This window comes from Croceicoccus gelatinilyticus (assembly GCF_018398395.1).
Classification (GTDB): Bacteria; Pseudomonadota; Alphaproteobacteria; order Sphingomonadales; family Sphingomonadaceae; genus Croceicoccus; species Croceicoccus gelatinilyticus.
Genome location: NZ_JAHCBF010000011.1, coordinates 1 through 54,244, shown reverse-complemented (window position 1 = coordinate 54,244; position 54,244 = coordinate 1). Strand labels below are relative to the sequence as shown.

The 54,244-nt window shown below is 60.2% G+C and carries 68 protein-coding genes (1 of these 68 cut by a window edge); 52 read left to right on the top strand and 16 right to left on the bottom strand.

Annotated elements, in window-relative coordinates:
* From ligA to KIH45_RS16980, 4 genes are all read left to right on the top strand, one after another.
* Nucleotides 1-1,545, top strand: the 3' portion of a protein-coding gene (gene ligA, locus KIH45_RS16995) for an NAD-dependent DNA ligase LigA (RefSeq protein ID WP_337925504.1). 615 nt of this gene lie to the left of the window's left edge; the window shows 1,545 of its 2,160 coding nt (coding positions 616-2,160); the start codon falls outside the window, past its left edge; its stop codon occupies nucleotides 1,543-1,545.
* Nucleotides 1,546-1,597: 52 nt separating this feature from the next.
* On the top strand, nucleotides 1,598-1,894 hold the full coding sequence (locus KIH45_RS16990) for a hypothetical protein (protein WP_213177194.1): 297 nt from the start codon (nucleotides 1,598-1,600) through the stop codon (nucleotides 1,892-1,894).
* A complete protein-coding gene (locus KIH45_RS16985) occupies nucleotides 1,891-2,181 on the top strand; it encodes a hypothetical protein (protein ID WP_213177193.1) in 291 nt (96 codons plus the stop codon). The genes KIH45_RS16990 and KIH45_RS16985 overlap by 4 nt, the downstream gene beginning before the upstream one ends.
* 88 nt (nucleotides 2,182-2,269) lie before the next feature.
* The gene (locus KIH45_RS16980; RefSeq protein WP_213177192.1) at nucleotides 2,270-2,647 is read left to right on the top strand and encodes a hypothetical protein; all 378 of its coding nucleotides are present in this window, start codon (nucleotides 2,270-2,272) and stop codon (nucleotides 2,645-2,647) included.
* A gap of 77 nt (nucleotides 2,648-2,724) precedes the next feature.
* On the opposite strand, the gene KIH45_RS16975 is transcribed toward KIH45_RS16980, so the two are convergent.
* Genes KIH45_RS16975 through KIH45_RS19400 form a run of 3 tightly spaced genes read right to left on the bottom strand, consistent with a single transcriptional unit; the run spans nucleotide 2,725 to nucleotide 4,923 of the window.
* Nucleotides 2,725-3,681 (bottom strand): hypothetical protein, encoded by a 957-nt coding sequence (locus KIH45_RS16975; protein ID WP_213177191.1) that lies wholly within the window; start codon nucleotides 3,679-3,681, stop codon nucleotides 2,725-2,727.
* Entirely contained in the window at nucleotides 3,669-4,277 is a 609-nt protein-coding gene (locus KIH45_RS19405; protein WP_213177190.1) for a glycosyltransferase family 2 protein, read from the bottom strand. Before KIH45_RS19405 ends, KIH45_RS16975 begins: the two co-directional genes overlap by 13 nt.
* A gap of 40 nt (nucleotides 4,278-4,317) precedes the next feature.
* Nucleotides 4,318-4,923, bottom strand: a complete 606-nt coding sequence (locus tag KIH45_RS19400) for a glycosyltransferase family 2 protein (RefSeq protein WP_213177189.1) — start codon at nucleotides 4,921-4,923, stop codon at nucleotides 4,318-4,320.
* A 266-nt stretch (nucleotides 4,924-5,189) separates the two neighbouring features.
* Here KIH45_RS19400 and KIH45_RS19395 point away from each other — a divergent pair, with 266 nt between their 5' ends.
* Nucleotides 5,190-5,324: a hypothetical protein gene (locus KIH45_RS19395; RefSeq protein WP_273544194.1), complete on the top strand. Its 135-nt coding sequence runs from the start codon at nucleotides 5,190-5,192 to the stop codon at nucleotides 5,322-5,324.
* Here KIH45_RS19395 and KIH45_RS16960 read toward each other — a convergent pair whose 3' ends face one another.
* Together KIH45_RS16960 and KIH45_RS16955 are read right to left on the bottom strand one after the other, a co-directional pair.
* On the bottom strand, nucleotides 5,325-5,654 hold the full coding sequence (locus tag KIH45_RS16960) for a hypothetical protein (RefSeq protein ID WP_213177188.1): 330 nt from the start codon (nucleotides 5,652-5,654) through the stop codon (nucleotides 5,325-5,327).
* A gap of 146 nt (nucleotides 5,655-5,800) precedes the next feature.
* Nucleotides 5,801-6,280, bottom strand: a complete 480-nt coding sequence (locus KIH45_RS16955; protein WP_213177187.1) for a hypothetical protein — start codon at nucleotides 6,278-6,280, stop codon at nucleotides 5,801-5,803.
* Nucleotides 6,281-6,446: 166 nt separating this feature from the next.
* Between KIH45_RS16955 and KIH45_RS16950 the strand changes: the two genes are divergently transcribed.
* The 12 genes from KIH45_RS16950 to KIH45_RS16895 all read left to right on the top strand — a co-directional run bounded on the left by KIH45_RS16950 (nucleotide 6,447) and on the right by KIH45_RS16895 (nucleotide 15,365).
* Nucleotides 6,447-7,679 carry an RNA-guided endonuclease InsQ/TnpB family protein gene (locus tag KIH45_RS16950; protein ID WP_213177186.1) on the top strand — a complete coding sequence of 411 codons (1,233 nt, stop codon included), beginning with the start codon at nucleotides 6,447-6,449 and terminating at the stop codon, nucleotides 7,677-7,679.
* Nucleotides 7,680-7,863: 184 nt separating this feature from the next.
* Nucleotides 7,864-8,280 (top strand): hypothetical protein, encoded by a 417-nt coding sequence (locus tag KIH45_RS16945; protein WP_213177185.1) that lies wholly within the window; start codon nucleotides 7,864-7,866, stop codon nucleotides 8,278-8,280.
* A 38-nt stretch (nucleotides 8,281-8,318) separates the two neighbouring features.
* Nucleotides 8,319-8,918: an alpha-ketoglutarate-dependent dioxygenase AlkB family protein gene (locus tag KIH45_RS16940; protein WP_213177184.1), complete on the top strand. Its 600-nt coding sequence runs from the start codon at nucleotides 8,319-8,321 to the stop codon at nucleotides 8,916-8,918.
* A gap of 1 nt (nucleotide 8,919) precedes the next feature.
* On the top strand, nucleotides 8,920-10,002 hold the full coding sequence (locus KIH45_RS16935) for a deazapurine DNA modification protein DpdA family protein (protein WP_213177183.1): 1,083 nt from the start codon (nucleotides 8,920-8,922) through the stop codon (nucleotides 10,000-10,002).
* Between the two features lie 26 nt (nucleotides 10,003-10,028).
* On the top strand, nucleotides 10,029-10,517 hold the full coding sequence (locus KIH45_RS16930) for a hypothetical protein (RefSeq protein ID WP_213177182.1): 489 nt from the start codon (nucleotides 10,029-10,031) through the stop codon (nucleotides 10,515-10,517).
* Nucleotides 10,510-10,752 carry a hypothetical protein gene (locus KIH45_RS16925; RefSeq protein WP_213177181.1) on the top strand — a complete coding sequence of 81 codons (243 nt, stop codon included), beginning with the start codon at nucleotides 10,510-10,512 and terminating at the stop codon, nucleotides 10,750-10,752. Before KIH45_RS16930 ends, KIH45_RS16925 begins: the two co-directional genes overlap by 8 nt.
* Before the next feature lie 60 nt (nucleotides 10,753-10,812).
* On the top strand, nucleotides 10,813-12,294 hold the full coding sequence (locus KIH45_RS16920) for a DUF4942 domain-containing protein (protein WP_213177180.1): 1,482 nt from the start codon (nucleotides 10,813-10,815) through the stop codon (nucleotides 12,292-12,294).
* A gap of 14 nt (nucleotides 12,295-12,308) precedes the next feature.
* Nucleotides 12,309-12,737, top strand: a complete 429-nt coding sequence (locus KIH45_RS16915) for a hypothetical protein (RefSeq protein ID WP_213177179.1) — start codon at nucleotides 12,309-12,311, stop codon at nucleotides 12,735-12,737.
* Nucleotides 12,734-13,000, top strand: coding sequence for a hypothetical protein (locus KIH45_RS16910; protein WP_213177178.1), 267 nt, complete (start codon nucleotides 12,734-12,736; stop codon nucleotides 12,998-13,000). Before KIH45_RS16915 ends, KIH45_RS16910 begins: the two co-directional genes overlap by 4 nt.
* Nucleotides 13,001-13,069: 69 nt before the next feature.
* Entirely contained in the window at nucleotides 13,070-14,089 is a 1,020-nt protein-coding gene (locus tag KIH45_RS16905) for a J domain-containing protein (protein ID WP_213177177.1), read from the top strand.
* Nucleotides 14,090-14,474: 385 nt separating this feature from the next.
* The gene (locus KIH45_RS16900; protein WP_213177176.1) at nucleotides 14,475-14,612 is read left to right on the top strand and encodes a hypothetical protein; all 138 of its coding nucleotides are present in this window, start codon (nucleotides 14,475-14,477) and stop codon (nucleotides 14,610-14,612) included.
* A 270-nt stretch (nucleotides 14,613-14,882) separates the two neighbouring features.
* Nucleotides 14,883-15,365 carry a hypothetical protein gene (locus KIH45_RS16895; protein WP_213177175.1) on the top strand — a complete coding sequence of 161 codons (483 nt, stop codon included), beginning with the start codon at nucleotides 14,883-14,885 and terminating at the stop codon, nucleotides 15,363-15,365.
* A 45-nt stretch (nucleotides 15,366-15,410) separates the two neighbouring features.
* Here KIH45_RS16895 and KIH45_RS16890 read toward each other — a convergent pair whose 3' ends face one another.
* Nucleotides 15,411-16,604, bottom strand: coding sequence for a hypothetical protein (locus tag KIH45_RS16890; RefSeq protein WP_213177174.1), 1,194 nt, complete (start codon nucleotides 16,602-16,604; stop codon nucleotides 15,411-15,413).
* 138 nt (nucleotides 16,605-16,742) lie between these two features.
* On the opposite strand from KIH45_RS16890, the gene KIH45_RS16885 reads away from it, so the two are divergent.
* The 4 genes from KIH45_RS16885 to KIH45_RS16870 all read left to right on the top strand — a co-directional run bounded on the left by KIH45_RS16885 (nucleotide 16,743) and on the right by KIH45_RS16870 (nucleotide 20,559).
* Nucleotides 16,743-18,233 (top strand): DNA cytosine methyltransferase, encoded by a 1,491-nt coding sequence (locus tag KIH45_RS16885; RefSeq protein ID WP_213177173.1) that lies wholly within the window; start codon nucleotides 16,743-16,745, stop codon nucleotides 18,231-18,233.
* An 11-nt stretch (nucleotides 18,234-18,244) separates the two neighbouring features.
* A complete protein-coding gene (locus KIH45_RS16880) occupies nucleotides 18,245-19,081 on the top strand; it encodes a hypothetical protein (RefSeq protein ID WP_213177172.1) in 837 nt (278 codons plus the stop codon).
* A gap of 3 nt (nucleotides 19,082-19,084) precedes the next feature.
* Nucleotides 19,085-19,810, top strand: a complete 726-nt coding sequence (locus tag KIH45_RS16875; protein WP_213177171.1) for a hypothetical protein — start codon at nucleotides 19,085-19,087, stop codon at nucleotides 19,808-19,810.
* A 170-nt stretch (nucleotides 19,811-19,980) separates the two neighbouring features.
* Nucleotides 19,981-20,559 carry a hypothetical protein gene (locus tag KIH45_RS16870; RefSeq protein WP_213177170.1) on the top strand — a complete coding sequence of 193 codons (579 nt, stop codon included), beginning with the start codon at nucleotides 19,981-19,983 and terminating at the stop codon, nucleotides 20,557-20,559.
* Here the strand turns inward: KIH45_RS16870 and KIH45_RS16865 are convergent, their stop codons facing one another.
* Nucleotides 20,560-21,882: a pilus assembly protein TadG-related protein gene (locus KIH45_RS16865; RefSeq protein WP_213177169.1), complete on the bottom strand. Its 1,323-nt coding sequence runs from the start codon at nucleotides 21,880-21,882 to the stop codon at nucleotides 20,560-20,562.
* 118 nt (nucleotides 21,883-22,000) lie between these two features.
* On the bottom strand, nucleotides 22,001-22,267 hold the full coding sequence (locus KIH45_RS16860) for a GlsB/YeaQ/YmgE family stress response membrane protein (RefSeq protein WP_213177168.1): 267 nt from the start codon (nucleotides 22,265-22,267) through the stop codon (nucleotides 22,001-22,003).
* Nucleotides 22,268-22,495: 228 nt separating this feature from the next.
* Between KIH45_RS16860 and KIH45_RS16855 the strand changes: the two genes are divergently transcribed.
* From KIH45_RS16855 to clpX, 18 genes are all read left to right on the top strand, one after another.
* Entirely contained in the window at nucleotides 22,496-23,593 is a 1,098-nt protein-coding gene (locus KIH45_RS16855) for a hypothetical protein (RefSeq protein WP_213177167.1), read from the top strand.
* Entirely contained in the window at nucleotides 23,590-23,781 is a 192-nt protein-coding gene (locus KIH45_RS16850; protein ID WP_213177166.1) for a hypothetical protein, read from the top strand. Before KIH45_RS16855 ends, KIH45_RS16850 begins: the two co-directional genes overlap by 4 nt.
* Entirely contained in the window at nucleotides 23,778-24,062 is a 285-nt protein-coding gene (locus tag KIH45_RS16845; RefSeq protein WP_213177165.1) for a hypothetical protein, read from the top strand. Before KIH45_RS16850 ends, KIH45_RS16845 begins: the two co-directional genes overlap by 4 nt.
* Nucleotides 24,059-24,820 carry a hypothetical protein gene (locus tag KIH45_RS16840; RefSeq protein WP_213177164.1) on the top strand — a complete coding sequence of 254 codons (762 nt, stop codon included), beginning with the start codon at nucleotides 24,059-24,061 and terminating at the stop codon, nucleotides 24,818-24,820. Before KIH45_RS16845 ends, KIH45_RS16840 begins: the two co-directional genes overlap by 4 nt.
* A 49-nt stretch (nucleotides 24,821-24,869) precedes the next feature.
* Nucleotides 24,870-25,742, top strand: a complete 873-nt coding sequence (locus KIH45_RS16835) for a hypothetical protein (protein WP_213177163.1) — start codon at nucleotides 24,870-24,872, stop codon at nucleotides 25,740-25,742.
* A gap of 26 nt (nucleotides 25,743-25,768) precedes the next feature.
* Complete coding sequence (locus KIH45_RS16830; RefSeq protein WP_213177162.1) at nucleotides 25,769-26,503, top strand: DNA methyltransferase; 735 nt, start codon at nucleotides 25,769-25,771, stop codon at nucleotides 26,501-26,503.
* A gap of 67 nt (nucleotides 26,504-26,570) precedes the next feature.
* Nucleotides 26,571-27,584: an FxLYD domain-containing protein gene (locus tag KIH45_RS16825; RefSeq protein WP_213177161.1), complete on the top strand. Its 1,014-nt coding sequence runs from the start codon at nucleotides 26,571-26,573 to the stop codon at nucleotides 27,582-27,584.
* A gap of 78 nt (nucleotides 27,585-27,662) precedes the next feature.
* Nucleotides 27,663-27,935 (top strand): hypothetical protein, encoded by a 273-nt coding sequence (locus tag KIH45_RS16820; protein ID WP_213177160.1) that lies wholly within the window; start codon nucleotides 27,663-27,665, stop codon nucleotides 27,933-27,935.
* 200 nt (nucleotides 27,936-28,135) lie between these two features.
* Nucleotides 28,136-29,563, top strand: a complete 1,428-nt coding sequence (locus KIH45_RS16815) for an EAL domain-containing protein (RefSeq protein ID WP_213177159.1) — start codon at nucleotides 28,136-28,138, stop codon at nucleotides 29,561-29,563.
* Between the two features lie 130 nt (nucleotides 29,564-29,693).
* A complete protein-coding gene (locus KIH45_RS16810) occupies nucleotides 29,694-30,803 on the top strand; it encodes an acyltransferase family protein (protein WP_213177158.1) in 1,110 nt (369 codons plus the stop codon).
* A gap of 22 nt (nucleotides 30,804-30,825) precedes the next feature.
* A complete protein-coding gene (locus KIH45_RS16805) occupies nucleotides 30,826-31,941 on the top strand; it encodes a DNA/RNA non-specific endonuclease (protein WP_213177157.1) in 1,116 nt (371 codons plus the stop codon).
* Nucleotides 31,938-32,198 (top strand): hypothetical protein, encoded by a 261-nt coding sequence (locus tag KIH45_RS16800; protein ID WP_213177156.1) that lies wholly within the window; start codon nucleotides 31,938-31,940, stop codon nucleotides 32,196-32,198. The genes KIH45_RS16805 and KIH45_RS16800 overlap by 4 nt, the downstream gene beginning before the upstream one ends.
* Nucleotides 32,199-32,435: 237 nt before the next feature.
* Entirely contained in the window at nucleotides 32,436-32,942 is a 507-nt protein-coding gene (locus tag KIH45_RS16795) for a hypothetical protein (RefSeq protein ID WP_213177155.1), read from the top strand.
* Nucleotides 32,939-33,202, top strand: a complete 264-nt coding sequence (locus tag KIH45_RS16790; RefSeq protein WP_213177154.1) for a hypothetical protein — start codon at nucleotides 32,939-32,941, stop codon at nucleotides 33,200-33,202. Before KIH45_RS16795 ends, KIH45_RS16790 begins: the two co-directional genes overlap by 4 nt.
* A 253-nt stretch (nucleotides 33,203-33,455) precedes the next feature.
* Nucleotides 33,456-34,298 (top strand): hypothetical protein, encoded by an 843-nt coding sequence (locus KIH45_RS16785; RefSeq protein ID WP_213177153.1) that lies wholly within the window; start codon nucleotides 33,456-33,458, stop codon nucleotides 34,296-34,298.
* A 57-nt stretch (nucleotides 34,299-34,355) separates the two neighbouring features.
* The gene (locus KIH45_RS16780) at nucleotides 34,356-35,378 is read left to right on the top strand and encodes a hypothetical protein (protein WP_213177152.1); all 1,023 of its coding nucleotides are present in this window, start codon (nucleotides 34,356-34,358) and stop codon (nucleotides 35,376-35,378) included.
* A gap of 60 nt (nucleotides 35,379-35,438) precedes the next feature.
* Nucleotides 35,439-36,149 (top strand): uracil-DNA glycosylase family protein, encoded by a 711-nt coding sequence (locus KIH45_RS16775; protein WP_213177151.1) that lies wholly within the window; start codon nucleotides 35,439-35,441, stop codon nucleotides 36,147-36,149.
* Nucleotides 36,150-36,397: 248 nt separating this feature from the next.
* A complete protein-coding gene (gene clpX, locus KIH45_RS16770) occupies nucleotides 36,398-37,639 on the top strand; it encodes an ATP-dependent Clp protease ATP-binding subunit ClpX (RefSeq protein ID WP_213177150.1) in 1,242 nt (413 codons plus the stop codon).
* Nucleotides 37,640-37,717: 78 nt separating this feature from the next.
* On the opposite strand, the gene KIH45_RS16765 is transcribed toward clpX, so the two are convergent.
* From KIH45_RS16765 to KIH45_RS16755, 3 genes are all read right to left on the bottom strand, one after another.
* Nucleotides 37,718-37,915, bottom strand: a complete 198-nt coding sequence (locus KIH45_RS16765; protein ID WP_213177149.1) for a helix-turn-helix transcriptional regulator — start codon at nucleotides 37,913-37,915, stop codon at nucleotides 37,718-37,720.
* The gene (locus KIH45_RS16760; RefSeq protein WP_213177148.1) at nucleotides 37,915-38,403 is read right to left on the bottom strand and encodes an OmpA family protein; all 489 of its coding nucleotides are present in this window, start codon (nucleotides 38,401-38,403) and stop codon (nucleotides 37,915-37,917) included. The genes KIH45_RS16765 and KIH45_RS16760 overlap by 1 nt, the downstream gene beginning before the upstream one ends.
* Nucleotides 38,404-38,476: 73 nt before the next feature.
* Entirely contained in the window at nucleotides 38,477-38,944 is a 468-nt protein-coding gene (locus tag KIH45_RS16755; protein ID WP_213177147.1) for a hypothetical protein, read from the bottom strand.
* Between the two features lie 138 nt (nucleotides 38,945-39,082).
* Between KIH45_RS16755 and KIH45_RS16750 the strand changes: the two genes are divergently transcribed.
* The 9 genes from KIH45_RS16750 (at nucleotide 39,083) to KIH45_RS16710 (ending at nucleotide 47,566) form a co-directional block, all read left to right on the top strand.
* Nucleotides 39,083-40,135: a hypothetical protein gene (locus tag KIH45_RS16750; protein WP_213177146.1), complete on the top strand. Its 1,053-nt coding sequence runs from the start codon at nucleotides 39,083-39,085 to the stop codon at nucleotides 40,133-40,135.
* Nucleotides 40,132-40,368, top strand: a complete 237-nt coding sequence (locus KIH45_RS16745; RefSeq protein WP_213177145.1) for a hypothetical protein — start codon at nucleotides 40,132-40,134, stop codon at nucleotides 40,366-40,368. Before KIH45_RS16750 ends, KIH45_RS16745 begins: the two co-directional genes overlap by 4 nt.
* On the top strand, nucleotides 40,365-41,483 hold the full coding sequence (locus tag KIH45_RS16740) for a DNA-methyltransferase (protein WP_213177144.1): 1,119 nt from the start codon (nucleotides 40,365-40,367) through the stop codon (nucleotides 41,481-41,483). Before KIH45_RS16745 ends, KIH45_RS16740 begins: the two co-directional genes overlap by 4 nt.
* The gene (locus tag KIH45_RS16735) at nucleotides 41,480-42,172 is read left to right on the top strand and encodes a DUF5983 family protein (RefSeq protein WP_213177143.1); all 693 of its coding nucleotides are present in this window, start codon (nucleotides 41,480-41,482) and stop codon (nucleotides 42,170-42,172) included. Before KIH45_RS16740 ends, KIH45_RS16735 begins: the two co-directional genes overlap by 4 nt.
* A 240-nt stretch (nucleotides 42,173-42,412) precedes the next feature.
* Nucleotides 42,413-42,733 carry a hypothetical protein gene (locus tag KIH45_RS16730; protein ID WP_213177142.1) on the top strand — a complete coding sequence of 107 codons (321 nt, stop codon included), beginning with the start codon at nucleotides 42,413-42,415 and terminating at the stop codon, nucleotides 42,731-42,733.
* 96 nt (nucleotides 42,734-42,829) lie between these two features.
* Nucleotides 42,830-43,612, top strand: coding sequence for a hypothetical protein (locus tag KIH45_RS16725; RefSeq protein WP_213177141.1), 783 nt, complete (start codon nucleotides 42,830-42,832; stop codon nucleotides 43,610-43,612).
* 106 nt (nucleotides 43,613-43,718) lie between these two features.
* The gene (locus KIH45_RS16720; RefSeq protein ID WP_048884335.1) at nucleotides 43,719-44,771 is read left to right on the top strand and encodes an IS110 family RNA-guided transposase; all 1,053 of its coding nucleotides are present in this window, start codon (nucleotides 43,719-43,721) and stop codon (nucleotides 44,769-44,771) included.
* A 494-nt stretch (nucleotides 44,772-45,265) separates the two neighbouring features.
* Nucleotides 45,266-46,132, top strand: coding sequence for a hypothetical protein (locus tag KIH45_RS16715; RefSeq protein WP_213177140.1), 867 nt, complete (start codon nucleotides 45,266-45,268; stop codon nucleotides 46,130-46,132).
* Nucleotides 46,133-46,333: 201 nt separating this feature from the next.
* The gene (locus KIH45_RS16710) at nucleotides 46,334-47,566 is read left to right on the top strand and encodes an RNA-guided endonuclease InsQ/TnpB family protein (RefSeq protein WP_213177139.1); all 1,233 of its coding nucleotides are present in this window, start codon (nucleotides 46,334-46,336) and stop codon (nucleotides 47,564-47,566) included.
* 203 nt (nucleotides 47,567-47,769) lie between these two features.
* On the opposite strand, the gene KIH45_RS16705 is transcribed toward KIH45_RS16710, so the two are convergent.
* Together KIH45_RS16705 and KIH45_RS16700 are read right to left on the bottom strand one after the other, a co-directional pair.
* The gene (locus KIH45_RS16705) at nucleotides 47,770-48,183 is read right to left on the bottom strand and encodes a hypothetical protein (RefSeq protein ID WP_213177138.1); all 414 of its coding nucleotides are present in this window, start codon (nucleotides 48,181-48,183) and stop codon (nucleotides 47,770-47,772) included.
* Between the two features lie 6 nt (nucleotides 48,184-48,189).
* Nucleotides 48,190-48,507, bottom strand: a complete 318-nt coding sequence (locus tag KIH45_RS16700; protein ID WP_213177137.1) for an excalibur calcium-binding domain-containing protein — start codon at nucleotides 48,505-48,507, stop codon at nucleotides 48,190-48,192.
* Nucleotides 48,508-48,567: 60 nt separating this feature from the next.
* On the opposite strand from KIH45_RS16700, the gene KIH45_RS16695 reads away from it, so the two are divergent.
* Nucleotides 48,568-48,885, top strand: coding sequence for a hypothetical protein (locus KIH45_RS16695; RefSeq protein WP_213177136.1), 318 nt, complete (start codon nucleotides 48,568-48,570; stop codon nucleotides 48,883-48,885).
* Nucleotides 48,886-49,082: 197 nt separating this feature from the next.
* Here the strand turns inward: KIH45_RS16695 and KIH45_RS16690 are convergent, their stop codons facing one another.
* On the bottom strand, nucleotides 49,083-49,514 hold the full coding sequence (locus KIH45_RS16690) for a M23 family metallopeptidase (protein ID WP_213177135.1): 432 nt from the start codon (nucleotides 49,512-49,514) through the stop codon (nucleotides 49,083-49,085).
* Nucleotides 49,515-49,681: 167 nt separating this feature from the next.
* Nucleotides 49,682-49,822: a hypothetical protein gene (locus tag KIH45_RS16685; protein ID WP_213177134.1), complete on the bottom strand. Its 141-nt coding sequence runs from the start codon at nucleotides 49,820-49,822 to the stop codon at nucleotides 49,682-49,684.
* Between KIH45_RS16685 and KIH45_RS16680 the strand changes: the two genes are divergently transcribed.
* Complete coding sequence (locus KIH45_RS16680) at nucleotides 49,821-50,354, top strand: cell wall hydrolase (RefSeq protein WP_213177133.1); 534 nt, start codon at nucleotides 49,821-49,823, stop codon at nucleotides 50,352-50,354. The genes KIH45_RS16685 and KIH45_RS16680 overlap by 2 nt on opposite strands.
* A 122-nt stretch (nucleotides 50,355-50,476) precedes the next feature.
* Here the strand turns inward: KIH45_RS16680 and KIH45_RS19390 are convergent, their stop codons facing one another.
* Complete coding sequence (locus KIH45_RS19390; RefSeq protein WP_273544192.1) at nucleotides 50,477-50,830, bottom strand: hypothetical protein; 354 nt, start codon at nucleotides 50,828-50,830, stop codon at nucleotides 50,477-50,479.
* 196 nt (nucleotides 50,831-51,026) lie between these two features.
* Here KIH45_RS19390 and KIH45_RS16675 point away from each other — a divergent pair, with 196 nt between their 5' ends.
* Together KIH45_RS16675 and KIH45_RS16670 are read left to right on the top strand one after the other, a co-directional pair.
* On the top strand, nucleotides 51,027-52,703 hold the full coding sequence (locus tag KIH45_RS16675; RefSeq protein WP_337925505.1) for a type I secretion system permease/ATPase: 1,677 nt from the start codon (nucleotides 51,027-51,029) through the stop codon (nucleotides 52,701-52,703).
* Nucleotides 52,700-54,184, top strand: coding sequence for an HlyD family type I secretion periplasmic adaptor subunit (locus KIH45_RS16670; protein WP_213177132.1), 1,485 nt, complete (start codon nucleotides 52,700-52,702; stop codon nucleotides 54,182-54,184). The genes KIH45_RS16675 and KIH45_RS16670 overlap by 4 nt, the downstream gene beginning before the upstream one ends.
* Nucleotides 54,185-54,244: the final 60 nt, after the last annotated feature.

Genomic DNA, 54,244 nt, shown 5'->3' with positions numbered 1-54,244 from the left:
ACATTCGCCAATCCACGTAACGCTGCCGCCGGATCGCTGCGGCAGAAGGATGCCTCGAAGACTGCGAAGCGCGGACTCGTCTTCCTCCCCCATGGTATCGGCGAAATCGACGGCGATCTTCCAGGGCATTGGTCGCAGATCACTGACCAGCTGAAGACTTGGGGTTTCGGCCGGGACATCGGCTTCGACGAAACGGTGACCTGGACCACCAACGGCACCGTCGACGAAATCATGAAGGCCTACGATACCGCATTGGTCCACCGGCCCGATCTGCCTTTCGATATCGACGGAGTAGTGGTCAAGTTCGACGCGATCGAGGCTCGCGAAGAGCTCGGAGCAGTCTCGCGCACGCCGCGCTGGGGTATCGCGCAGAAGTTTCCGGCCGAACGAGCCGATACTCGCCTCGAAGCCATTGAGATCCAGATCGGCCGCACGGGGCGTATCACCCCGGTTGGCAGGCTCCAGCCGGTCACTGTCGGAGGTGTGGTTGTCTCGAACGTGACGCTCCACAACGAGGATCACATTGCCGGCCTCGACCTGCGCGAAGGAGATCTCGTCACCATCCAGCGGGCCGGCGATGTCATTCCCCAGATCGTTGGACTGTCATCGGCAAACACCGGGCACGACGAGCGGCCTGCTTTCTCGTTTCCCGCCTCATGCACTGCTTGTGGCAGCGGCATTGTGCGAGCTGAGGGGGAGGCCGATGCCTACTGCGAAGGGTCTCTGCATTGTCCGGCACAGGTCCATGAGCGCCTGGTCCATATCGCTGGCAGGGACGCACTCGATATCGACGGCCTGGGCGACAAGATCATCGGCGAACTCATCTCCGAAGGACTTCTGTCGGAACCTGCCGACATCTTCTCGCTCGGTGAGCATCGAGGCACCATCATGGCCAAGGAGGGCTGGGGACCAACCAGCGTCGACAAACTGATCGGGGCAATCGATGCGGCACGGCAGACGACGGTCGATCGGGCGTTCTACAGCCTGGGCATTCGACACTTTGGTCGCTCGGCCACGAAAACGATCGCGCGGGAATGGGGAAGCGTCCCCGAAATCCTCGAACGCATCAGGAACCTGCAGGTCTCGCGCAATGCGGTCTATGCTCGCGAACTCGGCCTTGGCCAGACTTCCGACAAGGCTAGTGCGGCTGCCCTGAAGTTCCTCGCAGAAGCAGTCGCAATTCCCGACATCGGCCCGGTCGTCCTTCGCAATGTCCTCGATTTCTTCGATGACACCGACAACGCGCAGCGCGCGAAACGCTTTTTCTCGCAGCTCGAGATCGAAATTCTGCAGAAGGTCGAAGTCAGCCAGTCGCCTGTCACCGGCAAGACTGTCGTTTTCACGGGAAGTCTCGAGACAATGTCGCGCGACGAAGCCAAGGCTCAAGCCGAGAGGCTTGGGGCCAAGGTGTCCGGTTCGATCTCGAAAAAGACGGACATTCTCGTCGCAGGTCCAGGTGCCGGTTCGAAGCTAAAGAAAGCTCAAGACATTGGGACTATTGAAATACTCGACGAAGCCGGGTGGCACACGCTAGTCGGTCAATAAGGGGAACGCCGGGCGCCTAAGGGCGTCCGGCGCATCAAGAAGGGGAAATTTTATGGCAGGTTTGCTTGGCGCAATGGTGGGCGGCGTTCTTGGATTCTTTCTGATCTCCGCGATAATCGGATTGTTTGCCTTCAAGAAGGACCCGCCGGAAAGCAGGGCGCTTAAAACCTGCATGGCTGCGCTGCTGGTAATCGCTGTGCTAGCGGGGATCGGGAACGCAGACGGCCAAGGCTTCGCCTACTTCGCCTGGGTCATGTACGTGCCGGGCGCGATCATCGGGTACTTCTACTGGCGTAACCGCTACAACAAGCACTGGACAGACGACGAGATCGAGGACGCCGAAACGTGAAGAGGTTCGCACTGACCCTCGCCGCCATCGGCGGCCTGCTCGCACCTGCAAATGCAGGCGCCTCAGGCTTTCAGGATTTCGTCGATGCCCTCGACATCGAAACCTACACGGTCAAGCGCGAGGATTCGAACCTCTACCTCCTGACAAGCTACAAAGGGACCTTCCTCGTCCAGACGCGCTATTGCTATGTCTATGCGATGTACGGAAAAGCCTTCGTCTACGAGGACGTGCTGTATTTTGTGGATCAGGACGACAGCTGCGACGTCAAGGAAGTCTATCGGAAATGACGTCCGCTTTCGGATATCTCGGACCCGAAAGCGGACTAGCAGCTAACGACCCGATTGCGGACCTAGCCGATCAAGCTAGGTTCAACGCATGGCAACCAAATCTTTCTTTCGGACTAAGTGGTTCGTTCTCGGCGCAATAGCGTTGGCATTGCTCATTGCGATGACATGGCAAAATATCATGCTTGGAATAGGGTTTGCCTTGGCGGACAAAAGACCCGCCCTTCTCGGCGATGCGCGATGGGACACACCTGTTCTAGCCTTCCAGCAAAGATTTGACGAAGGCACGCCGGAAGCCGACCTTTTGCGGTGGCTCGATGACAACAAGTTTGAAGATGTTCACAGGGGCGGAGCAAGCAGAACAATCCATGGATTGCCTTGCCAAGAGCGGGTCGAGGTTCGTTGGTCCGCAATCGACGGTGTAATCATTGAAAGTAGCGCAGTCGTCTCGGAAGAGGGCTGTTTGTAGCTACGTCCGCTTGCCACCCCATAGCAGCCAAGCAGCGCCTTCTGCGATAATCCCGAAAGCTGCCATCGCATGACCACTCAAAAACGCCGCGTTACTCCAAAGAGCGCCTGCACGTAGGAATAGCCCGAACCGATCGTGCTGTTTCCCGAAGGCGTGTCGGTGTACGTGATCTCGCCGTTTACCGACCAGTCGTAGTCGCCGCGCGGGCTCTGCATCCGGATCTGGCCGAAGTGAGACCTTTCCCAACCACTCGATGAATCGCGCTGTGCGCCGATCGCACCGACTGCCTGCACCATCCATCCTTCGCCGAAGAACCGGCGGACCTGCACTGCGGGAAGCACCTGCAGATAGTTCTTTGGCGAGTAGTAGTCGTATTCGCCCGGTTCGGTGGAATGGAAGTAGCGGGCGCGCAGTTGCGCCGACAGGCCCCACGACGGTTTCACGACGTGGATGTAGGTCCCGCGCAAGTGGTAGCGTTCATTGTCGCCTGTGAAGTCCTGGTAGCCTGCCAGCACGTTGAAGACGTTATGGTCATCGACCGGCAGGTCGATCGCAGCGCCCGCGAAGGTCGAGTAGATGGGCGTGTCGTCGAGGCCCATCTGCGTCTCCACGATGTCGCGCTCGATGAAGAACTCTTTCCTCAACGCTGCCATGTCGTTGATCGAGACCGAACCGATCACTGAGTGCATGTCGGTGCCGATCCTGCCGCGAGCCTGCCAGTCGCCGAACTCCTGTCCGGCCTGGAGGAATACCCGCTCACGCTCGTGCTGCTCCTGACCGGCCGGTTCGTACCATGCCTTCTCGAGCCGGACGCCTAGGCGGTCGTTATCGCCCTTGTTGTCGAAATCCAGATCAAAGCCTGCACGCACGATCTCGGTGTCGTCGCTATCGTCGGAGACAAAGATGTCCGCTCCGACTGCGGGCCGCACATATCGTCCGCCGGCATCCGCGTCCTTCGCAGCCGAGGGCGACGACATCCCTATGGCCGCGATGCCGATGGCTGTTGCGAGCGACTTCTTGCTTACGAATTCCACTGCTTCTTGCCTCCAGTCAGTTCGGCAAAATATCCCCACACCGAGACCGGCTGCATGATCAGCGGGTAAATCAGCGAGAAGAGGATGAAGCCCCAAAGGCTTCGTTTCATCTTGATGTCCTGCCGCTTCAGCATGCGCATCTGGATCCGGTAGATGATCACGTTCCAGAGCGCGGCGAGGGGAAGGACGAGAAGGGTAAGCGGTCCCGCGAGCCAGAAGATCCCGAATGCCGCGAGAACAAGGCCGGGGATGAAGCCGAGGGTGAAGGTGAGATCGATGCTCACGAACAAAAGGTTCCACCAGATGAACATGGTCGAGAGCCGCCGTTTCTTGAGCAGGCTGTTATTGAGTTCCAGCGCCTCGATCATGCCGCGGGCCCAGCGTTTCCGCTGGCGGGCAAGGCCGTTGTAGGTTTCCGGCGCGCTCGTCCACGCGACCGCGTCTTCGGCATGGCCGACCAGCCAGTCGCGCTTCAGGAATTCCCAGGTGACGACGATGTCTTCGCCGACCATGTCAGGCCACCCGCCGACTTCGAGCAGGGCTTCACGCCGATAAAGGCTGAAAGCGCCCTGCGCGACGAGGGTGCCGTCATACATGCCCTGCATTCGCTTCACTGCGGCGATGCCATGGAAATAGTCACTGCTGCATCTTCGTGACCCAGCTTGCGAAGGTATTGCCGACAAAGACGGTGCCCGCGATCGCCATCGTGCCGGGAGGACTGGCCTCCAGCCTTTCGATCATCGACGTCAGGCTGCGGCGGTCGAGCAGGGTATCCGCATCGATGGTGACGACGAGATCATGCGAGGCCATCTCCAGCCCGTAGTTCAATACGCCTGCCTTGCCGCTGTTCACCTCGCGGCGGACGGGGATGAGCCTGCGAAGCGGCTGGGCGTCGAACAGGTGGCTCATCGCCTCGACCTGCGCGGTCGTTGCATCGGACGAGCCATCGTCGAGCACGATGATCTCGAGCGGGCCCTGGTAGTCGAGCTCGCTCAAGGAGCGGATCGTGTCCGCGATCAGCTCCTCCTCGTTGTAGGCGGCAACGAGCAGTGTAACAGACGGCCAGCTTGCCGGTGTCGCGCGCCTCGCGTCGGGCCTTAAGACGAGGCTCATCAGCAGAAACGCGTTCATGAAGCCGGGCACATAGGCGATGAACGTCAGCACGAAGAGCGCGATGATCGGGTGAGATAGCTCCCCGAGGTCCGACAGCCACGGCATCGAGAGCCAGATGCTGAAGATCATCCATGCAAATGCAAATGCTAGCGCGCCTGCGAACCGGCGGCGTCTGCGCCTGTCGCGCTTCCTCCAGTAGGCGTCGGAAATATCTTCCCGCCTACCGCCAGCATCTATTGTTGTTGCCATCTTGTCTCAACCTTCTGCGCAAGGTCGGATTCTGATCCTGGCAGATCGGGCCGACGGTCTATCCGTCGAAACCCCATGTCAGGCCTCAATCCTTTGGTAAGTTCGCGAGGCTAACCCTGAGGTCGCAACCTTCAGGAGTAACCCTCGTGGCCCCGCCGGTCGAAAACATCTCTGTCGAGACAGACACGTTCCTTGAACGGTCGACCGATGCGGCGCTCCTCATCGTGCTCTTCGCAGGCAAGGCCGCGATCGCACTCGGGTTTATCAACTTCACCCTCTGATCAACCGTTAAGATCCGGATCGTCATCGAGGTCTGGAGAATTTCTCCGCTCGCGATCAGTCAGAGCGGTCTTCGCATCATCGACGATTTTCTCACCGGTAGCACCGGCCTTCGTCACGACCTTGCGAAGGTCGGGCGGCGCGGCAATCCGATCGTCTTCGGTTGCAGAAGAAAGCCCTGACCAAGCACCAGCGATCACCGCAACGGCAATGACCGAGGCAATGATCGACAGGCCAAGGACAGACCATGGCTTCGAATTTCGGTAACGGTAATCCTGAGGGGCGTCAGAGATCGAAGAGGCGGGGGCAGCCTCTGGAGAATTGGCAGGCACAAAAATCCTTGATGTCGCGTTGCCATGGTTAATGCCAAGCAGCCACCATAGCTTTGTCCTGCTGCTATAACCCCTCGATATCTATAAGGTTTCCGCCATTTGCAGGATGTCCCATATACGGACTACCTCGTTAACCTATCCGACTATCAGGTCTGAACATTCCCCAGCCGCCATATCGAAACCTCGCGCCTCAGCCTATTAACGAGAAAGGTCATATCGGCCTCTGGGAAATAATAAGCATCATGCAGATGGCTGAGCGTTGATGGCCCTTTGACCGCACGCCCTAGCTTCGCCTCGAAACGTGCCTGGTCCCAAGGATCATTTGCGGCAACGTTCCCCATGACCCAGCGCTGCAATTCAACCTGTCGTGTCCCTTGCGCTCGCGTCATGCCCAATCCGGCCAGCCGCACTCGATCCTCGGCCTCGATATCGTTGACGCCGGCAGCTTCGGGGTTACCGTCCTTGGCGCCCCGACGCTTGTAGAAACCAACCTCGGCTACATACTCGCCAGAGGGAACCGGTTTGCCCTCGCGAAATGCGTCGACCACGAACGTCTGCTCCGGCTTCTCCAACGTGACGCGGCGATTATTGCCAATCGCCACATCCTCGTCCGCCTGATCCGCCAACCATACCCCTGCCATCACCCAATTGCTCCGAGAAGCCCCGTCACTTCAGGGCGGGGAGGGATAGGAGCTTAAGCCACCGGTACTTCTGATCTTCATTGTAGCTCCGCCCGAAATCGATCCGAGCTCCGCCGCATTAGACAGCCAATTATGAAAGGGGGCCATATAAATGGAACTCATCCGAGGCCAAGTCTATCGGCTCAAGCCAACCGCCCAGCAGATTGCCGATCTCGAAGGCACTGCTGGGGTGACCCGGCTCGTCTACAACCTGATGCTCGAGCAGCGCCGCACCTGGGGCCAGCGCCATAAACTTGGCCGGTCGACGCAGAGTGCCGAGATCAAGACCTTGCGCGCCGAGTTCGACTTTATCGCCGCGCGGGCCCAAACCACCCAGAAGCACGCCCTCAACGACCTCGAGCGCGCTTTCCAGAACTTCTTCGCGCGCCGGGCCGCCTATCCGCGACCGCGCCGGAAATATGTCGACGACAGCTTCCGGCACGACGGACGCGAGGTGAAGATCCGCCGGATCTCGCGCCGCTGGTCTGAGGTCTTCATTCCCAAGATCGGCTGGATCCGGATGCGGGATAGCTACGGTGGCAAGATTGCCGGATTGGAAAAGAGCATCCGCACGGCGACCTTGCGCCGCGATGCTTCAGGATGGGCCGTCAGCTTCGCTGTGACGCTGGAAATCGCGGAATGCGCAACTCCGCTCGGCCAGATCGGCATCGACCGGGGCGTTGCCGCTCCGATCGCCACGTCTACCGGCGATATCTACCGGCTGCCTGCTGGTGTTGCTCATACCGATGCTGCCATCCGCAGGGCCCAGAAGGCGATGAGCCGGCGCAAGCGCGGCTCGCGGCGCTATGCCAAGGCACGCAGCCGCTTTGCTCGTCTGAATGCGAGGCAGGTCCGGCGGAGGCAGCACATGCTGCACGCGGTCTCTCGCTCGATCGCCAACAACAATGGTCTCGTCGCTATCGAAGCGCTCAATATCTCGGGCATGACCCGGTCGGCCAAGGGCTCTGCTGAAGAGCCGGGCCGCAATGTTCGAGCCAAGTCTGGTCTGAACAGGGCGATCCTTGCCAGCGGTTGGGGCTCGTTCGCCACCATGCTCGGCTACAAGCTCGAAGAACGCGGCGGCATCCTGATCTCCGTCGACCCCAAAAACACGTCTCGGCAATGCGCCGAATGCGGTCATACCGCACCAGAAAATCGCGAGAGCCAAGCGACCTTCCGGTGCAATGTCTGCGATCATCAAGCGCATGCCGACATCAACGCCGCCCGTAATATCCTTGCGCGCGGGATCAACCTTAAACGGCGGGGGAACACTCCGTTGCTGGACGCTGAGGGCAAGGCATTAGCTCCCTGCGAAGCGTCAACTATCCTCTCGGTTGCGGCCTAGCCCAACTCAAGGGAATCCCCGTCTCTTCAGGGCGGGGAAGATGTTAAGAAATACCGACAGCCAGGTTTACCTTCCGCATACGACCCCCCGGTTACATTGCGTTGGTTGGAAAAAGCATAGCGCAAGGACTGATGCCCGCAACTTGTAAGTAGCGCTTACAAGTTCAACTAAGAGGATAGCGAACATGCACGCACAAGTTCTGTTCCATGGCACGGTTCGCGCCTTCGAACGCTTCCGCATTCCGGCAAGCGGTGTGCACTTCGGAAGTCTCGATCAAGCCGCCCACGTCGCAACGATGCGCCTGGCCAGCCTGCCGATCGAGGAGTTTTCCGATCTAACGCCAGATGCATCCGGGTTCCGTGGCATCATCGTGATGGCCGAGATCTCCTACAGCAATCCGAAAACTGTAAGAGACCAGCTCGACGAGGATGGATGGGCAAAGGCGATCCGCATTGCCCAAGCCGCTGGTCATGATTGCCTGCTTTACGAAAACGCCTTCGAAGGACGTGACCGGGGGCAATCTGCGGTTGTGTGGAATCCGGCCCAGATCCGAATTCTCGAAGCGCGGCACAACCCAACTGAGGACAAGGCTGCCGCCTGATTTTCCTTTGCGTGCCTATGGCAGCGAAGGAGTAGAGAATGGAAAACATCGAAATGCCCGGCGCGCACATCGCGCGCGACCTTACGTTTCTTTCTGAAGCGGAAGCAGACAGCTTGTTCTCCACGCTCATCGATCATGTCGAGTGGGAACAGCGCGACGTCGAGGTCTACGGACGCATCTTCCCGCAGCCCCGCCTGACTGCCTGGTTCGGCCAAGGCAATTACAGCTACTCGGGCCTGTCGCTGAAAGCCCGCCCGATGCCCGAACCCATCGAGGCGCTACGCCAACAGGTCGAGGCCCGCACCGGCGGCGTCTTCAATTCTGTCCTGCTGAACCGTTACGTTGCCGGCAAGAACCACGGGATCGGCTTCCATGCCGACAACGAACCTGAACTGGGCCGCGATCCGGTCATCGCCATGGTGACCCTTGGCGAGGGCAGGGGGCTGCACTTCAAGCCCAAGGCGCACCACCAGCGCATCATGCCCGAACTGGAGCCCAACACGCAGATCGAAACGCCCCACGGGAGCCTGCTCCTGATGGCTGGCGCCCTGCAACGGAACTGGACCCACGGCCTGCCCAAGAAGGTCGGCCGGAAGGACCGCATCACCCTTACTTTCAGGAAAATAATCGGAGACTGAAATGCGCATCATTGTCGGACTGCCCGCCCTTTCGCGCGGGCCACTCCTCGACACCGCGCTTCGCCTCCACGCTCCTGTCATGCTCAGTGCCAACGCCCTTGCAAAATGGCGCAAGGAACCTTCCGGCATCCGCCTATTTGCAGGCTGGAATACAGCCGCGCTCGACAGGGCTCATGAACTGGATGTCGAGCTTCATCTCGACAGCGCCGGCTTCGTCGCGATGGCCCTGAAGGGCGGATACGACTGGTCTGTGGAATCCTACATCGAAGACCTGTGCGCGCACCCCGCGATCACGAGGTTCTCATCCATGGACCTTTGCGTCGAGCCCGAGATCGCGGCCAACCGTCATGAAGTCGAAGAGCGACTGTCAAAGACCATCAACCTCAATTGGTCCTGCCACCGCATCGCCAAGGATCTCGGTATTCCCGAGAGGCTGATGCCAGTCATCCAGGGCGCAAACGCGGACGACTATCTTCGGGTCTGGGACAAGATCGCCGGTCTGGTCCGCAGCGGCGCAACGATCGGCGTGGGATCGATGTGTCGCAGGTCTGCATCTGGCCCCGACGGCGCGATCGAGATCATTGATCGCCTGGACCGCGAGCTTCCCAAGGATGTCAGGCTGCATCTCTTCGGCATCAAGAGCGACGCTGCCGAAGCCGCCTGCATGTTCCAGAACCGCATCGACAGCATCGACAGCCAGGCATACGGAACTCGTGCCCGCTTCCTCGCCAACGAACGCAGGAAGACTGATCCCGACTTCTCGAAATCCAACGCCTTCACGGCCAGCGTGATGGAGCAGTGGGTCAGAAAGCAGCGAGCACGCATCGCTTCACCCCGATCCATGAGCATCCAGAGAGAGCTTCCCCAGGGGAAGGGAAAAGCACCTGCAGGGACCATTCTCGACGAACTCGAGGCGCTTGCCCGCTCGCAGATCAACGACCTCATCGAATCCGGCGATCTCGATCACGACCAGATCGTGGGCGGACGCTTCCTCGAGGAGTGGGTGATGGAGCTCGCAGCAGAACTCGTCCCCGGCGCCGACCTCAATACTCCGGCAAAGCAGCACCTGCCGCTCGCCGCCTGATCAGATTTTTCCAAGGAGCCTAATCCATGAAGACCTTCGTCGGCCTCATTCTCGCAGGCCATCTCAAGCCCGACCAGATCGATGACTGGGTCGAGGCCTGGCACAACAGCGAAACCAGCGACAGCGTCTCTCTGCCCGAAAGCCTTGGTTTGTCCCGGGACGAATACGCGAGCTGGGCGCAGAACCCCGATGCCTTGACCGAAATCCTCGCCCTGAACGGCTACTCGCCCGACATCGAAGCGCCGGGCCTGAAGATCAAGCACGGCGAGATCGCCGATGCACAGGAAAGCGATTTCCAGAACGCCACGCTCTTCATCGAAAGCGACACCGCGATCAGCATTGCCGTCGAGCCGGCGAAGGGATGGATCGAGAAGAACAGCTTCGGCCACTTCAACGAGGACGTGAAGCGTCTTTTCGCGCCCCTGCTGGCCGCCGGATGGAACGTCGAGATCCGCCGCGGCCCCGAAGTCGAAACCAACATCGAAGACATCATCGAGGAGCAGAATGATGCCTGAAGCAGCACTCCCCATCTACGACCAGCCGAACCACCCCGATTACGGACCGGTGCGCCGCCTTCATGTCATCCTGCTGCAGATCTTCGCAGACAAGGACATGGCTGCGATCGAAAGCGAATTGAACGACTTGCTCGGCACGCACTGGACGCTTGCCATGTCCGATCTCATCAAGGATCGCACCGAAGCCAAGGCAGCCCGTTTCATCCTGCGCTACGCGACCAGCATCTGCACCTGACCGGCCGCGCTTAGGCGCCGCCCCCAAACCCCCTCAATATTTCTCCCAAGGAGACCGACCATGGCCACTGCCTTCAAGGCGGAGCGATACACTGCGCCTGAAAACGACAACCTGCCCGTCCAGCGCAGCACGATCGAAGATATCGAAACCAAGCGTCACCGCGCTCTTGCCCTTTATGGCGAAGCATTCGACCTACTGCAGCAGGCCGGAGACATCGCCGACAAGGCATCGATTTCCGGGCACTTGCCGGGCGCCAGCTATTTCCCGAGGGAATTCGACAGGCTGCTGCACCCCTGCGGCATCAAGACGCGCCCTGAACGCCGCGAGCAGTTCATCGACGGCATCCGCAAGACGCTCGACCGCGCCATCTGGAAGCATCTGGTCGAGGCGACCGATATCGAGAAGCTGATGGACGCGCAGGCCCGCGAGGAATTTCGCGACCAGCTCGAGAAGGACCCGCCCGAGGCAACCGCCGAAAATTGCTACACGACGCTCGCCAACCTCGCCGGCACAGCCGACGAGATCTTCATGCGCGGGATCGCCAACGCTTTCTCGAAGCTCGACCGGCGCTTCCGCTCACATGACGGCTTCAAGATCGGCAGTCGTGTGGTGCTGAACAACGCACTCAACGACTACGGCATGTGGAACCACTACGGCCGCAAGGACGATGTCCTGCGTGATGTCGAACGGACTTTCCATGTCCTCGACGGAGAAGAGCAGCCCGAACGCGCAGCCGGGATCGTCGGTGCAATCGATGCCCAGCGTTCGAGCATGACCGCAAAGGCCTTCGTCGCCCATAGCGACTACTTCGAAGCCAAGGTCTTCAAGAACGGCAACGTCCATGTCTGGTTCAAGCGCAAGGATCTCCTCGAGGAGGTGAACCGGCTCCTTGCAACCTACTACGGCGCTACGCTGGGCGAGGGAGCAGATACCGCGGGCGAGAAGGCGCGCGAAGAGTACGCCATTCGCCCCCGTGACATGCACGCGAAGAACTTCGGCTTCTTCCCCACGAGCGAAGAGCTGGCACGCAAGGTTCTCGAGATGGGCGAGCTCACGTCCATTTCGTCCGAGACGACGATCCTTGAACCGAGTGCCGGTACCGGCGCGCTGATCGAAGCCGCAATCGGAGCCGGTGCCAACTCCCGCAACATCACGGCGGTCGAAATCCAGGCGGACCTTGCCAGCCAGCTTGGCGGGCTCGGCCTCGGGCGCCTGATGGTCAACGACTTCATGCAGCTGACGCCTGAAATCGTGGGCACCTTCGACGTGGTTCTGATGAACCCGCCGTTCGACCGGTCGCTCGACTGCGATCATGTCATGCACGCCATGAAGTTCGTAAAGCCGGGTGGCAAGCTCGTCGCGATCATGGCGGCTGGCGTCGAATTCCGGGAAAACCCCCGCTCGAAGGCGCTGCTCAAGCGGGCCGGTGAATGGAATGCCATCTGGTACGACATGTTCCGGGACCTGCCCGAACGCTCGTTCGCGCACGCAGGCACGAATGTGAACACCTGCGTCCTTGCGATCCGCAAACCCCAAGACTGAGCGGGAGCCAAATCATGCACGCAATCATCAAGTCGAGCGAACTCATCTCGGCGAAACGCTGGGATGCCCGCTTCCACATCCTAGCCGACAAGCACAAGGCAGACACGGAGGCCCTGCGCGCCAAGATGACGACGCAAGAGGCGAGGGAGGTCGCCAATGCCATTTTCGATGCCATCCCGCTCCCGCACCGTCAGCTCATCGAACCGCTGGTTCGTACCGGCCAGACCCGAAAGCCCGGAAGCGATGCCCTGCGGGGAGCGCTTCACGAATACCCGCATCTCAGCATCGTGATCTTCGAGGCTGCGAGCGGGGACATCGCACAGCACCTCGAGGCAGAAGCGCGCAAGGCGCGCGAGGCAGCCGACGCAATCGAGGCGCGCCTGGCGAAGGTGTCAAAGGCAATCGGCAAGCGAGATGAAGACGACGAAGGAGGAAAATCGTGACCTTCCAGAGCCACACCCGATATCGCCTGAAAGACCCCGAACACTATGACGATGAGTATGGCAAGGGTTACGACCACGTCGAGGCCTACGAGGGCGCCGATGGCTGCTATATCGCTGACTGCTGGGTGGTGAATGCCAAGGGCGATATTCACCCTGGTTACGCCGAGAGCCCGATCCCGATCAACTTCAACTCGCTGGTCGCCAAGAGCGCGGTGCCCGGCAACAATGAAAGCCGGCGCCGATCAGGTGCGATGTGGCGCTAACCGAATAGCCACGTTATCGGGTTATGACAGAAGTCCGGATCACACCGGATTTAAGAACCAGGGGTCGCGATGAGGGATTTTTACAGTGTTCTCGGCGTTTCGCCGGACGCAGAGGCCGAGGTCATCGCGGCCGCCTACAAAGCGCTTATGCGCAAATACCATCCGGACACCAACAAGTCGCCGGATGCGGCCGCCAAGGCGCAGGCTCTCAACGAGGCCTATGAAACCTTGAAGGACCCTGCGCGGCGGCGTGCCTATGACCAGACACGACCCCAGACATCCGCCAAGCCCCAACCTTCAGCGAAGCCCCAGCCATCTGCAAAGCCGAAACCTTCGCCAGGTCCCCAACCGGGAGCAAGCAGGCAAGGGCCGCGGCCCGGGCAAACAAATGGCGCGGGGCCGAAGTCCGGGCCAAAGCCCAATGCCCAGGCAAAGCCGAACCCGAAGTCGAAGGCCCGTCCGAACCCCCACGCTGCGAAGCCCAAGGGGCAAGCGAAACAGGATATTTCGATCATCGCTGTCATCGGCGGCGGTCTCGCCCTCGCACTGGCCTACGGCTACTGGTACAACTCCGACCTTCGCGCGGCATCAGACTACGACGATATGCCGGTGTCTGTTGGCACTCCCGGCAACATGATGGACGCCGAAGGTGCATTTGGATCGCCTATCGACACACCGTCGATCGCGCCGGAACCGCTGGTCACTCCGTCACCGGTGGTCGAACAGCCGATCCCGACATTCGGTCAGTTCACGGCTGAGATCGACGGCGCCGTCACCGACTTCGCCCGGATCCACCGAGAAAGCGGAACGATCGGATCAGAGGGTTACAGCCGGGACTGCGAGGCCGCAGCGAAGCGATCAAACGACATCCTCAAGACAGATTACTGCGTCGCCTTCGACATGGCGGCTGACACTCTCGATCAAGCATTTACATCGGAGTATCCGATGGCCCGAAACGAGTATTTCCAGAGGCAATTGATGAAGGTCGACGGCTTCTACGAACGCTTCCCGCAGGCGACAGATGAACGACCTTCCTTGATCTGGCAGCAGGTGCAGAGCACGCTGCCCCAGGCAATATCGCGCCGTTAAAAAACGACCGGCAACGTCGAAAGATATGGCGGGCGATACCCCGAAACGAGTATAAAGGCTTACAACTTAGTAACTTAGGAGCCTTATGCTACAAAACTCAAATACCCTGATTTCCGATACCCAAAACGACCTTCGCGAAACCATAAAACTGCTGACAGACTTCGGGCCGACCCCGATCCCATTTCTTGGCCTGACCCACTGGACTGTTCCCCACCATCAGGAAGCACCGGACAGGCTTGGAGCCTTCGCATGGGAATGGGGAAACCGGCCGAACCCCTTCCAGAACCCGATCTTGGCTTCGGCAAGCAAGAGACTGATCAAGGCAGTCGACGAGTTCTTGCTCGCTTATGCTTTTAAAACGTCGTTTCTCAAGGGAAGCAGCACGATGCGGGCAATCCCGTTCGAGAAGTTCAATTCTCCCGAATATTCGGCAGATGCTGACGAACTTGCCCGTCTTGCCAATGACGTTCTCGACGAACTGCAGACCTTCCTGCTGATCGTGGACCGCCTCTTCTTCCCCTGATCCACGGCCATTCCGGCTTCGCCATCGTTGGTGCCTCACGGCAACAGCGGCGGCGAAGCTGTGCCTGGCGCGAACACTTTACCCACCCACCGCAATGGAGTTTCAATGCAAGATTTTCTCGCGTTCCTGGCGTTCCTCGCCGGCGTCATCTGCCTCATCGGCGCATTCATCGTCTTCTTCAAGCCGATCAAGAAATAGAGTGCTGCAGGTAGCGTCCAGGCAGCTTGCGCATTTTTCGCCGCGCTGATCTTCCTCATCGCCTTCGTCGCCTTGATCCCCGAAGCCGACAAGCAGGACGAGCAGATCGTCGCTCAAAGCGAAAATGCAGGTCTGGCGGTCAGCCGGGAAGACTTCGTCACGAGGTTCAATGCGCTTGCCGAAGCAGCAGGGAAAAATTGGACCTTCGAGCCGATCAATCCCGACAATCCGAGCTTCATGTATTCGCCGACGGATAACCTGGCATTCACCGGCTCGCTGGACGAAAGCGATGACATCGCCAACCTCATAATCATCGCGACCGGTGATGGATCTCTTGAGAGCGGAACCGACGCCTTAATGGCGATGGCCATTGTCTATTGCGCCGCCAACGACATCCCCGATCTCAAACAATGCGGGCAGCCGATCTCTAAGCTCGTCTCTGACTTTTCGGACGGTGGCCCCGCCTCGAAGGTCAAAGTCGACGGCCTGGAATTCTCGTACATTCGAAACGAGATGATGGGCAACGTTCTAACCGTCGATCCAGCCATCGATTAAACAGGGCAGGGCGGTGCTCTCAACCTGAGAGCACCGCCAGACCAGTTACATGCCCATCTGGCTCTGCGCGAGGCCAGCCGCGTAGAGATCCGCCGCCAGAAGCGGCTTGCGAGCGGGCTCTTGCGTCCGCGTCTTCTCAATCTCGAATTCACACTCGGCGAACCCGGTCATCCGTTCGATCTTCAATCGTTCAAGAGGCGGCACGCCATGACCGGCGGCAAGGTCAAACGCGATAAAGGCTTCCGGCGCCTCATCGAGCTTGTGATACTGGCCGCTGGCAACCTCTTCATCGGTTCGGTACGTGTCACAGTCCTGATAATTTGCTGTGCTCAGACGGTTGGTAGCCTCGAACATGTGGCGCCAGTCAGCCGACATTCGCACCAACCAGCTGGCATCGGCCATCTGCATCTGTTCGCGCTCCTGCAGAAAGCGCCCACAAGTCTGCGCATCGAGCAGATTTGCAGGGCCCATCGGCCCGCGGACCTTCATGAAATCATCAATGAGAGCGCCGCCCTCGGCCGGCGTTAGTTCCTCTGTCTTCGTCAGGTGATGCCACGCCTTCAACTGGTTTGACTGCTCGACCTCGATGAAACGGCGAGCCCAGGGCTCTGCCTTGCCGAGCTCTTTCACGCTCCGATCAGCGCGAGCAATCGCATCATCGACATAACCGGCTTGTTCCACGACCGCTTCCCGGAGCTTCTTTTGCGGGATTGGGCCAGAGACGAGCGCTTCGAAGGCGGCGCGCTCTTCTTCAGGGATGCGGTAAAAGCCGCCAGTGCTGATCTTGCTCATCGTCTCCTGCATGCCGCTATCGCGAGATGCTTCCTCGTAAAGCTGCTTCTCAGCAGGTCCTCTGAGCTGGGCAATCAGATCAGGATTGTCCAGAGCCCGATCAACGCGGATCGCCGCGCTCTGGATCATGACATCGTTGACGATGAAGGACATCGCCTCGCGCGTGGTGTCAAACGGCCCGCCGCGCTGCTTCTTCTCGTCGAGATAGTGCGCGACAGCCGACTGCATCAGGTTCGCCTCGCGATTGCCGATGTGCAGATACCGCATCGCCTCGGTCTCGTACGACAAGGCAAATTCATTCGGCGAACCCTGTTCGAGAGCCAGCGCGGCCCCGGCGACAATCAGGGCATCTTCAGGAAGAACGTCCCTGGGCAAGTGAGCCAGGCGCGCGGCCTCAACGGTTTCCGCCGCCTCGCCGTACGCCTTGTCCGAAATCTCGCGAAACATTCAAATCCCCTCGAAGCCTGCAGGCCAATCCTGCGCAGGTCGAATGATACCCCGACCAAAGGCACCCCCACAACAGTTTTAGGATGGATGGAAAAACCGGCTGATGCCGGCTGCACCTTCCTGCAATGGAGAAAGCCCATGACCACCAGCGCATCCCCGCGACGCATTGCAACGGCCTCGAGCAAGCTGGGCCGCGACAAGCGCAGCAACCCCCGCATCTGGCTGGAGGGTCGCAAGCTCGAAAAGGCAGGCTTCAACCCCCAGGTGCGCTACACGATGACGATCGATGAGGCTTCCAGGCAGATCGTGCTCGAGCTCGACCCTGCAGGTGACCGCATCGTCAGCCGCCGCGCGCGCCGCGGCAACGACATTCCGATCATCGACATCGCCAATGCAAAGGCCCTCTCGGGGCTTGCAGCGATCGAAACCCTTCGCGTCGACTTCGTTACCGGCAGGATCATCATCTCGCCGTCAGCGGTCGAACTGCGCCGCGCCGAACGCAATATTCGCACCAAGCAGCGCCTCGAGAACGGGGAGCCGCTTCGCACCGGCTCTGTCTCGACAGGCCTCGGTGTCCTCTCGCTCGCAATCCACGAAGGGTTGGCCAAGGCCGGCATTGCCAGCGAGATGGCATTCTCCGTCGAGATCGATCCCGAATACCAGGACCTGTCGGCCGAGCGGAATCCGGTCTGGGACGAGCGTACGGTCGCGATCAACATGCCGCTGCAGGAATTCGCTTTCGACCGCGAGGCCGCAGACGCGATCGAGCAAGTCGATATCCTTGAGGCCGGTATTCCCTGTACCGCGCATTCGCTGGCGGGGAGGGCAAAGAAGCACTTGGCCAAGCCCGAGGATGATCCGGTTGCCGGTCACCTCGTCGTCGGCTTCCTTGCCATCGTCGCAGCCTGCAATCCGACCGCCATCATCGTCGAGAACGTCCCACAATACGCGCAGTCGGCCAGCTTCGCGATCCTTGCCAACCAGCTGACCGAATGGGGCTACCAGGTCAGCTACGACATCCTTCGCGGCAAGGACCACGGCTGCCTTGAGCACCGCGACCGCATGGCGCTTGTCGCGCTTACGCCGGGAATGGAGTTCGACTTCACCGCGATCCGCCCTGCGGAGCCGCCGGTGCGCCGTCTGGGCGATGTCCTCGATACGATCCCTGAAGACAGCTCGCTCTGGTCGGAGATGACCTACCTGCGCGAGAAGGAAAAGCGCGACATCGAGGCGGGCAAGGGCTTCCGCATGCAGATCCTCGGCGAAGAAGCGACCCACGTTGGAACCATCGGCCGCGGGTACGCGAAATGCCGCTCGACCGAGATCAAGGTGAAGCATCCCGCCAATGACCGGCTGCTACGCCAGCTCACGCCTGCCGAGCACGCACGGGTAAAGGGCGTCCCGCCCGAATTCGTCGACGGCCTGTCCATCACCACCGCCCACGAAATGCTCGGCCAGTCCATCCTGATGGCGCCTTTCCGCGCGCTTGGAGACGGCCTGGGCCAGACGTTGACCCGCTGGCACGGAACACCGGCGGCCGATCCCATCGCTCCGCGCGCGCCCATCGCTCCGCCTGCCAACAATAACGAACCGGCTCGAAGCGACGATCAGTTGCAGCTGTTTGGATGAAGGGAAAGGACATGCCAAAGGACGCAAGGCTCAAGCTGAACGCCGTCGCAAACGATATCGTTCAGGCCGCAAAACACGCGATTTACGCCTCACCGGACATCCGGGCGGAAATCTACAGTGTCGACGGTCAGGATCTGCGATATCGCGAAGCTGTTCAGCGCATTCTCGGCCTCAGCCACATGACGCCGCTTCAGAGAGACTTCGACGACGTCTACGGTCTTCGTGAGTACCAGGACCATCCCGATTTCCAGGGCAACGCCGGTGGTGCCAACGCCAAAGGCATATTCGCTACTGCTGAAGACGGCACCCAGATGCTGATCTCCGGTTCGGCGTACAAGCTCAAGGCACTGAAAGACCTTCGCAAGAAGGGCGATGCTCACGTCAAGGCGCTCATGCAGGGTGCTTGTCGGCGTATGGAAGTCGGCCAGGACAGCATGCCCGAACACATCGCCTACCTGCTGAAAGAAGAAGGCCTCGATCCCGAAAGCATCACCATGCTAACCTGGCTGCGAGGCAATATCGCGTTCTCCAGTCGAGGCCGCCGCTTCAAGCTGGCGACGCGCTGGAATTCGGAAGCTTCGGCCCGGTTCAAGAAATTGAACAAGAGCCCAGCCCCAATGCAGCTGCGAGAATGGGGTCAATTCGACATCCGTATCCCGACCAATCCGCCGGTCCGAGTTCGGCGAACCAGCCTCAGCATCAAGGCCGATTTTCCCGAAGCGGTGCTAAACTCACTCCTTGGGTCTCCCTTACGCAAGCTCATCGAGGTAGGAGGTCTGAGTGACCGGAAAATCGTTCGTATCCAGCCGGCTGCGCACTCTGTCTCATTTTACCTCGAAGGGCTCTGAAGCATGGAAAACCTCGACACGCGCCCGATGCGGGAATTTATTGCATCCGCGCTGACCCTGGCAGTCCGCGAAGGGCAGGACCCCAACGAGCGCTTCACCGATATGAAGGAATATCTCGGCATGGAGTACATCTCCAAGTCCGAGGCTGCGGACGAAGACAAGGCCTTCAAAAGACTGCTCAACGAAAACGCGATCGTGCGCCTCGATGACGGCGAGCCCGCGATCATCGAAGGCAATAAGGACCCTACGCGCCGCGAGCGCATCGGACCAAAGTCACTGGCTGTCTACTTCGAGCGGGGCGATGCGCACGTCGAAGCCATTCTCACCGGCAAGGCAGCACCGGCAGACGACATTCCGGAATTTCCGGCACACATCGGGACCATCCTCGAGGCGAAGGGATTTGACCTCTCCAATCTCCAGACCATTCTCCATTCGACCGGCTTTGTCGCCTTCGAACTGGATGGCTGCAAATACGAGATCGTCGGCGGTCCGGACGGCTGGAAGCGCATCAACTGCGAAGTGTCCCAAGACCCCGTCGTCAGGGTGAACCTCAAGACGGTCACCGTCACCGACAGCGCGATCCCGGACACAATTCGCAACGCCGCCAAAGGCCAGCCGCTAGGGCAGATCATCGGCATCGAGCATATGAAGGACATCCCGATCAAATCGGTTCGGACTGCCCAGGGAATGACGATTTTCACGCTCGACCTGCCAGCCGCTTCCGCATAGCGTCAGGGGATGGTGACGCACTCCGATCCGGACAAGAGAAAAGAAGCGGCAGAAAGATCTGCGCTCCTGAGACTGGTCGCACTGAGCAAAATCGACATCGCGCGGGGCCATGTCCAGTCCGTCTCTGGTCTCGCAGGGCGGATCAAGCAAACGGTCTGACAGCCAGGCGAATGGCCGAGCAAAAACTCTATTCTACAGAAACCCTCATGCTTGGGACTTCAATCAACATGAAAACTCTCATCTACCTTGCAGCATTGGCTGCGGCTGCGTTTCCTATGACAGGTCAAGCGCAAGAGTGGGAAAGGGATACCGACGGGAAATACTGCCAATTGTCTCGGTCATGGACCGCGCCGGGCGACCCTTCAATCGTCCTCACCGGGTCATCGGACGAACCTCGAAACATTCTTCTTTTCTATTACGGCAACCATCGGTGGACGGTTGAGGAGGGCGATCAAATAGATGCATGGGTGACCCTGCACATGGGTGAGGAGTGGCTGCCCCTGAAAGATCCGGAGGGCGCCGCGAAAGGCATCTATGCCCAGACCACAATCGAAAATTTCAGCCGTCTCGCGGCGCAGGATGGCGAAAAGCTGGAGATGATCAAAGACGCCGAGGTTTTTGAAAGGCTTTCTGCCGATGGCCTTCATCGCGGAATGCTCTGGCTCAAGGATTGCATCGCCGTTGTCAGCAAGGCGGCGGACGAATACAAAATGCGGCAACAAATGCCGAAAGATCCGTTTGGCCAATGATCAACTGATCAGAATCACGTTACCGACAACCTCCGCTACGACCTCGTCATGCGTGAGGTGGGAAGGGCAGAACGCCGACATCGTCGTGTCACCTGTCAGCTTGATCGTATTGGCGACGATCATCAGGCACTGCGTCGTCATGCCCGCGGTCCCTGAGAACCGAAGGGCACTGCGAGGCAAGTAGACAGCTCCATTCAGGATCGTCGCCGCGTTCCCGTTCAAGACGTTGTCCTCGCTGCTCTGCGATCTCGGATCTTCGAAGATAAGCAGACCTTCGAGCAGCTGTGCATCTTCCTGGCTGACGCCTTCTGCCATCAACTCGGAAACCGACATCGCGGTCAGGGAAATCTCGGCGCCGCCGTTGATATGGATGCGCGCACCATTACGCAGCACGATCATCACGCCGGTTCCGACGACAACGTCTTGCGCCCGGACCTCGAAAGAGCCGCCATCAATCACATAGATACCGCCCTGCAGGGTCGTATTACAGCGGGTGACGATCTCGGTGTAGGTGCCGGGCAGGAGCGTAGCGACTTTCGACTTATCCGATCCCTTGCCGGTCGTTTGGCACTCGTAAAGCCGCTCGCGCGGATCGTCAGGTGGTGTCAGGCCCTCGAACGGGTCCTTGAGGCCGTCGATGTACTCGTGGATTTCATCCGAAGTGTGATAGTCGAACCAGTCATCGATCCCGCCTTTTGACAGGACCCACCCAGCCTCGACAGTGGGATTGCCGTCGATGAGAACGGCTTGGTCGGAATCTGACAGCGCCGCGATACCGCACCCAGCCGTAAACGTCGTGTTGCCGCCGATCGTCACGGCCCCGTCATCATCCTCGTCGGTTGCGATCAGACAGCTGGTGAATTGCACGCCCTTTTCGAAAGCCGCCTGTGCAGTCACCGAGATCGTCACCGGATGCTTGAGAAAGAACCCCGTAAAGGGCAGCGCATTGGTGACAGACGACTTGGCGATCACGCTGTTGAGATCGCCGCTCGCCCAGTTCGCCAGTGTGAACTCCGGCTCTGCGCTAAGGTCGTGCGTTATCGAAAGGTTGTCCCAATAGGCCAGCCGCGCGATGTCCTCATAGACAAGAACGCCTTCCTCGTTGTCGCGCATCGTATAAGCAGCGCTGATCGCAGCCTGGTCGACGGCATACTGCGCTTCGCGCTGCCATAGATACCACTGCGCCATATCGACGCCCATGCCGGCGCCGCCGATGATCATAGGCAGCGAAAAGACCGTCAGCAGCAGGACGTTACCGTCTTCGCAGCGGAGGAATTCTGCACACTTGCGGCGCGCTGCCGCGGCGATCTTGCCGAGAACCATTCCTGGCCCCTTCCAATGGTGACTACAGCGACCCCAAGTCGCCTTTCGCCAATCATTTTAGGATGAGGTCGGAGAAATCAGAAGGTAAGCGGAAAATGGCGGCCTGATCGGCCTTCGGTCAGGCCGCTTCCTGCAGCCTGACAAGATTGAAGATCGCCAGAACAATCATCGCGCCGATGATCGAGACGAGCATCGAGAGCGCGCCGATACCGGAAGAGAAAAGGTTGGGCTCGCCAAACAGCGGCGAGAAGACGTGACTGGTCGTCAGTGCGCCCAGCATTCCCAGGATCACGTTGACGAAGACATCCCTGTTGCCGCCGGTCGCAAGCAGGCTGGTCGCATAGCCAAGCGAACCCCCGAGCAAGAGCAGCAGCAGCACAGTCATCAACGTCCTCGGGTCAACGAGCGCAGTATCGCGCGCCCGATTAACAAACTGTTAGCCACAAAAGCCGTTCCGAACGGGACAGAAAGGTCGACCATGCAGCCCCATAAAACCGGCTTTTACCGAGGGCTTTTCTGGGCCCAGATACGTCCCGGCGAACCCGCTCTGCTTCTCCCGCCATACAACGATGGTTCGCGACCAGACGCATGCTGCAATCACACTCCCTGCGCATTGACGATCGCTGATGACGACTTTCCCCTGAGCGAAGGCGCCTTTTTCAGCTCGATCTGGGTGCAGAACAACACGCTAAGAGGCATCGAAGAGTGGCTGTTCGATCAGATCCCGCCCCCGCAGACCTGCGAGATTAACGTAGCGCTCGATAAGCGCGGCTATTTCATATTCTCAGCCACGACCATGCGCTCTGGTTCAATCACACAGGTAGAGAAGATCGCCGACCCGACGATCAATCTCTTCTCAGAAACCCGACGGATCTACGCCTACTTCGAGGAGAATTGCCCCGCGCCGTCGCGCGAGGAGGCCGACCAGATCTACACCGGTGATATCGGACGCCTTGCGCTTTCCCTGATGACCGAAGAAGGCGCACGGCTATATCGCGACTGGATCACGATGGCCCGCGAATACGACATCATGCCTCCCGCGCTCTACCTGGGTTACTCGGAGGTCACCAACGAGAAGCTCGGGCGCGTGGAATTCCAGCTGCTCGAAGGCGGCACCTTCCTGCACACCAGCCTCATCCTTGAGGGGAACATCACCTTCACGGAAAACCAGGCGGGTGTCACGGTGATGATCAACCAGCCTGTCAGCGAAACAGTCGCGAACTCGGCAAAGGGCAACATGCTCTCGGCATTGGTGGACCTTCCCGGTGCCGACGAGATGAAGATCAAGACCGTGAAGCTCATGGACGGCGACAATCACCTGCGGCTACGCACCAGCACGAACGTCGATCCGGCGGCCATGCCGAACGGCACTCCAAAGTCCAAGGAAGCAAGCCAGGCTGACCTGAACCTGCTCCTTGGCGAGGAAAGCTTTTTCACTCTGGCGGATGCGTACGTAATCGAGAAGATCCGCGCGCTCCCCGTCGAGCAGCAATGCAGCCTTCTGCACAACATCATCTACTACGGGAAGCGACCCTACGAACTGACGTTGTTCGGGCTGCCAGGCTGGACGTTCATCGCCAACCACACCGACAACGTCGCGATGAACTACGCCGCTTTGGGGCCCGCACGATCCGATCCTATAAAGGCCCCGATGTATTTCCAGATCAGGGGCAATACCGTGCCGCTGGTTACGACGGAGGCGCCAGCATGAAGGCCGCAAAATTCATGGGCGTCTATTACGAAGCCACCTGCAGAGCCGTAGAGACAGGTGTTCTTACCAGCCGCAAACCAAGCAACCGGCAATACCGCGAATTCTGCGGTCCAATTCTACCAACCACACGACAGCAGCGCCGCGCCATGATGCGCCGCGCCGCCAAGCCATTGGAGCCCAGACCATGAAGACCGACCGCATCCGGACAAGCCTTCGGACCCTCGTCGGCCGGCTGGGCTGGTGGCTCGTCGAAAAGAGCAAGCCGACCTACGCCCTGATCTACGATGAGCAGGGCCAGAACGAGGACGAACCCGGCGAACACTACTACGGCTATTTCAGCGGGAACGCGGAAGCCGAAGAGGTGTTCGGAACTTTCGTTGGACCGGAGCCGGGCCGCTACTCGAACGTGTTCCTGTGCGCCATCAAGCAGCCGATGCCCGGCTTCAAGAGCTGGATGGCACCCCGATGAGCACGAACATCCAGAACGGGCGGTACTACGAGAGGGGCGTCTTCGCTTTCTACAAGGCAGCCATGGCCCGCAAGACCGCGCTCACCACGCTAGGCCGCAACGAGATTGCAAGGGTCGGCGGCATTCTCGTCGCAGATGCGATCGACAAGGCAGCTCTTCATTCGAGCGAAGTCTCCACCGGCCACATCCTGCAGCGCACCTATGACGACATGGTCCGGCGCCAGCGCGCCATCGCCGCCACCGGCAGACGTGACCCGGAAGTCGACTTCAGTCTGGAGCTCTGGATCTTCCCGGGCAGAGCGGCTGCGGGCCGTACCCACTTCATGATCCATACGGAAAACCGCGCACTGCGGTCGAAGGTCGATGCCATGCGCGGAGTGAACGACTTCGCCTGGTGGGACAGCACCGACCCGCCCGAAGAGGTCTCAAAGAAAGACTGGCGCCACCGCGAGAATGTCTGGTCGCGTAATCTTGGCGAGACGGGACGCCCCGCTGATCGCTGCATGACCTTGCAGCTGTTTGACGGAGATATCACCCGGCACGCCGCGCCGAGCGACTTTCTTGCTGCAATCCCGGAAAAATCCGCTCGAATTCAGCGTCTCGCAAGACATCTTGCGGTAGAAGATACGAAGGACGAGACGGCAGGGGCTGCCATCGAGACGCTGATGGAATTCGAACGAAACGAGAAATTCCGTTCGGACATGATCAAGAAAGCGACCCCTCTGGTCCAAGACATCGAAATGCCAATCCCGGCCTGACGTTGGTCCGCCGCCGCCTCCATCCTACAATAGGGGAAGGAGGTACGCCTTGGAAAACCCCGCAGGGCATAGGAAACGCAGACGCATCTTCGCTCTCGCACTGGCAGGGGCAGGGCTCGTCGGTCTTGTCACCGGCACGGTCGGTGGTGCCGTTGGCGCAATGTGGGTTCTTGAAACCGTAGGTGCTCCCAAGATCACGACGGCGGCCAAGAACGCAGTCATCTCTTACGACGATCTCCCGCAGGAAGGCTTGAGGCCGGTCGATATCGCCGGCGTCATGCACCGCGGCACTCCCTTGAACCCGTGCGTCATCGACTTTCTCGAGGAACAGTCGGATCTCGTAGGCGTCGCAGATTGGAAAAAGGTCCGGTTTCATCCCTATTTCCGCGACGAAGACATCATCAACGAGGTGGCCTTCGCAAGGGGCGTTCTTGCCATCACGCGGCACAACGACATCTACGTCGCGGTACCGCGCAATCCCTCCGGCCTCGACCAGCTGAACGAACGGCTCTTCTTCCACGAGCTGATGCATGTCTCGCAGTATGCCGCAGGGCTCAACCTCGGCGAATACGCGACAAGTGCGGCTGCCTCCTACGCGGCAGGCCAGGAAATGAAGCAGAACGACTTCGAAGAAGACGTCAGGGACAGGGAAAAGCTCGTCCTAGATGCATGGTACGCGAGCGAGCAGCGCCGTGCCTGCCACGCCGACGTCCTTCCTTTGCCCGAACCCGAACCCGAGATAGATGGCGAGGAAGGTGCAGGGGAGGGCGAACCGACGCCCGTCGCCGACGTGCCGATGGTTCGCGCGCCCAGTGAAATGCCGAACATCCAGTTCGCGATCTTCGATACCCGGAAGGGTGAATACGAAGTGGTCGAACACAAGCTGCACGAGGACAAGGGCCGCGCCCTGCCTTCGCGCTAGCTAATCCAACATCGCAGGAGAATTCCATGAATGCTGATCGCATCGTCGAGATCGGTCCGGCAAAGCTCATCCTGGGCGACGCCTACAAGGTCCGCGCCGATATCGGTTGGGTGGATGCGGAGATCATCGATCCGCCGTACCTGATCAAGACGGCGGGCGCCGGCAAGTTCCGCAAGGCACGGCCCTACCTCGACCAGATCAAGGAAGTCGGCATCGATCAGGGGTTCGACATCTCGATCATTAACACGATGCTCACCGGGTCCGTCTGCTGCTTTTGCCACAACGACCAGATCCCGAAGATCACCAGCTACCTGCAGAACACCTTCGACCGGTTCGTTCTCGGCTTCTGGGCAAAGCGCAATCCGATCCCCGTCGCCAACAAGCACCTCATGCCGGATTGCGAAGTCTATGTCCGGGCATGGCAGAAGGAATGGCATCCGGTTGGCGAGCTCGCGAACAAGCGCCGCGTGATCGAGGATACCGAAATCGAAGAACCCGCGATCGTCGGAACGAGGGAGAAGGTCTTCCCGTCCAAAACATACGGGCACCCGACAGTGAAGCCGGAAAAGGTCATGGACACCATCATGTCCACGACGAAGGGCGAGAGTGTCCTCGATGTCTTCATGGGGACCGGCAGCACCGGCGTCTCGGCCCTCAAGCACGGCAAGCGCTTCATCGGCGTCGAGAAGAACCCCGAGTATTTCGAAATCGCCATCGCGCGGCTCGAGCAGGCCGCCAGAGAACTCGACGCCGCTGCATAAGATAGACAGGGAGATTTGCTCCCGTCTTTCAACAGTGCCAAAAGCCAAGTCCTTGAAAGGGGGGACAATGACCAACAAGAACCTGAGCCTGATCGGGGCGGCCTTGCTTGTCGCCGGGCTCTTCGTACCGATCGTCAAGCTTCCGATCATCGGAAGCGTGAACCTGTTCAACAGCGGATCGAACCTGCTGGGCCTCATCATCCTGGCGCTTGCCATTGTGATCGCCGGTCTCGCGGCCACCGAAAAGATCAAGGAGGCGTTCTGGCCGGCAGGAGCCGCCGCCGCCTTCATCGTCTTCCTGTTTGTCCGCCTGCAGATCCACATCACAAATATGCGCTCAAGCCTCGACGAGCTTGGCGACAATCCCTTCCGGGGCTTGGCCGAAGCAGCGGCTAGCGCAGTTCAGGTCGAATGGGGCTGGCTCGTTCTGGCCGTTGGTGCGGGCACCGCACTCTATGCTGCATTCCAGGACCGCAAGGCCGTTGAAGGAGCCAAGCCACTTGCCGTTCAGGAAGGCGTCGACAAGAAAATGGCGGTACTCGCAGCTGTCCTACTGATCGCTGGAGTGGCTATTGCGCTCTATCAGGACGGCGTCGGCTCCAGTGACGACGAATGGCCCGGCACTCCTGTCTCAAGCCTGGAAGATCAGGCTGACGCAATCGATGCGGCAGCCGAGGCGTTTGACCCGATGATGGACGAGGCCGCAGACCAGTCGAACTCTTCGGCCGAGCGCTCGTACCTCTCGCAAGTCGATGTCTACGACCTCAAGGCCAGCTACATGGATTCGATGCTCGACGGCCGCGTGCCAGGTGTCGAATTCAAGGTGAAGAACAACGGCGACAAGACCCTGAACGAGGTCAAGGTCACGGTGGTCTTCTACGATGCCGACGGCAACGCGATCGCCGAGGAAGACTATTATCCGGTCCTCGTCAGTTCCTACTCCAGCTCAGGGACGCCCTTGAAGCCAGGATATATCTGGCGGCAGGAGCGTGGCCGCTTCTACTCGGCCAAATCGGTCCCCGAAGAATGGGCCGCCGGCAAGGTCACTGCTTCCGTCACCGACGTCGAATTCGCAGACTGATACCAACCACCAGAAAACGACAGGAGGGCGGCAGAGATTCTGCCGCCCTTTCTTGTTGCGACAGCAAAGGACAACGACATGACCGCAACTTCCGATGAGACCAAGGCGCTCGACATGAGCGTCACCATTAGCGACGAGATCCACGTGCCCGAAGGATCGGAGATCCAGTATGGCCGCGACGGCAATGGCATTGCCATCAAGCTCCCTGACGGCAAGGTCATCAAGCCGTGGATCACGTGGGAGCTTCAGGAAGACGAAACAGGCGATGCGCGCGATCTTACATACGACCAGATGACCGAACTGGGATGCCATAGCGAGCAGCTCGAAAAGGACATCGTGCTCGAAAGCTGAACGCGCAAACCCTCCGGCGTGCGGCTCATGAAAATGCGCCGCACGCAAGGGCCAAAAAAGATTCGAAAGAGCCCACCTGGTCCCGCTGCGGGACGGTTTACCATTTCATCCTACAAAATAGGCTTTGCCGCCGGTTTCACCTGATCCTACAATGTTAACGGACGGGGGGGAGATCTGAAGCCAGAGATGGAAGAAACAGAATGCCGATCAACACGCTTCTCGAGCGACGCATGTCAAAGACCGGACACCGGATTACCGACCTGCTCATCGCTATCACCGGCATGCTGTGTCTCTTCGTCGCAATCGAGCTTCAGGCTGGAATCATCACGGCCGCAATCACCAGCATCCTGATCGGGATCGTGGCACTTTCCGTCTACCTCCAGCAAACCGGCCCGGCATCGGCGATACAAAGCTGGGAAAGCGGCTTCCCGGGGTCGGCCGAGCTGCTCAAGGCCACCGGAAAGGGCGGGGTTGTCGTTATCAACCTGCCCGAAGGCGAACAGATCATTGCCGAGCGCGGCGCCGACGTCTTGGGTGACATCATGCTACACCTGGGCGAAGTCATGGAAGCGCTGACCGCAGGACGGACCATCTACCTTATCAATCACTCGACGCTGGCCTATTGCTGCACCGACGATCACCAGCGCGAACTGAAGCTGCTTCAGGGGCTAAGCCCCAATCTCCTCCAAGCCATGACCGCGGGAAGCAACGGCATCGACCTTCATGTCCATGCCGGTATCTGCCTCGACACCGACGACGACATGCAGCGCGCCATGGCACGAGCTTTTGTCGCGGCGCGGCGCGCACAGGTTTCAGGCATGCTCTGGCAACGCTGGTGCCCCAAGGGCGACGGCGTATGGCCGCTCACCGTCTACAACGAGTTCACCCGCGCACTGACCGGAGGCGACATCTGGCTCGCCTATCAGCCGAAGTACGATGCCGGCTCGAACGAGATTGTCGGCGCAGAGGCCCTGATCAGGTGGAATCATCCCGAGCGCGGCGCCATCGCCCCAGCCGACTTCATCCCGATCATCGAGAAGAATGGCCAGATGATGGAGCTGACCCGCTTCACCATCGAGCAGGCAATAGCCGATTTCTCCAGTCTGCCCGATCACTGGGATGTCGCGGTCAACATCGCGCCCGGCCTGCTCGGCAGCGGCCGGATCATTGCAGTCGTGACCCAGGCTTTGCAAAAGGCAGGCTTTCCGGCCAGCCGCCTCGTCCTCGAGGTCACTGAAACCGCGAGCATCGATGAACGCGGCATCGCCGAGATCAACCATCTTCGCAGCCTCGGCATCGAAGTCGCGATCGACGATTACGGCGTGGGCTTTTCAACCGTCAGCCACCTGCGCGATTTGCCGGCAACCCAGTTGAAGCTCGACAAGAGCCTCGTTCAGCAGCTTCTCAATGACGACAAAGGCCAGAAGATCGTCCTGTCCTCGATCCGCCTTGCGCACGATATGGGCATGAAGGTCGTCGCAGAAGGCGCAGAACTCGAGAGCCAGTTGCGCTTTCTTGCAGGCGCTGGCTGCGATCTCATTCAGGGTTTCGTCCTCGCAAAGCCGATGCCGCTCAAGGACCTTGAACGACTGACGCTCTCCTATGAAGAGGCCAAGGCTGTAGCTTGAGCTTCGCCTAACCGGACATTCATCCTACAACTCAGATATATTCACGCTATCAGGCGTCAGGGAGGTCGCTCGTCCAGTGAAGGAAACAACTGCTCGCAACGAGCGCTCCGGTGAAGGGGGCGCTTTAATTTTGCCGGCGCTCCCGCAGCAGGAATACGAGGTTGCGCGCAGAACGAGCCGGATCGTCAGCCTTGACCTCCTGAGAGACATCGCGGCCATTCTGGTTGTCGCATCCCATTTCGCCGTCTTCGTTTTCGATGACCAGCGCGGATGGGCACTTGATGCTTTGCGGGCTCTTGGCGCACCGGCAGTCGACATCTTCATGGTCCTTTCCGGTTACGTCGTGACACATGCCTGGCTTCGCCAATCAGACCGCCACGGCACCAGCGGGATCTTCATCACCGGGCGGATGCTCCGCCTGATGCCGACTTATCTCGTCAGCTTTGCCGTCGCGATGGTCGCATGGGGTATTGTCAGCTCGCTCGGCGGATCGGGTCACTCCGCGTTGGAGCGCATGGCCGTTCCTCTTACTGTCGACGAGATACAGGCGAACCTCTATCCGCTCTGGCGAAACAACGGCTCACTGGTTCTCAATCCCCCATGGTGGACCTTGCAGGTCGAAGTGATCGCCATGCTGATCACCCCTCTTATCGTCGCCGCCGCGACGAAGGCAGGAAGCTTCGCCATCATCACGTGGCAGTTCGCGATCGCATTCCTCGTAACCTCGGCAGTCACCTTGGGCATGACGAGCGCGCTTCAGAACATTCTCCTCGTTACGGTGCTATCCGGCATGTGGCTGGCGCTTCGCGAGGATGACGAAAACCCGCCGCTTCTCGACCGTGCCCCGCCGGCTATCATCGGCGTGGCCGCCGCCGCCTTCCTTGGAGGTTCGGTCATTGCGATCGTCCAAGGGCAGGACGTGCTCATCACCCGGTTTATCGGAATGATCGGCGCGCTTCTGCTCATCGCAGCCATCCGCCGGATCGATCTATCGCACCGCTTCAGCCCGAGAATGGGGAGAAGCGTCGGACAGATTTCGTATCCGCTCTACGTCCTTCACTATCCGATCATCGCCGCGAGCTGCGCACTGGCAATAGCCTTGCATGCCGATCTCGCGCTGGGGGCGTCCATCGGCGTCGCCGTCTCTCTGATCCTAGCCTGGGTCTTTTCCCAAACTCTCGAGCGCGCGGCGGTCACACACGCAGGCGAGTTTGTTTCCAATCAACTGACAAGGCCGTAAGGTCGGCGAAGGGTACGCAGGAATGAAATTTATCAGATCACTCGCGCTTGCCGCGTCGCTCGTCGCCTTGACGGGATGCGAAGCAGGCTCCGCTTCGAACGGACCAGACAATGTCTGGGGCGAGGGCAATGGCGGGTACGCCGAAGGCTACATCGTCGAGACCGATACCAGCGCCTACGAGAACGCTGGCGAAGCACAGCCGCCGCACCCGGCTGCCGAGCCGCCAAGGGCCGCCGGCGACTTCGGCGATTGCGCACGGATGCACCCTGCAGGCCTTCCGCCCAAGGTCGTCGCGCCCGAGTTCGCCAAGGTGATCGAGCCGACCTATCGCGAACTGTGCTACCGCGCCTTTGCCATCGGCCATTCAGGCCGGACGAGGACCGCCCTCTGGTCCGCCGAAGTGCTCGATAAGGCGCATCTCGACATGGCGTCACAGATCTCGCGCGATTCCTCGTTCAAGCCTGACGACCATCTGCCGGTCTCCGAGCGCTCCGAGCTAGACGATTATCGCCGATCGGGGTGGGATCGCGGCCACCTTGCTCCGTCGGCAGATATGCCTTCACGAGAAGCCCAGCAGGAAAGCTTCCGGCTTTCGAACATCGTCCCGCAAAACGGATCGATGAACGGCGGCGCGTGGGTGGACCTTGAGCAGCGCGTGCGCGGCGAAGCTCGCAAGCGTAAGGTCTACGTGGTGACTGGCCCGATCTTCAGGGGCAGCACGGATGCGCTCAAGAAGCGCGTCCTGATCCCGACCGCCATGTTCAAAGCGATGTATGCAGTCGACAAGGGTGCCGTCGTGTTCATCGTCGAGAACAACGAGAAGGCGAACGCTTACACGCTCAGCGTCGACCAGTTCACCAAGACCTTCGGCCTCGATCCTTTCCCCGGCCTTCAGGGGCCGGTGCGCACACACGATATCGCTCTTGGACCTCTACGGGTCCGCAAGATTGATCCCAATGCAGATGGCAGTGCCGCAGGCGACAGCCAGGGAGAAGGGGAAAACGGGAAGGGTGGATGCACCAACCTAGCCCGCAAGCGCGGTCAGCGTACCTGGCACGACATGGAATCGTTCCGCAGGTTCTACGGCCGCGATCCCTACCCTGACGAAATCGATTCCTGCGGGAGCAATGCACAATGATCAATATGAGCAAGGGCCTCAAGCGCCTCGCCATCGCCGCTGCCGTACCGTATTTCGGATTCTGGACGCTTTGGGTCATTCCTCCGCTTTTCTGGCTCTCCGAATGTACCAATCCGCAAGATGGAGAGTGTCAGGTCACTGCTGAGGCTGCAGCTGACCGCTTCTGGCAATCGACTACCTATGGGATAGTCCTGCCTCTGCTTGTCCTTGCCGTCTTCTTCGTAGCCCGATGGGTTTATCGCGGATTCCGGGACTAGCTCCACCCGCTAAACACGAGGCCATTCGGCCGGCGCCGACGCTGCCGCAAAACGACTGCCATCGCGCCGCTCTGCTGTTTCGCCAGCGGACATCAACAACCTGACGCTATTCAAGCCCTTCGGGAGCAATGCACAATGATGACCAACCCCTCGTTCAAGATGGCGATAGGCGCCCTTTGGACAGCAGGCCACAGGCCCTCGCGCCGCCTCATCAGCCAACTGGCAAGCTGCTTTGGCATGCTCACGCCCGTTTACCGCCAGGAAGACCGCGACGACCAGGTCGCCGCCGTCCTCGCCGAATTCGGTTACAAGCGCGATCCGGAAGGGTCAGGCCTGCGCCTCCTGCCGATGCAGCCCGACCGACCGGGCCCGCGCGGGGACGACAAGGTCCCCATGGCAGGGCATCTCGTCGACATGAACGGGCTCTGGACTGTCCCCGAGGTCCGCCTGCAGGGCCGCCACGGCACCGAAGCTCCCGGCTTCACCGTCGGCAACAAGGTCGCGACCTGGACCGGAAAGCCCGAGGAGGGCGCCGAGTTCAACCTAAGCGGCGGCGGGCCGCGATCCATCCTCTATCTCGCGACGTCCACCTTGCAGGCCACCGGCAGAACCGCATTCGTGTCCCAAGCCGCTTGTCCGGGCTTGCCGGAGGCTGGCGCCGAGGTAATCTGGCTGACCGAAGTCCCGGTATGGCGCGCGACGCGTGCAAACTGGATCCAGAACCCGGAGGCGATGGCCGCATGAAGCTCGATTTCGACCAGCCGATCCTTTCGGGCGATCACGAACTCGACGTTGGCGGCCTTTCCTTGAAGGCCACCAATGAAGCAGCCGTAATCTCAGGCCGGCTCAAACTCGAGGGCGGCCCGGCCGATGCCGAGACAGCAGCCGAGATCTCACGATATTTCGCCGCTCTATCGGCTGAACTTGCCGCGCGCGAAGAACCGGCAAACATCTCCGAAGCCGATGGCCCACCGCCACCCTGGATGGGCAAGGCCTTCGACTAGCCGCTTCGGCGATGGTAATTGTCATGAATTACGGGCTTCACAAATTCCTGTGAGCGTATAACCATCCCCACTCCAAATAACGTCAAAGGTTGGGGGACCTATGTACGCTAAATCATCATCACTGCTGGCTATCATTCTCTTCGCGTCTGGCTGCGCCCATTCGCCTGATGCAAATCTCTACTATTATCCGGCGCAAACGCTCATCGACCTAAAGGTCAACCGGACCCTGGCTTGTTCGCCTAAAAACGACATCGTGGCCTCGACCACTGTAACGACCAAGACCATCAATCGGGCCGACGTCACAGATCCGATCGCGCTCGATATGGGCAAGCTGAACTCGATGATGGCTGATACCACGCTCGAGGTCGTCTTTTACGAGGATGGCCGCCTCAAAAGCATCAACAGCGAAGCAACCGGAAAGGGCGACCAGATCGTCAAGTCGGCGCTCGAACTGGCCAAGCTCGCTGGCGTCGGCACCTTGGCACTTGATGGCGGCCCGTTTGATCCCAAGGCCATCTGCAAGGTGATCAATGCCCAGAAGGAGAAGGTCGTCACGCTCGAATATGCCGCGACGATAAACCCGGCGGAAGCGGATACATGGGACCTGCCGGTCAATGCCGAAACGGGCAAGTTCCTGGAGACCATCGGCGGGAATGCCTCATATTTCGCCATTACAGCGAAAAAGACCGGTACCAAGGTCCCTTCGATCGAAACTAAAGAAGAAGGACCGGGAATTCGGGTCACTTATCCAGCCCTGGTCGAGCTCACCGTTGAAGATACAATGACCGCGCTCTGGACAAGCACATTCGCAGTGCCGCAGCTTGGCGCGAAGGGGTGGATGCCGATTACCAAGGCACCGGCCTTCGGCAAGAACACGACCAAGCTAGAGCTCAACGAGGATGGCTCGCTTGCCAAGGTGACTTACGGTGCCGAAAGCGGAACCAAAGCTGCTCTCGATACCGCAGGCGAGGTCGTAGACGAGGTGAATAGCAAGACGGATGCGGAGCGCGCTGCAGACGCAGAGGCCGAAATGAAAGCGATCAAGGCAGAGCAGGCTCTCGTCAAATGCAAGGCCGATCCAGCCAATTGCACCTGACCACTTTGGGCTCGTCCTGAATCCATCCTATAACTTTGCGTGAAACCAATCGCGCGAGTGAGACAGATGGAAGCTCAGGCACACCCATTCCTGGACCCGGACAAAGTCCATGCCCTGAGGCTGGCGGCACCTGAACCTGTTTCAGGCCGCCAGCTTCGGGAGCGTGTGCTGGAGCCGGCCCCGCTCGTCCTTGCTCCAAAGAAGCTGAAGACCGCAAAGCCCCAACATCGCTTTCGCGGCCCGCTGATCGCCCTCGTTGCCGCCGTAGTCATTCCGACCGCCGCCGCAGCCATGATCCCAGTCGGATCGAGCCTTTCAGATGCGCCGTCGGTGCGCTTCAAGCTCGACGAGGCGAATGTGCCAGTCGCCGGAAACCAGTTGCCTGACGAATACCCCGGTCTCTATCCGGGCGAGCAGCATGTCTTCTACTTCCTGAAGCCGCTCCCGGGCCTTGCCACCACGCGCCAACAGGACGCGGCAGGTTGCCAGTGGGACGTGGCCCGCGCCGGAACCGGTTATCCCGTCATCGGCGAAGACGGTAAGCAACGCTGCACCGATCCCAGCCATGCGATGCAGCCCTACAGGGCCCGCATGATCGGCGACACGTTCCCCTCGATCAAAGGCTCCGCCATGCAGATTGTCGGGATCGTCGATGCTGCCACGGGTCAGAGCCTCATGCCCTCGCTCGCCCAGCCAATCGAAGCCTCTCCGGTAGAAGCGCCCATCGAAGACCTGAAGCCAGCCGGCATGAAGGCCGAGATCAAACCAGTTCCTGCGCCAGCCGTCCCCGTGGCGGGCGTTGTGCCCTCGCGGCCGATGGTCACCGCGCCTTCCGCGAGCGCCCGTCCGCGGATCGATCTCGGCGGCGGGGAAGACCGGATGGTCTCGATGACCGCCTCTCAGGAGCAGATGGTGCCCATATCGGGCGGTCATAACCCAGAAGAAGTGATGGTGCCCATCAGCGGTGACCCGACGCCGCTGCGCGCAATCAGGCCTGGCGAGCCCATGGCCGCCGCGCGGCCCCTGTCGGCCCGCTACAATCCGAACGACAAGCCCTTCGGTTCGCCTCTCGAACCCTGATCTTCCCAGTACCTTTCAAGGTGGCTGGGGAGGATCCCAGATACCAAGGAAGGAAAAAGCATGGAGAAGTTCCACCTCGCAGAACGCGAGCCGGTAGCTGTTGCTATCGATGCCGCTGCATCCGCGACGAACCTTGACGAGCTGTATTCCGCCATCCGGGGATATACCGCTCACCCCGTCGCCGAGCGCGAACCCTATACACCGTCCCAGACGAGCCCGCACGACAACCCGATCATGGTCGTCTCGGAGAAACCCGAGGCAGAAGACCGCGAGACGGGAAAGCCCTTCTCCGGCGTCTATGGCAAGATCATGCGTCGTGCGCTCGAAGAGATGGGCGTTGATCCTGACGCACTTCACGTCGCTTACGCCGTGCATTGGGCGCCTGGGGCCGAAAAAGCCCCCAACAACACCCAGATCGCCGCATCACGACCGTTCCTCTTTCGTGAGATCGAGCTCGTAAAGCCGCGCGCCATTCTTGCGCAGGGCAGGGCGGTCATCGACGCACTCACCGGATATCGAGGACACATTACCCCGATCCTTGGCCAGACGCTCGGTTTCAAATGGCGCGAGACGAGCCTTCAGGCCCATGTCAGCTGGCATCCGGCCTATCCGCTCCGCTTCACCACCAAGCACGGCGAATTCATCGAACAGATGGAGCCGTTCTTCGAGCGCTATGGCATCGAGGCCGAAGGGACCTCTCCGGGCAGCTGGTCGCCGCCCGAAACACCGTTCATCGACAAGCCGTTCGACCGACTGGGCATGGCTGCGTGACAATCCAGCAGCACGCAAGCCGCAACCAGCGCCGCGGAAGACAGGAGACGAGGGCCGGGCCGCCACCCACTTCAGGCAGAGTAAATCTACTGCCATGAAAATGATTGGTAGAGTGGAAATCCCAAGCCCTACCGGATATATGTTTTAGGATAGCGGCATCGCATTCGATACGAAGCGAGCTTCTATCCTCACAGAATATACTCCGACGCTACTGGCCTACGTCGGAAGAATGCCCCGAAAGAGGAAATATGCTGGAAACAATGAAGGAATGCAGCTTCTGCCGGAATCCGCAGAACAAGGTGAATGTCCTCGTCGCAGGCCCGCCCGGGATCGCGATCTGTGACAGCTGCACCGAGACAGCGGCAGGCGCCGTCGCAGAGCAGACCGGCAAGACGATCAAGGTCACCCGCGCAAACGCGCTGAAGGATACTCTTGGCGACATTCCCAACCCGCGCGCGATCGGCAAGCTGCTCGATGACTACGTGATCGGCCAGCAGGAGGCCAAGCAGGCTCTCTCGGTCGCGGTCTACAACCATTACAAGCGCCTCCTCGACGTCGATGGCGATGTCGAGGTCCAGAAGTCGAACGTTCTTCTTCTCGGCCCCACGGGCACCGGCAAGACGCTTCTTGCCCAGACAATTGCGAAGCACATCGGGGTGCCCTTCGCGATCGCCGATGCCACATCACTCACCCAGGCCGGTTATGTCGGTGACGATATCGAGTCCATCATTGCGAAGCTCCTCGTCGCGGCTGATGGCGATGTCGAGAAGGCCGAGCGCGGCATCATCTATATCGACGAAATCGACAAGATCGCCGCCAAGGGCGACGGTCCGTCGGTCACCCGCGATGTTTCGGGCGAAGGCGTCCAGCAAGGCCTGCTCAAGATCATCGAAGGCACCGTTGCCAACGTACCGGGCCACGGCGGCCGCAAGAACCCGCACGAGACGATGAACCGCGTCGACACGAAGAACATCCTCTTCATCTGTGCCGGCGCATTTCCCGGCCTCGAAAAGATCGTCCAGGCGCGCAAGACCCCCAAAGGCATCGGCTTCGGCGCCACCATGGCTTCGAACGATCCTGATGAACGTCCGCTCGAAAAGCTCGAGACGAGCGATCTGGCCCGTTACGGCATGATCCAGGAATTCATCGGCCGCCTGCCGGTGATCACGCACCTCAACGCGCTCACCCGCGAAGATCTCGTGAAGATCCTGACCGAGCCGAAGAACGCGCTCGTCAGCCAGTACAGCCGCATCTTCGAGCGCGAAGGCGTAACCCTCAGCTTCGAGGACGGCGCAATCGAAGCCATTGCCGATGCGGCGATTGCCAAAAAGACCGGCGCCCGCGGGCTGCGCTCCATCATGGAGAAGCTGCTGCAGGCGTCGATGTATGAGGTTCTCGGCGACGAGACGGTCGAGCGGGTCATCGTGACCAAGGCTTCGGTCGAAGGCGCCGAGAAGGTCGCTCACGAGAAGAAGCGCAAGGCTGCCTGACCCGGCAATCGGAAGCGAAAAGAAAGGGCCGCTCATCGAGCGGCCCTTTTTCTTTGTCCGGAATCTTTGGCGGGGTAGTCAGGCCGAGAAAAGCTCTTCGACGCTTTTCCCTAACGCCCTGGCAATCCGCATGGCCGTGCTCAGCCTGGGGTCGGTTTCGCCTTGTTCGATCTGGTTGAACGTCTGCCGGGCAATGCCAACCTGCTGGGCGAGCTGAGCCTGGCTTAACCCAGCCTCAACCCGCGCCACGCGCAGAGAACTCGGCAGTCCGGTCATCAGATCGTGAGCACCGTGACAGCACGGCGATTGATCTGGATATCGCCATTGTCATCGATCACGGGGCTCTGCTCGCCGAACGAGACGGTCGAAATCCGCTCGGCGGTAATGCCCTTGTCGACGAAGAACTCACGGACGGCGTCAGCACGGCGCTGGCCCAGTTCGTAGTTGTAGTTCGCCGTCGCACGCTCGTCGCAATGCCCCTCGATACGAAATGCGATGTCGGGGTGCGTCATGAGCCAGTTCGCCTGGCGCTCGAGAACATCGCGCGCTTGCGGCGTCAGGACGGCCTTGTTCGTGTCGAAGAAGACCGTGTTCGTGCCAGCCGCCGACAGGAAGTCGCTCTCGTGTGCGATCTCGGGAAGGTAGGTCTGCGCCATCGGCTTGCCCGGAGGCGCTACAGGGCCTGCGACATAGAGATCGTCAGGACCGCTCGAGCAGCCGATCAAGGCAGGCAGAGCGAGAAACGACAGGTAGCGAAAGCGCATAGGGTCATCCTTGAAGTGGCGTTTGCCATCATTTTAGGATGAGCGGAGAAAGTCTCCAAACCGCTGAACGATCTTACTCCGCATCAAGAATGCGAAAGAAGGTCCCGTCACCGGTCGCAGTCGCGGTATAGCAACCGAACTGGCTGGTAGTGCTCACCGGCTTGCCATCGCCCCAGTTGGTCGAGAACCCGGCGATCTCGTTGAGGCGCGCGCAAAGCTCCTGCGGCAACGAATTGATGCTGAGCGCCCGGTGCGCAGTCCCGTCGTATTCGATCGAGAGATACACCGGTTCATAAGTGCCAAGTGAAGGTCTCGGTGTCTCGTTCAGGATGCCGGCACTGACGATATCGGCCGTGCTGGTAGCCTTCTCCAGATAGTGCATCTCGTAGGTCTGATGCGCTGCCGCGACCTGGTCGAGAACGTTACGCATCTCCGCCGCCTTCGCGTCGCGCTGCACGTCGAGGTAATAATCGCCTCCGTAATCGATCACCAAGAGTGCCGATGCCGTGGCGAGGATAATACCCAGGATGGAGAGGATCATGTTTGTCATCTCACATCTTATGGGATGAAGTTCGACTTTACCAAAGCCCCATAGAAATGACCTCCGGTTGCGGAGGAAAACAGGCGCGCCGCCAGCGCGCCTGAAAGCACCTTGTCACGCCTGAAAAGGACTTTGCTTATGACCCTGGTAGCCACCAGTCCCGTTGCCATGCCCGGCGCACACGTCGACGGCCGCGCCGAAGAACCAGAAAAGCTCGAGATCAAGGGCCTGCGCTTCACCCGCGAGCAGGTCGAGCACGAGGACTTCCTGTCGCTCCATTGTGACGAGCTAGCCGCCAAGATCGCCGACGAGGTCTACTGGTCCCGCTACGAACCCGAGAACAGGGTTCTCGACTTGTCCGATTGCGCAGCTGCCGCACAGGCCATGATCGAAGCGCATACGTTCGGGAAGGACCCGCAGGTTGCGGGCCGCCATTCCCTCGCGCGCCTGAACGGCACCAGTTCCTGGTATCTCGAGGACGAACTCGTCCGCCCCGAAGTAGAGCGGTTCATCGAAAAGCTGGAATGCGAAGCTGACGACCTCGGCTGGTCGTACTGCTTTGACGCCGACGACGAGAATGCGGACGAGCTGCGCCAGGCAGTCTGCGAGATCGCAGAGGAACGGGACGACAGCACCCCGTTCGACGTCCTTGGGTCCTGTGACCGCGTCGAGATCGCCTTCGTCTTTATGCAGGATCATGGATATTTCGACGACAACTGCACGGCCTCACACAAGACCTGGTCCGAATGGAGCGAGCTGAGCCTCAGCGAGGGCTTTCTCAACACGCTTCCCCGCCTTGGCTACACCCTCGAGCAGTATCTTGCTCATTCCAAGAACCAGCACGAGGTGCAGGACGAGGTCTTTCATCCCCGGCCTCCGCGTCTTCCAGTCGCAACGCTGGACGAGCTGCAGGAGGCCGTCGACAATGCCTGCGCGCAGTATTTCAACTTCGCGATCTATGCGCACGTTCCATTGCGGGACTTCCTCAAGATGGACCTGTCGAAGCCCATCCGTCTCGATCGCTACAGCGTCGCCACCATCAATATGTCGAGCGGCACGTTTCACGACATTAACAAGGACCAGCCCATCATCCTGAGGCCGGACGAGGGGCGTTTCCACGTCTTTGAGAAAGGGCCGGCTGACTGGTGCGGCCTTGTCGGCAGCTATTACCACGCGGAGATCAGCCAGTGAGCATCAATCCCGAAATCAGCCAGGTCGAAATGCGCAAGAAGCTCAAGGAGCTCGGCCTCAAGGTCCGCGTTAAGAGCTATTCGTCGTTCAGCGAAGCGCGCGTATTCGACGGTGACAAGCAGATCAATGGCGGCAACGTCCTGACACAGGAGCATCTCGACAGGTACGCCGCCTTTTACGATTTCAAGAACTCGCACTCGATCGTCGACGACGGCTGGAGGACGATCCTGTGAGCGCGCTTGCCAACATGACTGCCGCCGCGCCGGTAGATCCGCTCGAAGCGGAAGTGGTCGAGCGCCTACAGACGCAGACCTATCAGACGATCTCATCGGAACTGCGCATCTCGCGCGGCAAGGTCTGGTCGATCGCCATCAAGCACAAGGCCCGCAAGAACGAACAGCGGATCCGCGAGCGGGCTGCCGAGCGCAAACAGCGCCAGCTCGAAACGCTCGAAGCCATGCTCGATGCAACGCAGACAGCCGATGTCCTCGACTACTTCGATGCGTTGCCCGACGAATGCGCCCAGCTGGTTGTCACCAGCGTGCCCTACAACGTCGGCAAAAAGTACGGCGACGCTGTCGCCACCGACACCATGCGTCACGTCTATTACGCCGGATGGCTCTCGATGATCGTGTCCGAGATGGCGCGCGTGGTAAAGCCTGGAGGGGTCGTATTCCTCCAGTGCGGCTCGACAAGGGATGAAGTGGACGGTTCCATGGTCCCCATCGACATCATGCTATTTGAAGTGATGCGGAAAACCGGCCTGGAATACCAGAACCGGGTGAGCTGGGTTGTGCCCCACGGGCTGACCCCGAAACGGCGCCTTTCGGAGCGACACGAAAGTGCGTTGATCTTCACCAAGGGACCGCCGTCGACGTTCAACGCCGATCCGGCCCGCACGCCTCAGAAGCAACCCGACAAGCGGGCCTTCAAGGGGCCGAACAAGGGCAAGCTGTCCGGCCATCCCTTCGGGGCATGGCCGTCAGACGTCTGGCAAATTGGAAATCTGGGTGCGAACCACCCTGAGAAGACCGGCCACCCGGCGCAATTCCCCGAGGAGCTCGCGATGAGGGCCGTGCATCTCTACACGCAGCCCGGCGACCTGGTTATCGATCCCTTCAGCGGGTCGGGGACGACACACGTCGTTGCGCGGCGAACCGGCCGCCAGTTCAGCGGCTGCGACCTCTTCTACGAGGACATGCGCGCCGCGCGCCTCGCCGAGGCTGGTCTCGACAATATCTGCAGGCTGCCAGGCGTCAGCGAGGAATCACGCGCTGTCTGGCAGGCAGAAGCCAAGGTTATCGGGCTCCAGCCCGAGGTCATCAGACAACAGGAGCTATTCACATGACAGATGCAGCGACCATCGAGAACAAAAGCTGGACCGAAAAAGCGGCCACGTTCGGCTTTGTCGTGAAAACGCGCGAAGATGTTCTGGCAAACCCCCAGATCGAAGCGTTCCGCGGTTCGCCAAACACGTCGCCTGAGCAGATCAGCGAGTTGCACGACCAGGAAGACCGCGCGCTACGCGCTCGTGTCGAACAGTATGAAGGCAGCCATGTCGTCTTCTCGCCCGATGGCGGCGCAGAAGACTTCGTGCTGGTCGGCAATGATCCCGAGGAATTGGCCCGAGCGGCATATCAGCGGGAATGTGAAATCCGAATGCCCGTCGATACTGGCAAAAGCCCTGCTGCGGTCGACGAGAAGACCACCGGCAATCTCGAATTTGGCAAGATAATCACTGTCTCGACCGGACACATCCCGCAGGAGGCCCGCGAATATCTCGAGCGTCGCCTCGACGAAGACAGAAACCTGCCCAGCGAAGACGATTTCGACTGGGCAGGTCGCCTACACTGGATGAACGGTCCTTACGGATATGCTCTGCACTCGACGATCCTTCGGACATTCGTCGAAGAAGGTGGCGATGTGCCCGAGTTCCTGATCGATGCCGACAAGCTATGCCGCGAGCATGACCTGACCTGGCTCGTCTACGACCAGGATGGAGATGAAGTCGAGGAACTGACCTACTACGAGGGATGACCACCACACGGGGCCATCCCAGTCCAATACCCGAGTGAAGGATTTCCCGGCCCGACTGGGCGGGAACGGAAAAGTCGTGGAATGAAGTGAAGGCAGGACGACCCCCTGCCAGTCGCCGAGCAGAGAGAAAGAAGTTACAGGCACTGATGGACCGCGATGACGCGCGGCCATGTAGATGATAACCCTTGAGAAAGCAGGTTGGAGTGATACTCCAAACTGAATGGAAAAAGGGTGCCTGAAATGGAAATTCTTCTCTACGTGCTGGCAGGGTTGTTCGCAATCTTCGCCGCTATCGCTATCGCGCGCTTCGCTCTGGGCCTTGCCTGGACGCAGGCAGGCGCGGTTCTGACCACGCTGGTCGTTGCTATCGCACTGGTGCCCGGCGCTTACGCCGCGGCAAAGGCCGGCCAGGTTCTGGCCACGGCAGAGGCGAGCAATGATCGCCAGATCGATCGCGCCCGCGAGACCATCCGCAAGGACATCCTGCGGCGGTCGGACTACTACGTGAAGTACCCGCTGGAAACCCAGCGCGCGGTTCGCATCGCTCTCTACCTCGCCTGATCATCCAAGGCAGGTAGAACGGGTTTCTGCATTTCCTTCGCTCATCCTATAATCGCGCTACAGGCACCCAGCGCATTTCGGGAAAGCGAAGGAACAATGCAGTTCAAAGCCGGTGACATTGTCACGCACTTCGGTCGCGTCGTCGAGCAGAAGGACGACGGGACAGTGGTTGTAAAATCACTCGAAGGTCTTCTGCAGGACGGAATGATCAGTATCCATTCCAAGCACCTGAACATCGTTGATCGTCCCTTCGGCGTCGGCTCGCCCGTTGCCTACAGGGGCAGAAGCTTTGTCGTGATCAAGAACCTCGAGGACAGGGGTCTGCTCTTCATCCAGGAAGAAGACGCCGAGCCTGATGACGCCGCCTCGTACCTGACCGTGCGTGCGCAAGACGTGATCAAGCTACCCGAAGATGAGCAAGTCGTGCTTTCCCGCGCTGACAGAAGGGTCTTCCTCGCAAGATCGATCCCCGATCTGGTCGCCCTGGAATTTGCAGAAGAACCCGCGACAATTACCGACGCGCGCGAAGTTGCAGACGCAGATGAAGCCGCAGAGATCGAAACTGATCCGCCCGTTCAAGAAGTGGTCGCGCAAGAGGCCGAGATCCTCGCCCCCGCTGATCCCGAACCGGTCCATGAGATCTCTACAGAAGAGATCGTCGAAGAACCCACGGTCCCGGCCGCTACCGAAGAACGCGACGCAGCGCCTGTCAACGACCAGACCGAAGCAGTGACGGTTGCCGAGGAAGCCGAAGAGCTGGTGACTGGCGAGGCTCCGTCTCTGCGCGAGCGCATCAACCAGGCCCAGATCGAAGGGGACAAGGCTCCAACATACGATCCTTCAGGATTTCTCAGCAGGTACAGCGACCGTTTCCGCTGAGACAACCAGAGAACCGCAACGAGCAAGGGGGCCATCAGGCCCCCATTAATGGGATGACCCGCCCTGTCCTTCCATGCACATTCGGCGGACTGAGAAGGAGGTAATTATGAGCATACGCAACCAACCAAGAGATGCAGCCGTCTTCGGCATCGACATTGGCAAAACAGTCTTTCACGTTGTCGGCCTCGATGCGGCCCATGCACCGATCCAGAAGGCGACATTCAGGCGGGAGACGTTGCTGCAGTTTTTCGAACGCGCGTCGCCGGTTCTGGTCGGGATGGAAGCATGCCCCGGTTCGCAGTGGCTGGCGCGCAAGCTGCTAGGGATGGGGCACACAGTTAGGATCGTGCCGGCACAATTCGTGAAGCCCTTCGTAAAGTCGAACAAGAACGACATCATCGACGCGGAAGCCATTGCGGAAGCCGTCACTAGGCCGACGATGCGCTTCGTAGAGATAAGGACACCGGAGCAGATCGACCTGCAAGCACTCCACCGGGTGCGAGACCGGATGATCGCCCATCGAACGAGGCTGATCAGCCAGATGCGCGCCTTCTGTCTCGAGTATGGTATCGCGATCCATCAGGGCGCAGGCAAGTTCAAGGCCGAGATACCGCGCGTGCTTGCGGATGAGACCAACGAGCTCACCCCTTCGATGCGCCGGATCCTGACGGAGGTTCACGGCGAGATGATGGAACTCGAACAGCGCATCACAGCCATGAACCACGAGATCGAAGCCATCGCCGCGCGCAGCGATACCGCACGGCGCCTGATGACTGTGCCGGGCATCGGACCGCTGGCCTCGACCGCTCTGCTGGCGGCGGCAGGATCGGGACGTCAGTTCCGCAGGGCACGTGATCTCGCTGCCTGGCTCGGTCTAGTGCCGCGCGAACACTCGACCGGCGGGAAGACTAAGCTGCTTGGCATCAGCAAGCGCGGCAATAAATACCTGCGAAGGATGATCGTCCATGGTGCTCGATCCTGTGTTACACATCTCGATAGAAGCAGGGACCGCTTGGGCCCATGGCTCGACGGGCTTGAGAGCAGGATGCACAAGAACAAGGTCACGGTCGCCCTGGCTGCCAAGATCGCTCGCGTTGTCTGGGTGATTCTGACCAAGCCGGGCGCCACCTACGAGCGGCGCGTTCCAGCGTTCGGCTGAACGGCGCCGCCACCAACTGCGAGGTTCGTAAGAGTGATGACGAGACAGTGGACCAGCGCATCGTAAGCCCCGTCAAAAAAACGGGCAGAAAGCCCGAAGCATTTATCTGGGAACGAGGCGCGCGGATCTCATCAAGGCCTGGCCGCAACAGCGGCCCACTCGCGAGAGGCCGGATACATTTGTGCAGACTGGCACCGTCAACACCAATCGACCCTTGCATGGACAGGGCGGGTCATACATTTTTTGTGAACGACCTCCTCCATGCACCCGACACTATGCGGGCGCATGGAGGATGCCGAACGCATCCGGGCCCCGTGAGCCCGCCGATCCCGCAGCGCCAATGGCGCGGTGCCAACAACGGCCAGGCGAACCCACGGAACACTGCAAGACTACCGAGCATCTACCATCCTGAATCCAGATGGAGGCCGGCACCAGCAGACAACGCGGGATCCTTTGCGCCCTAACCGCCAGCCTCCCTTCGGAGATACAGGAACATGACTACCAATCCGCTGCCGGTCGTTCTCGACCGCCTCGAGAAGGCCCTTGGGGTCCAGGGCGTAAAGCTCAAGCGCTCCCAGGTTCTCGAAATCGCGGCCATGGCCTTCGGCTTCCGCAATTCCAATGCGCTGACCGCCGCGTGCAAGGCCGGCGACATCAATCCGCCGATGGCCCGTCCGATAGGCCGCCTGCGCGACATCGAAGGTGACAATCTCATCGTCGCCCGCGACCCGATCGCAAACGCGACCTATTCGATCGACGAGAGCTTTCTCGAACAGGTTGCCGCAGAAGAGCGCGCGGAGGAGTTCGGCATCTCGCCTTACGGTCACCTCCTCAACCTGGCCGACCTTCTCGATCTCAATATCGATGATATCGAAACCGGCGTCACCGAGGTCCATGTGGGTCGCATCTCGCACAAGCATGGCGGCGACTTCTACATCGCGACCGATGATGACGGGCTCGAGATCCAGCTTGCCGCCTATTGCCGTGAAAACTGGGACGACTTGTCCCACTGCGACCAGGCGCAGGAATGCGACCTCGACACCATGGACGCATCCGAGATCGTCGAGACCTACTTCGAACTTCATGGCGACGAACATCTCGACAGGAGCGTCGAGCAGGTCGTCGGAGGTAAGGTAAGGGGCTTGCCGTTCAACAATCTGCCCGAACGGGCAAAGATCCTCGAACTGGCAGACAACCTCGATGGCGGGGTCTCTGCCGACATTTGGTACGACGCTCACGAATATGGAGCGGATGCGCCTGAAGATCCTGACCGGCTTGCTGAGAACAGGATCGAGACCACCATGAACGCGATGACCGGCGCCGCCGGCGTGCTCAGGCTCGTCGCCGCCTCGCAGGCGTAATCAGGATGTGGCGGGCCTTATGGGGTCCGCCACGCTCATGCAGGGACACTCACCCAATTGCTCCGGGAAGCCCCGTCACTTCAGGGCGGGGAGGGATAGGAGCTTAAGCCACCGGTACTTCTGCTCTTCATTGTAGCCGTGCGGGCAATCGATCCGAGCTCCGCCGCATTAGACAGCCAACTATGAAAGGGGGCCATATAAATGGAACTCATCCGAGGCCAAGTCTATCGGCTCAAGCCAACCACACAGCAGATTGCCGATCTCGAAGGCACTGCTGGGGTGACCCGGCTAGTCTACAACCTGATGCTCGAGCAGCGCCGCACCTGGGGCCAGCGCCATAAACTTGGCCGGTCGACCCAGAGTGCCGAGATCAAGACCTTGCGCGCCGAGTTCGACTTTATCGCCGCGCGGGCTCAGACCACTCAGAAGCACGCACTCAACGACCTCGAGCGCGCTTTCCAGAACTTCTTCGCGCGCCGTGCCGCCTATCCGCGCCCGCGCCGCAAATATCTCGACGACAGTTTCCGGCACGACGGCCGCGAAGTTAAGGTCCGCCGGATCTCGCGCCGCTGGTCGGAGGTCTTCATTCCCAAGATCGGCTGGATCCGGATGCGGGACAGCTATGGCGGCAAGCTGGCCGGAATGGAAAAGAGCATCCGCACGGCGACCTTGCGCCGCGATGCTTCGGGATGGGCCGTCAGCTTCGCTGTTACTTGCGAATTCAAGGTTTCCGCAACGCCGCTTGGCCAGATCGGCATCGATCGCGGCGTTGCCGCTCCGATCGCTACGTCTGCCGGCGATATCTACCGGCTGCCTGCTGGCGTCGCTCATACCGATGCCGCCATCCGCAGGGCCCAGAAGGCGATGAGCCGGCGCAAGCGCGGCTCGCGGCGCTATGCCAAGGCACGCAGCCGCTTTGCTCGTCTGAAGGCGAGGCAGGTCCGGCGGAGGCAGCACATGCTGCACGCGGTCTCTCGCTCGATCGCCAACGACAACGGCCTCGTCGCTATCGAAGCGCTCAATATCTCGGGTATGACCCGATCAGCCAAGGGCTCTGCTGAAGAGCCAGGCCGCAATGTTCGAGCCAAGTCTGGTCTGAACAGGGCGATCCTTGCCAGCGGTTGGGGCTCGTTTGCCACCATGCTCGGCTACAAGCTCGAAGAACGCGGCGGTATCCTGATCTCCGTCGATCCCAAGAACACCTCCCGGCAATGCGCCGAATGCGGTCATACCGCGCCAGAAAATCGCGAGAGCCAAGCGATCTTCAGGTGCAATGCCTGCGATCATCAAGCGCATGCCGACATCAACGCCGCACGCAATATCCTTGCGCGCGGTATCAACCTTAAACGGCGGGGGAACACTCCGTTGCTGGACGCTGAGGGCAAGGCATTAGCTCCCTGCGAAGCGTCAACTATCCTCTCGGTTGCGGCCTAGCCAACCAAGGAAATCCCCGTCTCTTCAGGGCGGGGAAGATGTTAAGAACACGGCACGGATGCGCCTGAAGATCCTGACCGGCTTGCTGAGAACAGGATCGAGACCACCATGAACGCGATGACCGGCGCCGCCAGCGTGCTCAGGCTCGTCGCCGCCTCGCAGGCGTAATCAGGATGTGGCGGGCCCTACGGGGTCCGCCACGATCATGCAGGGACACTCACCGGCTCGTCGAGCTCGACGTCCTCAGCCATCTCCACATCGGCTTCATCGGGCGTGACTTTTACAAAGCGCCCCGACCAATGCGGTGGGCCCGATATGCCCTCAAGCATAAGAAACGGCCCGAAATCGCGCTCGACGATCTTGTTCCAGAACCGGTCAAGCCGAAGAAACAAGGCGACCTTGGCCAGACCCATCTGCTGCCTGTCCATACCGCCCTGGACCGCTACTACGCGATAAACCGCGCCGACCATCAGATGAGGGTTGGCAGCGACCCTGATCGCAACCTTTACGCCCTGCGGACGCAGCAGAAGCTGGCCATTGTTGATGCAAAGCGCGTAGTCTCCAATTGACCAGTCGCGTTCAAACGGCTTGTCGTTGTTGCCGCGTATCTCTTCCATCGCGGTCTACTCGCACCCGATCCCGTCGTTGTCCCGGTCCAGATGGCGACCATAGCCGGGCTGCCCGCGCCGTACCGGCGCCGCGCCAGCCGCACGCGCCGCCGCGCAATTGGCATAGTAGGCCGAACCACCAGGCGAACGCTGCACAGGCGCAGATGCTCCGGCATTCGAGCCGCGATGACAGTGCCGTCCGCCGTTCTGCTTATCGTTATGGCAGCCATCGGCAGCCAGGCGCCCGCCATGCGCGGCCGACGTCGCCGCCGGCAAAACCGATGCCAGCGCGAAAGCACAGATCGCAGTCGCGATCCTAACCTGAGTTTTCATCCGAATTTCCCCCACGACGTGAGGCTTACCACGTCATCATGCTGATAGGAAATCGACGACATGCATACCTCGCCCAACCACCTCGAGGCCGTTGCCGACGCTTATGCTCGCAAGAGCGAACGCGAAAACGGCGGACTGCCCTTCGCCTTCATCGCGGTCCTGCCGCAGGATGGCGAAATGGTCGAGGCAGTATTGGGCGTGGCGCAAGCCAACCAGCAGGGATATTCGCCAGTGCCTGCCGCATGGGCCCATGGCACCTATGCCGAAATGAACGAGCTATGCGATGAACTCAACGCCAAGCGCCTCACCGGAGACATGGCGATCCGGATTATCGCATCGACGATGAACGGGCAGCGATTTACCGCCACAGCTACCTAAAGTTTCTAAGATCAGCGATGGATCTCGAAACAATAATCATAATCATTCCCTCCACCCACGCAGAGACCATGATCGAACGCGCTTTGTTCCCTGTCCGGTAGGTAGAAGAAGATGAGATAAAGTATGATTAGTCCGAGCCCAAAGCTGATGAGCGTCTGTTCCTTGTTCTCGTCCATCGGCGATCCACTCCGACAAGCTTACATAAAGCGGCTGGGATCGAGCGCCTTACCGTTGAGCCGCACCTCGTAGTGCAGGTGAGGGCCGGTTGACCGGCCGGTAGAGCCGATACGCCCGATCATGCTGCCCTTCCTGACCGACTGACCCTTTCCTACGTCGACCTTCGAAAGGTGCGCAAAGCGGGTCTCGTAGCCAGACGGATGCCTGATGACGACCAGCAGGCCGTATGAACCCTTCCAGCCAGCATAAGTGACGACACCGTTTCCGGTCGCATGGACAGGCGTGCCTGTGGGCGCTGCGAGATCCATGCCCTTGTGAGCACGCTTCTTGCCGTGGAACGGGTCATCGCGCGTGCCGAATTCGGACGTCACGACCTGTGCGGGAAGGGCGCTGCCCATCACGAGCGCTGCGATCACGGCAGATGCCGATCCTATGCGGAAGAGCTTGACCATACCGCGATTATAGGATGCCGAGCCCCGCCGTCCAAACCGTCCAGTCGAGAGGCTCAGGAAAGGGCAGGGGAGGCAAGCAGTATTTGTCTATCCCATCCTAAAAATTCTCTTGTTCCAGACCCCAGCAATCTGGGAAAATTCCCTGCGACAGACGCAGCGAAAGCATTTCAGCCAGGTCCGTCCGGCAGCCAATCGTTCTCGATCAGGCTGACGGCGCACCAGACGCCGGAGATCAGGCGCGGGCGTTGACCGAGGTGAGCCTCGAGAAACGTGTCCGTTCCCTTCGGCGCACAAGCAAAGTTGAACATGAAGCTTATTCTCGCCAGCCTCGCGGCCATTGGTGCGCTTGCCCCCCAGTTTCAGGCAGCCGCCGCGGAAGAAGGTCTATTCGATCTCTCCGCTCCAGAACCGGTAATCGTCGATCCGATCAGGATCGAGTTGCCCGAGCCCAATGTCCCGACGCTGGCAGAGCAGGCCGAAATCGACTGCCTTGCATCAGCCATCCACTTCGAAGCCCGCGGCGAACCCACTGACGGCCAGATCGCTGTCGTCGAGGTCGTCCTTGCCAGAAAGGCAAATCCCCGGTGGCCGGCAACCGCATGCGGCGTCATCGCACAGCGCGCGCAGTTCTCATTCGTGAAGCGTGGCAAGGTCCCCAAGGTCCCGCACGATTGTCACGAACGCCATAGCGCGCTGGCCCGCGAAGTGGTCGAAGGTCGCAAGACCGCAGGGATGCAATCAGCCGTCTATTTCCACGCTGATTATGTCGCGCCGTCGTGGCGCAAGCGCGTCAAGAAGATGGGGCAGATTGGCAACCACATCTTCTATTCGGCGACCTGAACTAGACAAGTCCGACAACTAGGATTGACCGGACGACTTCTGAGCCACCGTCTGCCGCCAGGCAGCATGACAAGCTATAGAAATGATGGCTTATTATGGGTTGTCGGCCGCTATCACGCTCGCTACTGTACTTCTCGCGCAATCGAAGCCGTGGGGGATATTCGCAGCGCATTAGGGGGGGGGTCGCGCAGATGTTCGCTGACGCTGCACTTTCGTGCTTCGTTCTGCTTGCCCAGTTTCTGGGTGTCCCGGCCGACCCCAAACAAATCCATCACGATCGCGGCAAGGGCGATGCCCCCTATTCCTTTGATGATTTGCTGCGCGTCGCAAAGCGGCTTGGCCTGATAGCACGGAGACGGTCGGCAGGCCTTTCCGATCTCGCGAAGATGCCGCTGCCAACTCTGGTGTCGCTGGCTGACGGTGGCGCGGCCGTGTTGCTCAAGGTCGATGACAGCGACGAAAGCGGTGTCCGCCATCTGGTGATGCCTGCCGGTGCCGAAAAACCAGAAATCTGGTCCGAAGTTGAGGTCGCAGAACGTTTCGCACTGAATGCCGGTAAGGCCGACCTGCTTCTAATGACCAGCCGCGAACATATCGCCGGGCAGAAGCGCGCCTTCGATATCAGCTGGTTCATCCCGGCGCTGGTCAAGTATCGCAAGCCGGTTGCGCGACGTGCTGCTCGGCAGCTTCTTCCTGCAACTGATGGGCCTCGCTTCGCCGATCTTCTTCCAGCTGGTGATCGACAAAGTGCTGGTCCACCAGTCGATGACGACGCTGGAGGTTCTGGCGATCGGTCTGGCAACAGTGCTAGTCTTCGAGACCCTGCTGTCCGGCCTTCGCAACTGGCTGTTCGCCCACACCACCAATCGGGTCGATGCCGAACTGTCGGCCTCGCTGTTCCGGCATTTGGTCGCCCTGCCCCTCTCCTACTTTGAGGCACGGCGCGTGGGCGACAGCGTGGCGCGGGTGCGCGAACTTGAGAACATCCGCAACTTCCTCACCTCGAACGCGGTGACGGTGGTGATCGACCTGTTCTTCACGATCGTCTTCTTCATCGTCATGTATCTCTACTCGCCGATGCTGACGCTGATCGTGGCGCTTACGGTGCCGATCTATGCGGTGATCTCAGTTGTGGTCACCCCGCCCTTGCGTGCCCGGCTTGACGAGAAGTTCAAGCGCGGCGCGGAGAACCAGGCGTTCCTCGTCGAGACGGTCACTGGCATCGGCACGCTGAAGGCCATGGCGGTCGAACCGCGCATGCGCGACAAGTGGGAAAAGCAGTTCGCCGGCTATACGAAGACCGGCTTCGACGTGACGGTGCTGGCCAATTGGGGCAGCCATGCGATCCAGCTGGTCTCGAAGCTGACGACGGTCGCGATCCTCTTCTTCGGCGCCAAGGCTGTGATTGCTGGCGACCTGTCTGTCGGCAGCCTTGTTGCCTTCAACATGCTGGCAGGCCGTGTGGCACAGCCGATCCTGCGCTTGTCACAGCTCTGGCAGGACTTCCAGCAGGTGCGCATCTCGGTCGATCGGCTTGGCGATATCCTCAACGCGCCCGCCGAACCCGAGCACAATCCCAACCGCGCAAGCCTCCCGCCGATCAAGGGCGCGATCAGCTTCGACAAGGTGCGCTTCCGTTATCGCGCCGATGCGCCCGAGGCCCTGCGCGGCGTCAGCCTCGATATTGCTCCCGGAGAAATGCTGGGGATCGTGGGTCCGTCGGGCTCGGGCAAGTCCACCCTTACCAAGCTGGTGCAGCGGCTCTATGTGCCCGAACAGGGACGGGTGCTGGTGGATGGCACCGATCTCGCGCTGGTCGATCCGGCATGGCTGCGGCGGCAGGTCGGAGTGGTGCTGCAGGAAAACATCCTGTTCAACCGTTCGGTGCGCGAGAACATCGGGCTCGCCAACCCGACCCTGCCAATGGAACGGGTGATCGCCGCTGCCGAACTGGCAGGCGCGCACGAGTTTATCCTGACCCTCTCGCATGGTTACGACACGATCATTGAGGAACGCGGCTCCAACCTGTCGGGTGGACAGCGCCAGCGGCTCGCCATCGCCCGTGCGCTAATTACCGATCCCAAGATACTGATTCTCGACGAGGCGACCAGCGCACTGGATGCCGAGAGCGAGGAGATCATCCAGAACAACCTTGCACGGATCGCAATGGGCCGCACGGTTCTCATCATCGCGCACCGGCTTTCGGCGGTCCGGGCCTGCGACCGCATCATCACCATCGAGGCAGGCGATATCACTGAAGCCGGCACGCACGACCAGCTACTGCGCAAGGGCGGTCGCTATGCCCAGCTCTACTCCAAGCAGATAGGCGTGCAGGAGGCGGCGGAATGAACGCGCTCGCCACCCGCTTCCCGACAATGTCCAAACACTGGTCGGTCCTGCGTGAGGCATGGAACGCGCAAACCATCGCCGACAAGGCCTTCCGCTCGCGTGAGGAGCATGAGTTCCTGCCCGCCGCGCTGGAGATCATGGAAAAGCCGCCAAGCCCCGGCATGCGCATGCTGCTGTGGCTGACCTGCGGGCTGTTCGTGCTCGCCCTGCTCTGGGCGGTTCTGGGCAAGATCGACGTTGTCGCGGTCACTTCAGGCAAGACGGTGCCAAACGGTAACGTGAAGCTGATACAGCCGATCGAGATCGGCGCGGTGCGCGCGATCCATGTGAAGAACGGACAGTTCGTCAGAAAGGGGCAGTTGCTGATCGAACTCGATCCCACCCTTGCCAGTGCCGACGAGGCACAATCGACGCAGAGGCTTGCTTCGGCCCGCGTGATCCAGGCGCGTAACAATGCTCTACTCGCTCATCTGCGGGGCGAACGACCGACCTTCCGGGCGCCGGAAGGCACGCCGCCCAATGTCATCGAGACCGAACAGATCTATGTGCGCAGCGCGATCGCCCAATACGAGGCGCAGCGGGCTTCCCTCATCCAGCAGCGAGCCGAGCGGAGCGCCGAACTGGCAGGCGCCGAGGCGGAGATTGCCAAGCTCAGGGAAAGCCTGCCCTATCTCGATCAGCAGCGCGATGCGCGGGCAGAACTTGCCGAGAAGGGTTACTACTCGCGGCTCAAGCTGCTGGAATACGAACAGCTGCGCGCCGAGCATTTACGCAATATCGATGTGCAGGAGGCCAATGCCGCCAAGGCCCGTGCTGCCATCGGTACGATCGAGGCGGAACTGCGGAGCTTGCGCGAGAACTTCGGCAAGACTGCTGTGACTGAACTGGCCGAAGCGAATGATCGGGCGGGGCTGGCGTCCGAGGAAGTGCGCAAGGCCGAGCGCCGCCGCCGTTATCAGGAAATGCGCTCGCCGGTAGATGGCGTGGTGCAGCAGCTTGCGGTCAGCACAGTGGGCGGGGTGGTCCAGCCCGCGCAGCCGTTGATGGTGATCGTGCCTTGCAAGGCAAACGATGCAACCAATGCTGCCAGTTGCAACGGCGACATCGCGGTCGAAGCGTTCGTTCAGAACAAGGACATCGGCGGCATCAAGGTCGGTCAGCGCGTCGCCGTGAAGCTCGAAGCGTTCAACTTCACCGATTACGGCATGATCGAAGGTACGGTCGAAACGATCAGCCGCGATGCCATAGATCAGAGCAGAGAGCCTGCCGGGTCAGTGCGTGATGATAACGGTCGTCCGGTTCAGCCGGGTCTGGTCTATGCCGCGCGGATCGCTCTGCACTGCGCTGCGGATGCCCCCGAGCGCTCGCCACTATGCGATCGGGTTCAGCCTGGCATGGCCGTGCAGGCCGAGATCAAGACCGGCAGGCGGCGGATCATTCAGTACCTGCTCTCGCCTATCAGTCATACCAAGGCGCATTAATCACGACCCATGCGCCCATTGGCGCAGTCCGATGGACATGATGCGCCACGGCTGATCGAC

Coding starts and splice junctions, on each gene's coding strand:
- KIH45_RS16990 (WP_213177194.1), top strand. CDS start 1,598: ATGGCAGGTTTGCTTGGCGCAATGGTGGGCGGCGTTCTTGGATTCTTT.
- KIH45_RS16980 (WP_213177192.1), top strand. CDS start 2,270: ATGGCAACCAAATCTTTCTTTCGGACTAAGTGGTTCGTTCTCGGCGCA.
- KIH45_RS19405 (WP_213177190.1), bottom strand. CDS start 4,277: ATGTATGACGGCACCCTCGTCGCGCAGGGCGCTTTCAGCCTTTATCGG.
- KIH45_RS19400 (WP_213177189.1), bottom strand. CDS start 4,923: ATGATCTTCAGCATCTGGCTCTCGATGCCGTGGCTGTCGGACCTCGGG.
- KIH45_RS16950 (WP_213177186.1), top strand. CDS start 6,447: ATGGAACTCATCCGAGGCCAAGTCTATCGGCTCAAGCCAACCGCCCAG.
- KIH45_RS16945 (WP_213177185.1), top strand. CDS start 7,864: ATGCACGCACAAGTTCTGTTCCATGGCACGGTTCGCGCCTTCGAACGC.
- KIH45_RS16940 (WP_213177184.1), top strand. CDS start 8,319: ATGGAAAACATCGAAATGCCCGGCGCGCACATCGCGCGCGACCTTACG.
- KIH45_RS16935 (WP_213177183.1), top strand. CDS start 8,920: ATGCGCATCATTGTCGGACTGCCCGCCCTTTCGCGCGGGCCACTCCTC.
- KIH45_RS16930 (WP_213177182.1), top strand. CDS start 10,029: ATGAAGACCTTCGTCGGCCTCATTCTCGCAGGCCATCTCAAGCCCGAC.
- KIH45_RS16925 (WP_213177181.1), top strand. CDS start 10,510: ATGCCTGAAGCAGCACTCCCCATCTACGACCAGCCGAACCACCCCGAT.
- KIH45_RS16920 (WP_213177180.1), top strand. CDS start 10,813: ATGGCCACTGCCTTCAAGGCGGAGCGATACACTGCGCCTGAAAACGAC.
- KIH45_RS16915 (WP_213177179.1), top strand. CDS start 12,309: ATGCACGCAATCATCAAGTCGAGCGAACTCATCTCGGCGAAACGCTGG.
- KIH45_RS16905 (WP_213177177.1), top strand. CDS start 13,070: ATGAGGGATTTTTACAGTGTTCTCGGCGTTTCGCCGGACGCAGAGGCC.
- KIH45_RS16900 (WP_213177176.1), top strand. CDS start 14,475: ATGCGGGCAATCCCGTTCGAGAAGTTCAATTCTCCCGAATATTCGGCA.
- KIH45_RS16890 (WP_213177174.1), bottom strand. CDS start 16,604: ATGTTTCGCGAGATTTCGGACAAGGCGTACGGCGAGGCGGCGGAAACC.
- KIH45_RS16885 (WP_213177173.1), top strand. CDS start 16,743: ATGACCACCAGCGCATCCCCGCGACGCATTGCAACGGCCTCGAGCAAG.
- KIH45_RS16880 (WP_213177172.1), top strand. CDS start 18,245: ATGCCAAAGGACGCAAGGCTCAAGCTGAACGCCGTCGCAAACGATATC.
- KIH45_RS16875 (WP_213177171.1), top strand. CDS start 19,085: ATGGAAAACCTCGACACGCGCCCGATGCGGGAATTTATTGCATCCGCG.
- KIH45_RS16870 (WP_213177170.1), top strand. CDS start 19,981: ATGGCCGAGCAAAAACTCTATTCTACAGAAACCCTCATGCTTGGGACT.
- KIH45_RS16865 (WP_213177169.1), bottom strand. CDS start 21,882: ATGGTTCTCGGCAAGATCGCCGCGGCAGCGCGCCGCAAGTGTGCAGAA.
- KIH45_RS16860 (WP_213177168.1), bottom strand. CDS start 22,267: ATGACTGTGCTGCTGCTGCTCTTGCTCGGGGGTTCGCTTGGCTATGCG.
- KIH45_RS16850 (WP_213177166.1), top strand. CDS start 23,590: ATGAAGGCCGCAAAATTCATGGGCGTCTATTACGAAGCCACCTGCAGA.
- KIH45_RS16845 (WP_213177165.1), top strand. CDS start 23,778: ATGAAGACCGACCGCATCCGGACAAGCCTTCGGACCCTCGTCGGCCGG.
- KIH45_RS16840 (WP_213177164.1), top strand. CDS start 24,059: ATGAGCACGAACATCCAGAACGGGCGGTACTACGAGAGGGGCGTCTTC.
- KIH45_RS16830 (WP_213177162.1), top strand. CDS start 25,769: ATGAATGCTGATCGCATCGTCGAGATCGGTCCGGCAAAGCTCATCCTG.
- KIH45_RS16825 (WP_213177161.1), top strand. CDS start 26,571: ATGACCAACAAGAACCTGAGCCTGATCGGGGCGGCCTTGCTTGTCGCC.
- KIH45_RS16820 (WP_213177160.1), top strand. CDS start 27,663: ATGACCGCAACTTCCGATGAGACCAAGGCGCTCGACATGAGCGTCACC.
- KIH45_RS16815 (WP_213177159.1), top strand. CDS start 28,136: ATGCCGATCAACACGCTTCTCGAGCGACGCATGTCAAAGACCGGACAC.
- KIH45_RS16805 (WP_213177157.1), top strand. CDS start 30,826: ATGAAATTTATCAGATCACTCGCGCTTGCCGCGTCGCTCGTCGCCTTG.
- KIH45_RS16800 (WP_213177156.1), top strand. CDS start 31,938: ATGATCAATATGAGCAAGGGCCTCAAGCGCCTCGCCATCGCCGCTGCC.
- KIH45_RS16795 (WP_213177155.1), top strand. CDS start 32,436: ATGCTCACGCCCGTTTACCGCCAGGAAGACCGCGACGACCAGGTCGCC.
- KIH45_RS16790 (WP_213177154.1), top strand. CDS start 32,939: ATGAAGCTCGATTTCGACCAGCCGATCCTTTCGGGCGATCACGAACTC.
- KIH45_RS16775 (WP_213177151.1), top strand. CDS start 35,439: ATGGAGAAGTTCCACCTCGCAGAACGCGAGCCGGTAGCTGTTGCTATC.
- clpX (WP_213177150.1), top strand. CDS start 36,398: ATGCTGGAAACAATGAAGGAATGCAGCTTCTGCCGGAATCCGCAGAAC.
- KIH45_RS16765 (WP_213177149.1), bottom strand. CDS start 37,915: ATGACCGGACTGCCGAGTTCTCTGCGCGTGGCGCGGGTTGAGGCTGGG.
- KIH45_RS16760 (WP_213177148.1), bottom strand. CDS start 38,403: ATGCGCTTTCGCTACCTGTCGTTTCTCGCTCTGCCTGCCTTGATCGGC.
- KIH45_RS16755 (WP_213177147.1), bottom strand. CDS start 38,944: ATGATCCTCTCCATCCTGGGTATTATCCTCGCCACGGCATCGGCACTC.
- KIH45_RS16750 (WP_213177146.1), top strand. CDS start 39,083: ATGACCCTGGTAGCCACCAGTCCCGTTGCCATGCCCGGCGCACACGTC.
- KIH45_RS16735 (WP_213177143.1), top strand. CDS start 41,480: ATGACAGATGCAGCGACCATCGAGAACAAAAGCTGGACCGAAAAAGCG.
- KIH45_RS16730 (WP_213177142.1), top strand. CDS start 42,413: ATGGAAATTCTTCTCTACGTGCTGGCAGGGTTGTTCGCAATCTTCGCC.
- KIH45_RS16725 (WP_213177141.1), top strand. CDS start 42,830: ATGCAGTTCAAAGCCGGTGACATTGTCACGCACTTCGGTCGCGTCGTC.
- KIH45_RS16720 (WP_048884335.1), top strand. CDS start 43,719: ATGAGCATACGCAACCAACCAAGAGATGCAGCCGTCTTCGGCATCGAC.
- KIH45_RS16715 (WP_213177140.1), top strand. CDS start 45,266: ATGACTACCAATCCGCTGCCGGTCGTTCTCGACCGCCTCGAGAAGGCC.
- KIH45_RS16710 (WP_213177139.1), top strand. CDS start 46,334: ATGGAACTCATCCGAGGCCAAGTCTATCGGCTCAAGCCAACCACACAG.
- KIH45_RS16705 (WP_213177138.1), bottom strand. CDS start 48,183: ATGGAAGAGATACGCGGCAACAACGACAAGCCGTTTGAACGCGACTGG.
- KIH45_RS16700 (WP_213177137.1), bottom strand. CDS start 48,507: ATGAAAACTCAGGTTAGGATCGCGACTGCGATCTGTGCTTTCGCGCTG.
- KIH45_RS16695 (WP_213177136.1), top strand. CDS start 48,568: ATGCATACCTCGCCCAACCACCTCGAGGCCGTTGCCGACGCTTATGCT.
- KIH45_RS16690 (WP_213177135.1), bottom strand. CDS start 49,514: ATGGTCAAGCTCTTCCGCATAGGATCGGCATCTGCCGTGATCGCAGCG.
- KIH45_RS16680 (WP_213177133.1), top strand. CDS start 49,821: ATGAAGCTTATTCTCGCCAGCCTCGCGGCCATTGGTGCGCTTGCCCCC.
- KIH45_RS16685 (WP_213177134.1), bottom strand. CDS start 49,822: ATGTTCAACTTTGCTTGTGCGCCGAAGGGAACGGACACGTTTCTCGAG.
- KIH45_RS19390 (WP_273544192.1), bottom strand. CDS start 50,830: ATGGCGGACACCGCTTTCGTCGCTGTCATCGACCTTGAGCAACACGGC.
- KIH45_RS16670 (WP_213177132.1), top strand. CDS start 52,700: ATGAACGCGCTCGCCACCCGCTTCCCGACAATGTCCAAACACTGGTCG.